This window comes from Tamlana crocina, assembly GCF_012037625.1.
The window spans coordinates 1-57,671 of sequence record NZ_JAAVJS010000014.1 but is presented as its reverse complement, the minus strand read 5'-3'; the positions used below and the strand labels follow the sequence as shown (position 1 = coordinate 57,671).

Sequence of the window (57,671 nt, the reverse complement as noted above, 5' to 3'; positions counted from 1 at the left end):
TTTGTTCTTCTTCCTGCAAAGTACTGGCCAGCACTTCGGAAAGAAACATAACAATAGCGCTTTTTAACACATGGGTATGCAAACTGGAGTAAATGCAGTGTGGTTTTGTCTCTTTTATGGATTGCAAACCCCTATTGTTTTTATATGTCGTTACAATTTGTAATTGTGATAACAACTGAAAATAGGCCGCTTTGGAGTTTCCTTTTTTGCTCTTTAAAACACCTCGGAGCAAAAAACTCACTGCCCCCAACTTTTGGGTATAACATTTAACGATAAGATCGTTGTCTTTATACCTTAATTTAGAAAGTACAATAGCGTTTGTGGTTACCAACATTAGCGCACCACCATTAGTTTTAAGACTTTAGTTTCAAAGGTATCCAAATCGGAAAGCATGACCAAATACACCCCAGAGGCCACCAGATTGTTGGCTAGGTTTTTTCCGTTCCAATAAGCCGTTCCGCCATCAATTTCCAAATTGAACCCTTCATAGCGTTGATTGGTTCTAGACTGGGCTTCGGCGACTAAATTACCTTCAATATCAGTAATTTTAATGTTTACATTTTCTGAAATGTCTTTTATTTTCACTTTGTCTTCCACCATATCGAAACCGGGCCTAACGGGATTGGGATAAACATAGGCGCTTCGCAAATCTTCGGTAGTGGCAGAACTGCCCGATTGAAACGACACCAAGCCTCTGGTGGTAGCGATATACACCGTGCCGTTGTTTTCATCTAGGGCGATATCGCGAACACTGTTTGATGGCAACGGTGAGTTTTCTTTTGTAAAATGAAAAATGGTATTTTGGCCGTTTGGAGAAAACAAATACACCCCAGAATCTACTGTGCCAATCCATTTGTTATTAGCGCCATCCACTTTTATGTCGGTAATATATTGCTGGAACAGCAGCTCTTTGGCCACGCCATCTTCTTCAATAATGATTTCATCCACCTCTGCCGAATCATCGTCAAAAAAGTTTGAGGTATTGTACAATACACGAATACCTTTTTCCGTGCCAATCCATAGCTGATTTCTATTATCAAGCGCTAGTGCAGTAACAAAAGTAGTGGGCATATTTTCGTCTTCGCTGTAAATGGCTTTTATCCCATTTGAGCCATAACCTTCATTATAGGCCAAAACACCATAACTATAGCCTGCAGCCATCCATTTTGTGTTATTATTGTCGATTACTATATCGGCAAAACCATTATTATCAAAAGCTTTAGGAATTATTTCTTTTAAAGGATATGACCGCCATTGGTTGTTTGAGGGGTTGTAAGATTTTAGTTGATTTTCTACCAGTCCATTAGTCAACCATAATAAACCATTGTTATCAAAGGTCGAGGCTCCTACCCGAACATCTATGTATTTCGGGTCGTTAGGCAAAACCAAAGATTCCAAACCACTATTTGTTTCATCATACAGTACGGTAGGCACATCCTCATTAACCTCCAACAACCCACTGAAAAATGAACTTATAAACACTTGATTGTTATCCAAAGGGTTTACGGCAATACTATTTAAACATTTGGCTTCAAAAACTTCAGAATACCTATTATTTATCCATCCTCCGTTTTTTAAATGACTAAAACCACGGTTATTCAACGGATAGGGATTGTAATACAAATCGTATTCGCCGTAGGTAACCCACAGTCCGTTGGGTTCAATTTGTAAGGAAAACGGGATATTTAACAACGGCCCATCTGGATGAACTTCTTCAATAGTATCTGGGTTTGCAACGGGCACTTTAAGTATTCCAAAATCGGTTGTACCAATGTAAACATAACCTTCACCAAGCATGGCGCTCGTGTAATTGGTTTCGAAAGATTCATTAACGGGGATTTCAACCTGTACACTAAACCCAGAATCATAAACAAAAACCCTATTTGTTGTAGCAACCAGCAAATTCTCGTTCGTAGCTCTTAAATCTCTAGGTACAGCAGAATAAGCTGCCACCTCTGTAATGGCTCCTTGAGAAACTTGATACATTCGGTTATTGGTTCTTGTGGCATACAAATTTTCCTGAAAAGCTTCAACCGCATACCAACTTCCTGAAGTAACCAATTGCCAATTTTGAAAATCAATTAAATTAGCACTATCTACCAAAGCCCGTCTGATACCATTGCCGTCAATACATGACGCATAAATATAATCGCCCAAAACGGCAGTTTGGCTCACCTGCACTTGTGCGCCCCCATCGCCAATAAAATAAGTGTCTCCAAATTCCAAACGCTCTAAATCGAAAACAGAAACACCAAAATTGGTTGAAACATATATTTTGTTTTGATACGCATTGAAATGATTAATCCTTTTATTCTGGCCCGGAATCGTGGATTTTTCAATAATATCGACAACCGACAAAACATTGTCATCATTATCAAAAACAATTTCAATGAGTCCGTTTTCATAGCCAACCACCAATAATTGATAGTCTTCACTGTAATAAATAGTTGAGATGGTTTCGCCCGAAAGCCCGTTGATAGTGGTTATTTCTTCTATCTCGTTGGTATTTACATCTAAGCTGAAAATAGCATTGGTTGATGCCGCATAAATTTTATTACCGCCATACGACAAATCTTTAATTTCGTTAAACGAAAAATGACCTTGCCAAAGCGCCGAAAAATCTTGGCAAAACGATAGCAGCGGTAAGGCTATTATAGCAAAAAACAATATTCTTTTAACCATGAGGACTTTTGAAAACTCAAATATATTTATAACTAACGAGTTTTGCTTCAAAATCATATATTTATAACAAAAAAGCTTCCCTTAAGGAAGCTTTCATTGGTTTAATTTAGTTTAGTTGGTTTTATTTTACACAATACCTTGGGCTAACATAGCATCGGCCACTTTTACAAATCCGGCTATGTTAGCACCTCTAACGTAATCTACATAGCCATCTTCGTCTTTACCGTACTCAAGGCACGATTTATGGATATCGGACATAATATCCTTCAACTTATTGTCCACCTCTTCCCGCGTCCATTTATACCTTAGAGAGTTTTGGGTCATTTCCAATCCGGAGGTGGCTACACCACCCGCATTTGAGGCCTTACCGGGTGCAAACAGTATTTTAGCTTTATGGAAAGCCGCAATGGCACCTTTGGTTGAGGGCATGTTAGCGCCTTCGCTCACACAAACACATCCGTTTTTCAACAAGGTTTCTGCATCATCTTTATCGAGTTCGTTTTGTGTGGCACAGGGCAATGCCACATCACATTTTACGCCCCAAGGTGTTTTCCCTTCCTGGTATTCGGCATTAGGATATTTGTCTAAATACTCACTAATTCGCCCTCGTTTTTCATTCTTTAAATGCATAACGAATTTGAGTTTCTCTTCATCGATGCCTTCTGAATCATAAATATACCCTCCAGAATCTGAAAGCGTTAATACCGTTCCGCCCAACTGAAGCACCTTTTCGGCTGCATACTGTGCTACGTTACCAGAACCGGACACCACAACTTTTTTACCTTCGAAATCATCGTTTTTGGTTTCCAACATTTTTTGGGCAAAATACACCGTACCGTAGCCTGTGGCCTCTGGACGAATTAACGAACCGCCCCACGACATACCTTTTCCGGTAAGTACACCCGTAAACTCATTATTCAATTTTTTATACATCCCGAACAAAAAGCCAATCTCTCTGGCGCCTACGCCAATATCGCCGGCAGGAATATCAGTATTAGGACCAATATGTCTAAAAAGTTCACTCATAAAGGCATGGCAAAATCGCATAATCTCATTGTCACTTTTTCCTTTGGGGTCGAAATCACTTCCGCCTTTCCCACCGCCCATAGGCAGCGTAGTCAAACTGTTTTTAAACACCTGTTCGAAAGCCAAAAATTTCAAAATACTAGCATTTACCGAAGGATGGAATCGCAAACCGCCTTTATATGGCCCTATGGCCGAATTCATTTGAATCCTGTACCCACGATTTACTTGAATCTCGCCATCATCATCAACCCAACACACCCTAAAGGAGATTAACCGTTCTGGTTCGACCATTCTCAGTAAAATATTCTTACCATAATATATATCGTGTTTTACTATATAAGGGATTACCGTTTCAGCAACCTCTTCTACTGCTTGTAAAAACTCGGGCTCATGGCCATTTCTTTTTTTTACAAGTTCCAAAAATTCGTCAACACTTTGTTTCATATATTCTAAAGGGTGTAAAATTTAAAAAATTGTATTTTATTAAAGCAAATATACATTTTATTCAAAAAAAACGCTTTAAAATTTAGAATTTCGCAATAAAAATTTTTAAGAATTTTCGTGTTATCCATTAATGTTTGTTTCTTTAACTTCTTTTTTTATATTTGTCTGTAGTAACGCCCTCAATAAAATTAATCCTCGTTTATGCTTAACTTAAAATATTTGGCTTGTGGGTTACTATTTTTTGTAAGTTTTCAAACCGTTTTAGCGCAATTAGGCTTTTCTCATGAATTGGGTGTTATAGCTGGGCCACTGCAATTTAGGTCTGACTTTGGAGTTAGCGACAACTCTGAAACAAACTTTGGAAATTCGGGCTTTGGAGTGGGTGTCGTCCATTACTTAAACTTTGCTTACCGGGCCGATTGTAATTGCTACACTACCGACACCTACTTTAACGACCATTTTAAGTTAAGAAACGAACTCTCGTACAACAAAACCAATCTGGAACATTTAGGAAGATGGGTAGACCCCAGTAAAACTAGTGTTGAAGCTCAGCAATTAAGAGGGCACAAAGGCATTGCTGAAAATTTAGACATTGGTACGCAATTGGAATTTTTCCCTTTAAGCATCCGTTCATTCCAAGCATTTGGGTATCGTTTTGCGCCTTTTGCTAGTTTAGGGGTGCATTATACTTATTTTACTCCAGAAGTTAGTACTACCTATGCCAATCCAGACCCGACAGCGGTTGGCGACGTTACCGACCCCAGTAATTTTTATTCGGCTTGGGAGCCCGGTTCGGTTGATGCATCTCCCGGCAGTACATTTTCTATTGTAACGGGTGCGGGTGTTCGCTATAAATTGGATAAGCTTTCGGATTTGATGCTCGATTTCAGATTTCAATATTACTTTAGTGATTGGGTAGATGGCTTAAACCATCAATTGGAAAGTAACAAACATAACGATTGGCTGGTTTGGGTCAATATAGGTTACATTTATTATTTAAATTAATCGACTCTTTTTTGTTGTTTTAAGGCTGTTTTTATTAGCAAAACTTTAATATGCTTAAAACACAATTGTTACCTTTAGGGGTATAAACCGTTATTTCATGCTTCAAATTCAACGCAACTTTTATATTCTTATTTTCTTATTCGTTTTATCCTGTAACAAGGAAGTGAAAACAAGCTTTTCAGAAATCAATATTACAACAGAAAACAATGCTATTGTTGAGGTTAATGTTCCAGAAGCGAATGGTAAAAAAACTATAACTGAGCAGATAAATTCTGAAATTACAAAAACCATAGCAGCAGCACTGCATATTGGCGACCCAGATAGCGTTCCTTCGGTTTCAGTTGAAGAAAGCATAAAACGCTTCAATGAAGAATTCCAAGATTTTAAACGTGATTTTCCCGAAACCGAATTGCCTTGGGAAGCACAAATAGATGGAGAGGTGGTGTATCAATCGCCCGAAATTATTTGTGTGGCCATTACCACTTACACGAACACGGGCGGTGCGCATGGACTATCCAATGTCACTTTTTTAAACTTTAACGCCACTACCGGAAACAAAATCAGTAACGAGAAATTAATTACTGATTTTGAAGCGTTCAAAAAAATGGCAAAACCGTATTTTGATAAAGCCATAGCCGAAAAAGAGCATGCTATTTTCGATACGGAAGCATTCCAATTACCAGCCAATATCGGTTACACCGAAGACGGACTTGTATTGCTTTATAATACTTATGAAATTGCCCCTTATTCCACGGGGATTATTGAATTCAAAATTCCCTATGAAGAAGCCGAGCCTTTTTTAGCGTTTAACCACCTTTAAAAGTGCCAACACATAACCATAATGAATGCCTTCGTGTGTTAATATAAATTGCAAGGCTTCGTCAATATTATTTAACGTGTTGCCCGTTGTAGATACCGTATAAGCATTATAATTGCTAAACGCTCCGTTTTTGTAGTCTTGTTCGGTTTGCTTTAAAGTAGAGGACAGCAAACCTTTAATTTCATCGACCTCAGCTTGGCTAACATCGCCTTCTGGCTTGGTGTCTTTTCGGTATTTATTAATTAAATCTGCCGAAATTGATGGTTCCAAACCCGACAGCTTATAAGCCAGTAACTGTTCAGTCACTACAATATGCCCAATGTTCCAAATAATATTATTGTTGAAACCTGCAGATATTTTGTTTAAGTCTTCTAAAGTATTGGCTTCAATTATTTTTGTAAAAATCTGGCGTGTATTGTGTAAAACCTGAAATGTAAAATCCATCTTAATTTAAATTTTTCGATAAATATAGTTTTAATTTGTTTTTATAAACATAACATGCCATGAAAAAAGTATACTACCTAAAAACCTGCAACACCTGCACACGCATTATCAAAGAGTTGAATTTACCTTCAGACTTCATCTTACAAGATATAAAAGGCGAAGAAATAACGGCAAAACAGTTGGAAGAGATGCAAACATTGGCCGGAAGCTACGAAAAGCTATTCAGTAAACGCGCTAAACTTTACAAAGAAATGGACTTGAAAAACCAAGATCTTACAGAGCGTGATTTTAAAAACTACATTTTACAACACTATACATTTTTGAGCCGTCCGGTAATAATTGTAAACGACCAAATTTTTATTGGAAGTTCCAAAAAAACGGTTGAAGCCGCCAAAGTAACTATCGCCAGCCTATAGTGATTCTGTAGTTTTCCAATATTTTGATATAAGGCAACAATAAAATGTTTTACGTTAAATTAAACCGTTCATTTTGCGTAATTTAGTGATAATCAAGTTTAACACTAAAAAAAATTAAATACTATGAACAATAACGGAAGTACATTTTTAGGAATTGTTGCCGGTACCGCATTAGGAGCCGCATTGGGAATTTTATTCGCACCAGACAAAGGCAGTAAAACCAGACAACGAATTGCTGATGAGGCTCAAGCCACAAAAGATAAGTTAGCTGAAAAAGCCGACGCCCTAAAAGAGCAAATTGCCAGCACAGCGAGCAGCAAAAAACGAGATATCAATGAAGAAATTGAATCTATCGTTTCAGATGCCAGCTATAAAGCCGAAGACGTTATTACCGCTTTGGAAAGTAAACTTAAAGCTCTAAAGGAAAAGAACAAAAGACTGCAGAAAACATCGTAATACATGAGTTTACTAGATTCAGTTAGCGAAACAAATGCCCATGCCACAAAAGTTGGCGAAAAGTACCTAAAGACTTCTTACGAGTACTACAAGCTTAAAATTTTTGAGCAATTAACCATCTCCATTGGCATGGTCATGAAAATCATTCTAATAGGTGGGTTTACGCTTATTGGCGTGAGTTTTCTTGCCGTGGCATTGGCACTATCTATTGGCGAGGCGCTCAACAATGCAACTTTGGGTTTTGTTTCGGTTGGAATACTGTTTTTTATCCTTTCGGCAATCTTGTTCCAATTGCGAAAGCACCTCAACAATTTTATCATTAAAAAGCTATCAAAAAAATTCTTTAATTGATTATGAAAATTTATCGAGATTCAAAAAGTATAGAGCGCGATTTGAAGATTTTAAATCTTGAAAGGCAAATTGCTTGGGAAGAAATGAAAAACATAAAAGAGGAATACAAAGAAAGCTTAAGGCCTTTAAACTGGATTCAGTCTGGCCTCAAACTAATGGGAAAATATGGAGGGTTTATGCTATTGAAAAAAATGATGAAATAGAAAAATTAGCAATGTATTAAACAAAAATCCCAACCATTTCGGTCGGGATTTTTTCATTCATTCAGTTAAAATGAAAACTGTAATTTATAGTTTTGCAAAACGCTTAACACCGTGGTTTTCGGTTTTTAAAATATAAACACCCGATGTTAAATCTGAAACCGGAATAGCAGTTTCATTGGTAAACCTTTTTACTTCCTGCCCGTTTATATTAAAAATAGCACCAGATAGGCTTTTGTTGAATTTTAACTGTGAATTCACCACAGGGTTGGGGTAAATTTTAAAGTTGTTTTCAGCCACTTCTTGGCTTACGCTTAAAGCATCATCACCAATTTGAATAATTCCTAATGAACCACTAACCTCATAACCCACCAAAAGTAAATTTTTGGAATTGGGGCTATCGGCCGCTGGTACAAATTTGATGATTTCTGGAGCCACATCGCCCGAAACTCTATTGTGCTTGTAATAAGTGATAAACTCTACATCTTTTGGATCGGTAATATCGAACATTAAGATAGCGCTTTGTCTTTCCAACCCAATAAACGCATAAGTGGCCCCTTCGATTTCGGCTACGGCAACAGCTTCGGGCTCGCCACCTTTATCGTCAGATCGGTCATCAAACTCTTCTTCGTCTTCGTTAAACAGTGTTGGTTCTTCAGAAGCAATTTTTTGTCCGAATTGGTCTCCACTATCAAATACAATATTTCCGTATTGATCAAAAATTGAGAACGACCTTCCGCCGTACGAATAAATTTGCTCGTAAGTACCATCGTTATCGTAATCGCCATTGGCAATCGTGGTTTTTAACCTTCCCAGATTTTCATTTTCTTGAAGTGTTTCAGCATCAGGATAATAGGCTGGATTCAGTGTTAAATCCTTTACGCGCACTTCTTCAGAATAACCATCGTAGTCTCTTGAGTCGCCCTCGTTGGCCGTTACTATATAATTCATTCCGCCAACAGAGTACGAAGTAATAGCATCTGGCATAAACATGCCCAAAGTTGGGTGTTGTTTTATATCGATGGCGTCATCTTTGTTCGAAGCATCAAAACCATAATCGTTTGCAAAAGAAATGATGCCTAAAACGCTGTTGTCAGTTATTCCTGCACCAGCCAAACCAAAATCGTTATCGTTTATTACGGCAATTTCGTTGTTTGGTAATAGAGCGATACCTTCGGCTTTGTCAGAGGATACATAACCGATGGACGGCAAATTAACCACTTTGTTTTTGTGTACGGGAAAAATATTTTGAGCAGCTATTTCATCGGCACTCATTTCCTCCAGTTCCTTTCCGCCAGAAAGCGTTACATTAAGAATATCTGTGGCTTGGTTGATGTCAATTTCAAAAACATATTTTTTTCCATAATCGGCGTCGGGGCCTTCGGAATCTCTTTCTATCACTAAGAATTTTCCATTTCCGGTATAAACGGCGTCACCAATTTTATCCACTCTTGAAGAAGCATAACCGGCATCTTTGTTTCTTTCCAAAAGGTAAACGTATTCCTCAACGGGAGCACCAGTGTCGGCATTGATTCCTAAAATCCTGATGACATCTGAATTGTTTCTAACGGCATTCGAAGGGTTTTCAATGGGCGATTGTATAAACGCATAAACCACGTGTTTGGTTTCATCGTATGCAATGGCTTCAAAACCTCTATTGGCTCTTCTTTTGGAGTACACTTCGGGTAAAGTTTCGGCGCCATATGTACCTTCAGGTTGAGGTGTGTCGCCTAATAACGATGTGCCTGTTGGTACGTAACGCTCAACCAAAGTGCCATTGGCTTGAAACTTGTAAATGGCGGGTCTGTACTCGTCGCACATCCAAAAATAACCATCTTTATCAATTAGGATGCCTTCGAAGTCTCCACCGTATTCATCGTATGGCAATGCGTGGTATTCTTCAGAATTGGCACCAACGTAGTCTACATTGGCATAAGCTGTAGAAGCATCGGTGTAGGTTACGGGTACTTCGTCAAAACCAGGGATATTTCCTTTGCCTGTAATGGGAGTAGTACCATCTTGTCTGGTCAATAAAATTTGTTCGTTCAGCGTAATATCACCGGTGGTTTTGTTTAAAGTGAATTTAGCAATTCTGCCTTGGTAGTTCGGTAATTTAAAAGGGCGTAAGTTTTGCGAGGTTGCTGGGGTTACGCTGCTTTTGCTCGCAGTAGCATCATTAGGGCCTCTATCGGGAACGGCATAAAACACGTACTCGTTAGCTGTTGAGTTGGCTGCATCGTAAAACAACCCAGAAAAACCACCTAGCATTACTGTGGGCTGGCCGCCATCGTAAACCGGTGTGCCTAAAGCAGGCCAGTTTTCTTCCAGTTCGTTAACAATATAGCTGGTAACGGTTGGTGTGCCCAAAAGGTGATTTTTGTAGCCTAATGGTAAAATATCTAAAATGCTGTCGGTTGTTAAGTCTAATACAATCAAAGCATTGTTTTCTTGGCAGCTTACAAAGGCTTTTGTGCCATCTTCGGTAACGGTGATGTACTCGGGCTCTAAATCTTGTGAAACTGAGGCTGCACCATTGTTGCCAAAAATTCGAACACCTTTGTTTTTTAATGATTCCTTTTTATCGTCGTAATTATTGAAATTGATATGCGATGCAGTTGCCGAAGCTATTCCAGAACTTAAATCGATAACGGTAATTGAACCTTCTGGATCTACCGTGTAATCATCTGAAGGCTCTCCTTCGTTGGCCACCAAAAGCTTAGAACAGTCTGGTGTAAACGTAAGCATATCGGGTAAAGCGCCCGCTGTAATTTGCTTGATGAAATTTCCATCTAAATCAAAAAACACCACCACACCAGGATCTTGCTTTACAGCGGCCTCAACGGCTACAGCCACAAGGTCTTCATGCACAGCGATTGAGTTGGGCCCTGCTCCATAAGTAGATAAATCTACCGATTTCACCAAAACAGGACTGGTTGGCGTGCTGATATCTACAATAGTAAACGTATTTGTAGATGAGTTGGTAAAAAACGCATGCTTATTAATAGCATCGTAGGCTACGGTCTCTGCCGAACCCTCTTCATTGGTTTGGTAGGATGCCAAGTGCTGCAATGGGCTCTGAGCCAAACTGGTTGTTGTAAACGCCAGCGCCAATAGGCTAGCCAAGAATGTAATTTTTTTCATTTTATTTATGTTGGATTAATTATCCAGTAAATAAAAGTATTACAACACGCTAGGCTGTTAACTCAGTTTTATTTTAATATGAAATAACGGGAATAAACTTTAAAAAATTGCAATCTAAAGTTTAATAACATTAAGAAAATGTAAACATCGTCTATCCGATGTTTATTAAAACAAAAAAGTCCTTACATTTTACTGTAAAGACTTCTTAAAAATTTGTTGGCCTACTAGGGCTCGAACCTAGACTCTTCTGGACCAAAACCAGACGTGTTGCCAGTTACACCATAGGCCAATGGTATTTGAGGGTGCAAATTTAGTACAAAGTTTTATTTGTACAAGTTTTTTTTGAAAAAAATATTCGCTAGAATCTGTTTAGGAATTTGTGATTGGAATTGTTATGGACTATTTTTGATGAAGTTCGAGGCGGAATTTTTAAGCATAGCCGTAGCTACGGTTAAAAATTGTAACGAAGAAACGCGCAAAAAGAGGCGTAAGAAAACAATAGACAAATTCTTTAACAGATTCTAAAACTTAACGTTTACTTAAAAACATTTGCGTTAACGTATTTATTATTAAATTCGCCTTGCAAATAAATAAGGATATTCATGGCACATTTCAACTTTAAAAAATGGAACACGCTTTTAGGTTGGTTCTCTTTTTTAATAGCACTTATCACATACAGTTTAACGGTTGAACCTACGGTAAGTTTTTGGGATGCCGGCGAGTACATTTTAACTTCTGCAAAATTGGAGGTGGGCCACCCACCGGGAGCGCCGTTCTTTCAAATGCTGGGTGCCTTCTTCTCAATATTTACTTTTGGAAACACCGAATTGGTAGGTTGGATGATGAACATGATGAGTGCCGTAGCCAGTGCCTTTACCATCTTATTTATGTTCTGGACCATCACCCTGTTGTTAAAAAAACTGGTGGTTGGCAAAAACGAAATGTCGCAGAACAAAGCTATGGCCATTTTAGGAAGTGGTTTGGTAGGTAGTTTGGCCTTTACGTTTACCGATTCGTTTTGGTTTAACGCAGTAGAGACCGAAGTGTATGCCATGGCCACGTTAATTATGTCGGCGCTGTTTTGGCTGGGTTTGCGTTGGGAGCAGGATATGGACAAGCCCCGAGGCAACCGTTGGCTCATTCTTATTACTTTTATCATTGGGCTTTCGTTTGGTGTTCACTTTATGGGATTACTTACCATTCCGGCCATCGGGCTTATTTACTACTTTAAAAATTACAAAACCATTACGGTTAAAAACTTCATTATTGCCAATGCCATTTCGGTAGGTATTTTGTTGTTTGTCTTTAAATTGTTGGCACCAAATATTCTCAAAATTTTTAGTGCTACCGAAATCTTTTTTGTAAACACCATTGGGCTTCCGTTTAATTCGGGGTCTATCTTCGCAGGTGTTGTATTGGTGCTTTTAATTAATTACGGATTGAGAATAACCCGTAAAAAAGGTTATGTGCAACTCAATACGGCCATTTTATGTATTGCCTTTATTATTGTTGGGTTTTCATCGTGGCTTATGTTGCCCATCCGTGCCAATGCCAATGTAGTGGTTAACGAAAATAACCCGTCTAGTGCTAGGGAACTTTTGGCATATTATAACCTGGAGCAGTATCCAGAAACGCATTTGTTTTACGGTCCGCAGTTTACCGATCAATATGCGTATTTAGATGAAAACAATCCGTATATAGACGATAAGCCGAAATACGAAAGAGACGAAGAAAAAGGCAAATATGTTGTAGTGAACGACTATAAAAATGCCAAACAAAATTACAATTCCAAGCACGCCTCTATTCTTCCGCGCATGTGGAGCACCGAACACGCTGAAAATTACATGATGTTTTCGGGGTATCTGGATTTTAAGTTAAAACCAGAATACCAAATGGAAAACCAATTGCGAACAGCTGTTAGCAACTTCAGAAAGGATGTTAATCAAGGCAACATTGATTATGAGGATTACCATAATTTTTTAAAACAATTTAAAGAGTACATCGATATTGAAAAGCCTTCGTTGGCCAGCAATATCCGTTATTTATTCGAATACCAATTGGGCTATATGTACTGGCGTTATTTTATGTGGAATTTTGCCGGGCGCCAAGACGATATTCAAGGTAGGTACGACAACCATGGTAACTGGATTTCGGGTATAAAACCGCTGGACGAATGGCACTTGGGGCTATCGCAAGACAACCTTCCTAGCGATGTAAAAAACAATAAAGCCCGTAACACCTATTATTTGTTGCCCCTTATTTTAGGGTTGCTCGGCTTTTTCTTTTTATTCAACAAAGACAAAAAACTATTTTGGGTCATGTTGGTGTTTTTCCTCTTTACGGGAATCGCCATTCAGGTGTACACCAATGTTCGTCCATTCGAGCCTCGCGAACGCGACTACTCGGTAGTGGGCTCGTTTTATGTGTTTGCCCTTTGGATTGGTTTTGGGGTTTATGGACTCTACGACACCTTAAAAAAATACATTCCTAAAAAATTGGCCGCTCCAATAATTACTGTGGTTTGCTTGATTTTGGTTCCGGGTATTTTGGCAGCCAATAACTGGGATGATCACGACCGATCGGATAAATACACCGCAAGGTCGATGGCACACAAATACCTCGATTCGTGTGCCGAAAACGCCATTCTGTTTACCATTGGCGATAACGATACTTTTGCACTTTGGTATGCCCAAGAAATTGAAGGCTACCGCACCGACGTTAGGGTGGTGAACACCAGCTTGTTCCAAACCGATTGGTACATCGACCAAATGAAACGCAAAGCTTATGAGAGCGACCCTATTCCGTCGCAACTTACCCACGATTTGTATAAATACGGTACCAACGATTATATTGTAATCCAACAGGTTATTCAGGATACCTTGCCCGTAAAGCAATTTTTAGATTTTGTGGCTAGCGATAACCCTAAAACCAAATACAAATATGTGCTGGAGCAACGGGGTATCGATGTGTCGCAGGTACGTTCGCAAGACCTGAATGCCACCTATTTGCCCACACCGCATTTACGCATTCCGGTGAACAAAGAAAACGTATTGAAATCGGGCATTGTAAAACCCGAAGATGCCGATGAGATTGTACCGCATATCGATATTACCATCAATGGTGGGGCGCTATACAAAAACCGCTTGCTGATGCTGGATATAGTGGCCAACAACGAGTGGAAACGCCCTATTTATTTTACGGGTGGTAGCTTTGGTGACGACGACTATATCTGGATGAAAGATTACTTGCAGTTAGATGGTATGTGCTATAAACTGGTGCCCATAAAAACACCGGTAGACCGTGCCAATCCGTTTGATATGGGGCGCGTAGATAGCGAATTGATGTATGAAAAAGTGAAGCAATGGGATTGGGGCAACAGTGGTAGCCCAGACATTTACCACGACCCCGAAACCCGTAAAAATTCCATAACCTATCGCGGTAACTTGGCCCGATTGATTCAGCAGTTACTCAATGAAAACAAACTCGATAAAGCCGAAGAAATTGCTGATATCGCCATGGAAAATATGCCTGTGGAGCACTACGGTTATTACACGCTTTTAGAGCCATATATTAGTGCTTATTACGAGGTAGGTAACCAAGAGAAAGCGCGAAACTTGTTTAAGCAAGTGGCCGAAAAGTACCAGGAAAACTTAACGTATTACAGTAGTCTTAAAACTGACAGCCAAGAGCGTTTGTTCGAAGAAATCTATACAGATATTAGCCGTTATAAAGCGTTGATAGATGTATTGGTTCAGCATGATGTGGAATTTGCCGAAGAAGAAGGCAATACCTTTAATAACTATTTAAGGGCGTTTAAGCACTTTTATGGTGGCGATGAGCCAGAGCCTGAAAGCCCAGAGCTGCCATTAGATAGCGCTTTGCCCTTGGAAACCGATAGTGCAAGCTAAATTCGAACTATGGACTTAACGCCCATAAAAACGCCTCGGTTGGTAAAAAGGGTGTTCCCGAATTACGTTTGGGATGTTCCTGCGGATGAAAACGTGATTTATTTAACTTTTGATGACGGCCCAACGCCCGAAATTACCAATTGGACTTTGGCCACTTTAAAACAGTACAACGCAAAAGCTACGTTTTTCTGCATTGGAAATAATATTGAAAAACACCCCGACATTTTTCAAAATGTGATTAATGAAGGTCATGCAGTTGGCAACCACACCCATAACCATATTAAGGGCTGGAAAACCAAAACCCGGGACTATTTAGAAAATATTGAACGTTGTGAAAAAGTATTCAAAGCGCAAGTTCGTCAATCGTCAATCGTCAATCGTCAATCATTGACAACGAATCTCTTTCGGCCGCCATACGGACAAATCACACCAAAACAGGGCAAAAAGCTAAAGGCTAAAGGTTATAAAATCATTATGTGGGACGTGCTTTCTTTCGATTGGGATAAAAACATTTCACCGGAAACCTGTTTAAAAAAGGTAACCACTAAAGCTGTTGAGGGAAGTATTATTGTTTTTCACGATAGCGTAAAAGCTTCAAAAAACATGCAATACGCCCTACCAAAAGTATTGAATCACTTTAGTAAAAAAGGCTTTATTTTTAAGAGTTTGGAAGTTTAAAGATACTCCTGTACAATCGTAATTAGTGTAGCGGCATCTTGCTCTCCACTTTGCCGCCATTTCATCTCGCCATTTTTGTAGATAATTAGGGTTGGCAAGGTTTTAACACGCAAAGCTTCGGTCAGCTCCCGGTTTTTTTCAACCTCTATTTTTATCACTTTGGCTTTATCGCCCAAAGCTGCTGCAACATCTCTTAGGGCCAGATGCATCTCGCTTGTTTTTTCGTCCAATTCAGAATAAAAATCGAACAAAACTGGAATATTAACATCAATAAGTTCTCCGAATTTAGACATATGCTGTGGTTTATTAATCAAATGCACTTTTGCAAACCTACATAAATTTTATGTACTTTAATAACATCATTTAATAGGCACCAGTTGTATTTATAAAAATAGAAAAATTTAAGATAAATATAGCATTTCTGGGCAATTATGCATCACTCGTGCCTTTTTTCAGCTCAATAACCGTTATTTCTGGCCAAATACCAACACGTCCTGGATAGCCTAAATACCCAAAACCACGGTTTACATTTATGTATTGCCCCATTTCTTTATAAATGCCCGCCCAATATTTGTAGCGCCATTTGGCAGGGCTCCATTTTACCCATCCGGGGATTTCGATACCAAACTGCATGCCGTGGGTGTGGCCGCTTAAGGTTAAATGGTAATGCGCATCTTCCTTTAGCACTTGGTCTTCCCAATGTGACGGATCGTGGCTTAATAATATTTTAAAATCGTTAGCATCAATATTTTGAGAGGCTTTTTTTAAATCGCCCGCTTTTTTAAATCCACCGCGACCCCAATTTTCAACACCCACAATAGCTATTTTTTGTCCATTTCGTTCAACATATCGGCTTTCATTCAACAAAAGATTGAAACCCATATCTTTTTGCAACTGCTTTAAATCGTCTAAATTTTGTGCCTTAGCTTCCTTTGATGGCCAATTTACATAATCGCCATAATCATGGTTGCCCAAAACCGAAAACACACCATCTTTAGCTTTCAGTGTTCCGAACAAATCCTTCCAAGGCAACATTTCAGAAGATTTATTGTTCACCATATCGCCCGTAAAAAATAAGGCATCTACATTTTGTTCGTTAATCAAATTGATACCGTATTCTATTTTTTTTCGATTGTCGAAACTCCCGGAATGTATATCGCTTATTTGGGCAATTCGGTAGCCGTCAAAAGCATCTGGCAAATCTTCAAAATTCAAGGTGTAGTTCAACACCCGAAATCGGTATTTCCCTTTGTACATGCCGTATAACAACGAAGCAAACGGAATGGCCGCCGCGCCTAATGCAATTTGGCTGATAAATTTTCTTCGTGAAGGCATATAAAAACCCTCTTTTTTGGTTACTAATTTCTCGTAAAGTCCGTAAATAACCCTAACAATATCTTCTCCCAAAAGCAAAGGAATCAGCACCAATCCCAGCGATATAAACGCCAATAAAAACCCAAAGGCATAACTTTTGGCCGGGTTGAGCACCCTACCTTCAGAATACACCGTGAATTGAACAATAAAATTACCCGCAATAATCACCGCCATGGCGATAAACAGGTACTGCAACCAAACACTTTTGGTGATGGTTTTGATGGCCTGAAACCCGTAAAATACGATAAAGGCGTAAAAGAGAATGAATAATATCCAACGTAGCATGGGTGCTTTTTTAATCAAAGATAAGGGTATTAGCCATGAATAGGGAATCCTTGATTTTATTTAACTAATTGTTAAGATTTTCAAGCTTAGCCCTTTATAAATACACTAAATTATAAATGCCGTTTTAAGCATAACTTTTCGTAGTTTTGGTTTTCTATCAAAACACAATCCATGTCAGCACAAAAACGTCTTTTTTTGGTCGATGCCTATGCATTAATTTTCCGTGGCTATTATGCTTTTATAAAAAATCCACGAATCAACTCGAAAGGTATCGATACCTCGGCCATTATGGGTTTTATGAATTCGCTTTTGGACGTAATTAAGCGCGAGCGCCCCGACCATTTGGCGGTATGTTTTGATAAAGGCGGTAGTGCCGACCGTGTGGAAATGTTTGAAGAATACAAGGCCAACCGAGACGAAACCCCCGAAGCCATTAAAGTGGCCGTACCCTACATTCAGGAGATTTTGAAGGCCATGCACATCCCCATTATGGTGAAAGAAGGTTTTGAGGCCGACGACGTTATCGGCACCCTCTCCAAACAAGCCGAAAAGCAAGGCTACCAAACCTTTATGGTAACGCCCGATAAGGATTTTGCCCAATTGGTTTCTGAAAATATTTTTATGTACCGCCCCAAATCCTTCGGTGGCGGTTACGAAACTTGGGGCATTGCCGAAGTACAGAAAAAATTTGAAGTGGAACGCCCCGAACAGGTCATTGACTTTTTAGGTATGATGGGCGACTCTAGTGACAACATTCCAGGGTTGCCTGGCGTTGGCGAAAAAACAGCCAAAAAATTCATTAAGGCCTACGGAAGCATGGAAGGTTTGTTTGAAAACATCCATGAGCTAAAGGGTAAAATGAAGGAAAAAGTGGAGGCCAACCAAGAATTAGGGCTGCTTTCTAAAAAATTGGCTCGCATCATGCTCGATGTTCCTGTGGAATTTGACGAAAAAGATTTTGAAATGTGCGACCCCGATGTTGAGGCCGTAAAAAACATTTTTCAAGAGTTGGAATTTAGAAGACTCACCGAAAATTTTCTAAAAACCTTTGCTCCCGAAGAAGATTTAGCTTCTAATGTAACTGATGTCACTTCGAGCGGAGTCGAGAAGTCTCCTTCATCTTCAAAACAAGTTTCACCTTCGGGGAAAATGTCCGCAGGACAAAAGGGGACTGCGGGGGCTGGTCAGTTTTCGCTTTTTGGGAATGAGGGTGAGGCCAAAACTTCGGAAGCTACTTCCGAATACACTCGCAAGACCGCCGAAACCACCTCGCATTTCTACCAAAGTGTGGCATCAGGCATGGCTATAAAACTGTTCATTAAAAACTTAATGAACCAAACCTCGGTTTGTTTTGATACCGAAACCACGAGCATTGACCCGCTGCAGGCCGAATTGGTGGGCATTGCCTTTTCGTGGGAAGCTGGCAAAGGATTTTACCTGCCATTTCCGGAAAACAGGGATGAAGCCCAAGAATTGATTGAACAATTGCGTCCGTTTTTTGAGAATGAATCCATCGAAAAAATCGGTCAGAATTTAAAATACGACATCAAGGTTTTGGCAAAATATAACATCGAAGTGAAAGGCAAACTGTTCGACACCATGTTGGCGCATTACCTCATCAATCCCGATATGCGCCACAATATGGACGTTTTGGCCGAAACCTATTTGAATTACACCCCCATTTCCATTGAAACCTTGATTGGGAAAAAAGGCAAAAATCAGCTATCGATGCGTGAGGTGCCTTTGGAACAACAAACCGAATATGCAGTTGAAGATGCCGATATCACCCTTCAGCTAAAAGAACATTTTCAGAATGAATTGGGCGAGGCCAATACACAAACCTTGTTTGATGATATTGAAATTCCGTTGCTGCGCGTTTTAGCCGCTATGGAATTGGAAGGCATTAATTTAGACAAAGACTTTTTAAGTTCGCTTTCAGAACAATTAAACAACGATATTGCCGGCCTCGAAAAGAGCATTTATGAAGCTGCTGGTGAAGAATTCAACATTGCTTCCCCAAAGCAATTGGGCATCATTTTATTTGAAAAAATGAAACTGGTGGATAAACCTAAAAAGACCAAAACCGGACAATACGCCACTTCTGAAGATATTTTAAGCTACTTGGCCAAAGACCACGACATCATTCAGCAAATTTTGGATTTCAGAGGGCTTTCAAAATTAAAGAGTACTTACGTGGATGCGCTGCCTTTGCAAGTAGATCCATCAACGGAACGCGTACACACCGATTATATGCAAACCGTTGCCGCAACAGGGCGTTTAAGTAGTAACAACCCCAACTTGCAGAACATACCCATCCGTACCGAGCGTGGCCGACAAGTGCGGAAAGCCTTTGTGCCAAGAAATGAAGATTATATTTTGTTGGCTGCCGATTACAGCCAGATTGAACTTCGTATCATAGCTGCTTTAAGCGAAGAAGAAACCATGATTGAGGCTTTCAAAAATGGTGAAGACATTCACGCCTCTACCGCTTCAAAAGTGTTTAATGTACCGATTGCCGAAGTGACCCGAGAGCAACGTAGCAATGCCAAAACGGTAAACTTCGGAATTATTTATGGAGTTTCTGCTTTCGGACTGAGCAATCAAACGGATTTATCGCGAAGTGAGGCCAAAGAATTAATCGACACTTATTACGAAACCTATCCGAAACTTAAAAAATACATCAGCACCCAAGTGGATTTTGCCCGCGACAATGGTTATGTGCAAACGGTTTTGGGTCGTCGGAGGTATTTAAAGGACATCAATTCCAGAAACGCCGTTGTGCGCGGTGCCGCCGAACGCAATGCGGTTAACGCCCCCATTCAAGGGAGTGCTGCCGATATTATTAAACTGGCTATGATTGCCATTCACCAAAAATTAAATGCAGGCGATTTTAAAACCAAAATGTTGCTTCAGGTGCATGACGAATTGGTTTTTGATGTTTACACACCCGAACTCGACACTATTAAAAACCTAGTAAAGACCGAAATGGAAAACGCCTATAAACTCGCCGTTCCGTTGGATGTTGATTTAGGGACTGGTGATGATTGGTTGGAGGCACATTAGGATTTACACCCCTATGGTCCCTTGAGTGGACACTACTCAGACTTAAAAATTCTATTGTTTGAAATATTTACAGAAAAAATATTCGCAAACAAGCTAAAATGTCCCCTCTAGGTAACACCACTCATAACCTAAAAGCGTCAGATACGAAACCATAGGAATCCTTATTTTAAAAGCAAGGTGTAGTTAGAACACGCAGCAATTGCCCATTAAACAAGACCTAATAGATTTTTAAAACCTATCAGGTCTTGAAAAGTTTACTTTTTTATCGCCTTTTTGCTAATAACCGTGCCATTGGAGAGCTCAACCTTTGCCACAAACACCGCACTGCTTAAGTTAGACAGGTTAAACACTTCAGTATCGTTTTGACCGTTAAATTGGTAAAGCTGGCGACCAAACAAATCGAACACCGATACGGTTTTAATACCTAATCCGTTTGGAGCGGTAAACTGTACGTTGTCGTTATCCAGTTCCACAATTTTTAATAAGCTTGGGTCTGCCGAGATATCAGTGGTTGAAAGTGCGTCGGCTTTAAATACAATTTCAAAACGGTTATTGAATTCTCCGGTTTCAGAGGTAAATGTATAATCGCAAACCGTTAAATCGTGTACTTTATTCAATAGCTTGTCTTTTACAAAAACCGAATGGCTATTTAAAAAGTCGCCTTCCATTTTTGCGATGGATAATGAATAAAGCGTGGCTACTTTAATTTTGGTTTTAAACCCTAATGTAATGGTTTCATCTTCGTTAATGCTATTGATGTTTTTTCCTTGGATAGCGAATTTTTTGTCGCAGTTTTCAATAATAGAATACAGCGCAGCGGGTGTTTCTTTTGTAACTATTCTTACGGCATCAAAAGCAGAACCATCATCATTATGCGTTGCATTTTCCACGTAGGCAACAGCTATTTGGTTGAAAACACCATTGTCTGAAGTCAGGTTAATCCAAATTCTATTTTCAAGAGGGTCTCTGGTACTTGTTTTTTGCGATTTGGTTGAGCCTTTAAAAAACAGGTTGTTACTAGTTGTGCTTGCTACACGCATGGCGTTAGTGAACTTAGCAGTACCAATGGTATTTCCTTCTATGAAAAAACCTTGAGCCGATGGAACAAAATTATTTGGGATAGAACCACTTGCTCCAGCCGTGCCTAAACCAGAACCACTAGCGTACATGGCATAATCATTAGTGCTAAAATTTAATTGTTGATTACCGGCGTTTGAACTGCTTGGGGGGCTGGCTTGTGACCAAAAATAGGCCGCACCCTCAACAATTCCAGAATTTTCAGCAAAAAACAAATCGAAATCTATGGCGGATGGGTAAGGGTTGCCTATAAAGTTCCATTTCATGCCTGGGTTTGTAGGGTCAAAATCAATTAAAACAGATACATCACCTGTATTGAATTCGCCTTCAAAAGTGGCTGTTCCTGTTGAGCCTCCTCCAAAAGGACCTCCAAATGATCTTGCTTCTGTTGAAGCATAGCCTACACCAGGTATCATAGTGTCGTTTCTGTATGCATATTGCCAATCGTCACCTTCTTCGTCTACATCATCACCGTCAGTGTCTTTAAAATTAGCGGCATTAAACCAAAAACGGCGGTCGCCATCAACAAGAGGAAAAGCATCTTCTATGGTTTCGTCGACTACGGGTGAGCTCCAATAGGTATAATAATACCATTTACTTTTAAAAGGCGTTACTTTATTTACTCGTGCAACACCGCTTGCTCCTAAACTAAAAGAACCAGTATCGTCATTTTGAACAAAATTGCCGCTACTTGCCACAAAAATTTCACCATCTACTGTTACATCGTTTTCAACTTCAATAAAAGTGTTGTTGTTAACGGTAAGGATTGCTCCAGAATTTACGGTTAAAGAGCATGCACTAAAACTGGTTTCGTTACCGCCATTTCCGGTGTCAAAATCATCTGAAATAATAGCGGCTGTTGTTAAGTCGGGACCTGTCCCGTTGCTCCAAGCACCTGCACTCCAAGTAACTGTTGACGAGCAAGGGGAGCAGGTGAAATTTGTGGTATTTAAAGTAACAGCACTGTAATTATTGCTTTCGTGGTAATTGGAAATATTATTCAGGTCAGCCCAGCTTGGTATAGACTTACTACCTATATATTCTCTATTGTCGGCACTCCCGTCAACGATATCGGCAGTTGTAAACCCTGTCGGTAAAGTGATTCCTGGTTGAGTGTTTGCATGAAGAAATGTTGTCCATTCCAAAGTTGATGAGTTATACCCTTGAAAAGCTAATACAACTTCTCCAGTATTATTTGCCAGTTGAAAAGTATTGTCAACTATCGTGAATTCAGAACTATTTGTAATAAAACTTAACACTGTTCCACAGCTGTAGTCTACCGAAGCGGTGAATAATACAATTCCTTCGTTGGAATTATTTAAACCTGTGCCACTAGCATTTACTTCATTATCCGAAAAATAGATTGTTGTTCCAGCGGTAATGTCAGTCCTTAATAACACCGTGAAATCTTCATTATCTGTATTAACTCCAATAATGGCAATATCTTCTTTTGCAAGGTTAGTTTGTCCCCCCACAAAATTAAAAGTAAATAGGGCAACAAGAATAAGAGTAATGTGTTTCATAACCGTTAAGTTTAAAATCTTTATTTAGGCAAAGCCTTATACGATAGATTTGGTTTTATATATGTTGTTTTTTGTTCAATACAATTGTTATTTTTGGCTTGTTATGCAAACCAAAAAAACATATACGGTACAGGAGGCTACCCAAAAAATGGAGCACTACTGCGCGTACCAAGAACGCTGCCATCAAGAAGTACGGCAAAAACTGGAGGCCATGCACATGATACCCGAAGCCATCGATGTGATTGTGGTCCATTTGTTAGAGCATAACTACCTTAACGAGTCGCGTTACGCCAAAACATTTGTAAGCGGCAAGTTTAGAATTAAGAAATGGGGGCGCGGCCGAATGGCTTATGTGCTTAAGCAAAAGGGCCTAAGCAAAATTAATATAAATGAGGCACTTGCAGAAATTTCGGATGCGGAGTATATCGAGGTTTTCCATGGTTTAGCCGAAAAAAAAGCCAACTCGATAAAAGAGAGCAACGTTTTTAAGAAACGTAAAAAATTAATCGATTATCTGTTGTATAGAGGCTGGGAATCGCATTTGGTGTATGAAAAAGCTTCTGAATTGATTCGGTAGTGTTTTATGCCCATAAAAAAAGCGGATAAAACCAATGGGCTATCCGCTTTCAATAATTTTGAATGTAATTTCTTATAGGTTAAAAACCGTGCCCAAATTAATGCTAAACTGGTTGTGCAATTTTTCAGGAGCTGTTAGGTTTTCGGTTTTATATTTGGCCAATGGCACGTTAAGTTCGGTATAAATACCAAAACCATCTGTAAAAAAGTAACGCGCACCAAGGTGTCCGCCAAAGTTTTTAAGGCCGAGGCTTAAACCGGGGTACACATCAAAGTTTTCATCTACGTTTATCACATTGCCCAAATTGGCGTTAAAACGGGCACGTACATCAAAACGGTTATCGAAATCGGCGTTTAAATCGTCATCTGCATTGTTTTTTAGGTTTTCATGGATGCCCAAAAGGTAGGTGGACGATATACCGACAGAAATATTTTCGCCAATACCAAAATCGTAACTTATGTTAAGGCCTGTGCCATTGTTTTGAAAGTTGGCGCCCACTTGAAATTTATTGTCGTTTGCACCGGTAAAGGCTTGCGAGTTAACTAATGAAACGCTTAATACAGCAATTAAAAAAACAAATCTTTTCATGTATCTAATTTTAAATTTGAGAGGGCAAATATATGCAAGTTTTATATAAACGACGTACAAAAACTACAAATGCTTATGGGTGTTTTTTATGGCCTGTTCGTTTTTCCAGTCTATCCATTTTTGCTTTTTAATGCGTCGCATTAGGTTGTCGTAGTTGCGCATAATTAATATGTTGTAAATGGCCTGACCGAAGTTTTTTGGGTTTCGGGCCATGGCGCGCAGGCTCATGGAAAAACCGGGGGTGATGTAGCGCATGTAATGCCAATAGCCTTCGGGCATGTACAAAATCTCGCCATGGTTCAATTCGGTTTGGTAGCCTTTGGCTTTTTTGAGCATGGGCCACTTTTCAAAATCGGGATTGTTGAAATCGATATCCTCCCGGGTAATGAGCGAATGCGGAATTTTATACAGGTACTTATTCTGCTTTTGGTCGAACAGAATGATTTGCTTTTTGCCTTCAAAATGAAAATGGAAAATATTGGCCAAATCGATATCATAGTGCATAAAAGTGTATGAATCCTGTCCGCCGAAAAAGAGCATGGGGATGCCTTTCATAAGTCGCAGTCCAAAGTCTGGAAACGAAAAATCGTTTTGTAACTGCGGAATTTCCTTTAGGGCATTCCACAAAAAGATGCGGTATTTGGTGGGCTCGCGTTTCAGCAAATCGATGTAATCGGCCAGTTTCATTTTGGCGTGCGGTTCGTTAAAGCCATCGCGGTAATCTACAGGCCTATCGTCGTAAAGCGGAATGGTAATATCGCCGCCTATTTGTTTAATGTAATCTAAATTCCATTTTTGGTAAGCTGGCCAGTCTTCAATAAAACGCTCAATCACCACAGGTTTTTGAGGTTTAAAGTACTGCTCTAAAAAATCCGATTTGGTAATGGTTTTTACCCTCGGAATGTCCTGTAAGTTTAATGCCAATGCTTAAAAATTTAGTGGGCCAAAGTTAAGAAAACGTTATGTGATTTGAAATAGTATAGTGTATGACGTTTTTTAATGGTGATTATTCGGAGCGAGTGACTTGGGAACCTTTTACTTCTTAGCTCAAAATTAAAAGATGACTTCGGTCGTTTCTCCCTCGTCATGACGTGTATTTTTAAACGAGCGTTACTGATGTAGAGTTATTCCGAGCGTAGCGCGGGAATCTTTCTCTCTTTAGTTCAAACCGAAAGATGACTTTGGTCGTGCCTCCCTTGTCTTGACTTGTCTTATTGGTAGTTATTACTGCTTTGCTTTGGCCTTGGCCGCTTCATTGCGCTCTATGGTGTGTTCGGGGCGTGTCCATTTTGGTTTTTCGCCCAAGGCTTGGTATTGCGAATCTTTGGCCTCAACGGTTTGCGGTTGTACTTTTTTTGTAAATGGTTTTTGCGGATTTAACCCCAATAGCTTGAACAGCTCCATGTCTTCATTTACATCGGGGTTTGGCGTGGTGAGTAATTTATCGCCAGCAAAAATAGAGTTTGCTCCGGCAAAGAAACACATGGCTTGGCCTTCTTGCGTCATTTGCGTGCGCCCAGCACTTAAACGTACTTGGGTTTCGGGCATTACAATTCGGGTAGTGGCTACCATGCGTACCATGTTCCAAATGGAAATGGGTTGTTGGTCTTCCAACGGGGTGCCGTCAACAGCTACCAATGCATTTATAGGCACAGACTCTGGTTGCGGATTTAATGTAGAAAGCGCTACGAGCATACCAGCGCGGTCTTCAATGTTTTCGCCCATACCAATAATGCCCCCGCTACAAACGGTAACATTGGTTTTGCGCACGTTGCCAATGGTTTTCAAACGGTCTTCAAAACCGCGGGTAGAAATGACTTCTTTATAATATTCTTCCGAAGAATCTAAGTTGTGGTTATAGGCATACAGTCCGGCTTCGGCCAAGCGTTTGGCTTGGTTTTCGGTAATCATTCCCAAGGTACAGCAAACTTCCATATCCAGTTTATTAATGGTGCGTACCATTTCTAAAACTTGGTCGAATTCTTCGCCGTCCTTTACGTTTCGCCATGCCGCGCCCATGCAAACCCGGGAGCTGCCGCTGGCTTTTGCCCGCAAAGCCTGAGCTTTTACTTGTGTAACGCTCATTAAATCGTTACCCTCAATATCGGTGTGGTAACGCGCGGCTTGCGGACAATACCCACAGTCTTCTGGGCAGCCCCCGGTTTTAATGGATAATAATGTACTTACCTGAACGGTGTTGGGGTCGTGGTGCAAACGGTGTACGGTAGCTGCTTCATAGAGTAGCTCCATCAACGGTTTGTTGTATATGTTAAGAATCTCTTCTTTGGACCAATTATGTTTTAGTTCAGGCATATACAAAGGTTTTTTTAATTGAATTTGTAACGCAAACCAAATAATACATTGCTTGGTGGCATAGGTATTACGCCGCTTTCAATGTAATCGGCATCAAAAATATTGTTGGCCGTAACGCTAAATTCAAAAGTGTTGCAATGGATAATGGCCGAGGCATCCCATACGTTATAGCTTAATCCGGCGGTACGTTCGGCGTATTTGTAAATAAGGTTTAGGTTGAAATTCTTAACGGGTTGGGTGTTCAAGCGCGAAATAAATTGGTGTTTAAGCGAGTTTATGGAATAGCGCGAAAAATTAAGGTTTAAGTCGCCCACTTCATCTTCCATAAAGGTGTAAGCTACCGAAAGATTTTGTTTGAGGTTGCCAACGGTAAAATTATAATTGGTGTTCACTTCAAAACCTTTGGTGTACAAATCTCTAATGTTTTGAGCCTCAAAGGGGTCGTCTTCATTAGCTTTTATATAGTCGATGAGGTTGTTGGCATCTTTATAAAACAAGGCAAACGAAGCGTTGAATCGCGATGAAAAGAATTTACCCCCCAATTCACTGGAAAGGGCTTCTTCAGGATTTAGGTTTTCGTTACCTACGGTAACGGGGTCGCTGTAATATAAATCGGTGTAGGTAGGAATGCGGTAGGTGTATCCCACGTTTCCGTAAAGTCTGAATTTATCCGATACTTGGTATCCTAAATCTATGCCTGGGAAAGCATGAAATTTAAAATCCGAAAAATACGTTACCGCCACACCGGGAGTGATATCCATTTTCTCGTTCAATAATTTAAAACGGTGCTCTAAAAAAGCGGTGGTCATAAAGCGATTTCGGTCGCCCAGGTTGTTACTACTAATGTAAATTTGCGATACATCCACACCAAAACCGGTAATACCAAGGCTTGAAGCGTAAGAGGCGTTTACTTCGGCACCAGCCTTGTTGGTAATGTGGAGGTTTCTGTAAAAACTAGGGTCGTTACGGCGAAGCAAAAACATGTCTTGGTTGCGTTTCCAATACACGCGAGGCTTAATTTTAAGAGCTCCAGAACGGAATGCCGTCGAAAAAGCTAATAAACTATTTTGGGTTTCTTCGTATTCGTTGAAGGTTGGGTTTGTGGTATAAAAGTTTTCGGCACCAAACTTTCGGTCGAAAAATGTAGCAATCATTTCGATAGGCTGCTCGTTTTTATTGAAAATACTTTTTAGGAAATAGTTGGAGTTGTTGTAGTCTGAGTTAGGTCTGTAACCACCAGAAGTGAGTTTGCCCATATGCACGATGTGCGATGAGTTTTCTAGCTCTGACCCTACAGTTACCGATCCGTTTAATTGATTAAACGAGCCTACTTCAATATTGGCAGATACGCTATTGTCGAGGCTGTTTTTGGTAACAATGTTAATGGCTCCGGCAAAGGCATTTTGCCCAAAAGCACGGGCAGCAGGGCCTTTAATAATTTCAATGCGCTCAATCACTTCAATGGGCAGTGCGGCGTTCATGGTGTGGTGTCCGGTTTGGGCGTCGTCCATTTTTACGCCATCTATAAGCAATAAGGTTTGGTCGAAGCTACCGCCACGAATGTACAAATCGGCTTGGCTACCGGCCGTTCCACGTCTTCTAATATCAATACCGGCGACTTGTTGCAGTAAATCGGCCACATTGGTAGCAGCGCTATTTTTTATGTCGGTTGACGAAATGATGTCGATGGTTCTCGAATTTTCCTTAAAAGGTAAATCAATTCGGGTGGAGGTAATGGTAACTTCTTGGAGAGAATCCATTTTAACAGCGTTTTGCTGTGCCTTAGCCTGTAAGGTTACAAGCACTAAAAGGGCGATTAAATTTAGTTTGTTTTTCATAGTATTTTACAATGCGTTTTTTAACGCTGCAAAAGTCGTAACTTTGCGGACTATCCAACTAGTCCAGTTTTAAAACAATGAATAGTCCGGTTGTGCCTCTTTTTGAGCAATTGATTGATGTAGATAAATCGAGTTCCAAACCAGTTTATCTGCAAGTGGCTGAGCAAATCGTAAATCTTATTCAGCGGGGGTACGTATCAAAAGGAGCGATTTTGCCGGGTACTCGTGGTTTAAGTCAGCTGTTGAAAGTGCATCGTAATACGGCAGTGGCGGTGTACGACGAGTTGGCCGCTCAAGGTTGGGTAGATATTGTGCCCAACAAAGGTACTTTTGTATTGTTTCCCGAGCAACGTACCGCGAAAATAACGGCACCTATAGGGCATATTAACCAGGTGAATACTTATGCCCATGCCACGGGGTTTCCGTTTCAGAAATCCTTTAACCTGTCTCCAAACACATCGGAAACCACTGCGAAATATATGGTAAACGATGGTAAGCCCGATTTGCGACTGCATCCCACGCATCAATTTTCGAGATGGTACAGCGCAGCCATGAAGCGGAAAACCTTAATTGCAAAGTGGAACCGCAGTGGGGCCCATTCGGTTTTTGAAATGCACCTCTGCAATTATTTGAATGCTACGCGAGGGTTTCATATTAAACCCCAAAATGTTTTAAACACCCGCAGTACCGAGATGAGCCTGTATGTGGTATCGCGGTTGCTAATTAATACCGGCGATGTGGTTTTGGTGGGAGCCTTGAGTAATTTTGAATCGAATATGATTTTTCAACAGGCGGGTGCTAGCATTAAAACCATTCCTGTAGATGCCGAGGGTTTGGATGTGGAGTATATAAAAACGCACTTTGCGAAAGGAAATATTAGGTGTGTGTATGTATGTGCCCATCGGGATTACCCCACCACTAAAACTTTAAGTGCCAACCGCCGATTGAAACTCTTGCAGCTAGCCAAGGCATACGGATTTGCCATTATTGAAGATGACTACGATTACGATTTTCAGTTTGAAGGTTCTGCCATGTTGCCCATGGCCAGTGCCGATGCGCATGGTATGGTGATTTATTTGGGGAAATTGGGGCAGTCCTTGTTTCCAAGTTTTCAAACAGGTTTTGTCGTGGCGCCCGAAAATCTCATTTCGGAATGCAAAAACTATATGCAATTGCTCGATAAACAGGGCGATTTAATACAAGAGCAAATGCTTTCTGAGTTGATTGCCGAAGGTGAGCTCAATCGCTTGGTCAAGAAAAATATTGTGGTTTATAAACAGCGGCGCGATAGTTTGCTAAAGCATTTTGAAACCGAGTTTAAAAGTATTGCCGAATGGAACGTGCCTTTTGGTGGATTAGCGGTATGGCTAGAGTTTCAACCGCAAATCCCCTTGATGAAACTCGCCGAAGCGGCCGAGAAATATGATGTGTTTCTTCCTAAAACCATATTGTATCAAGATAAAAATACCTGCGCTATCCGTTTTGGGTTTGGTCATTTTAACGAAGAAGAGTTGGCCATTGTGGTTAAAGCATTAAAAAAAGCTTATAACCTGGTATTGAACTCGTAGTGGCAGTTTTCGCAACGGTATTTGTCTTTGGCATAAAAAGGTAGGGTGCCCGATAAGAAACCAATTAAAAAAGAAAAGAATGATTTAAAATCGTTTATGGTTGAGTACAGTTGAACTTTTGTACTGCCACAGTTTTGGCATGTAATGGGGGTGCCATCGTCATCCAACGAATATTTTGCAATGCCGTTTAAGATGTGTTGTGCTTTTAAAGCATCTTGCGCCAACACTTTAAGTTTTACACCACCAATGGCTTGGCTTACCAAAGGGTCGGTATCTATGGTGAAATTATCTTGCATAAATACCTGTATGCCTTCGGCTTCTAAACGGCCTTTAATTATTTGCGCTTCGCTGGAATACTGAAACTTGGCTATGGTTTTGAATGTTGGAGACATACTACTGAAATGTTTAATAAATATAGGTATTAATATTGATTAACGCATCCCTCAAATGAATCTAAAACAAATTGAAAATTAATATTGTACTTTTGGGGTAATTCAAAACAGTAGTGCTATGAAAATGTTTTTCGTTCTTTTGCTTTCCGTACTATCGTATGCGAGCTTCGCCCAAAACAATTACATTGTAAAAACCGAAGACGGTAGGCGTGTGTTGTTAAAAGCCGATTATACTTGGGAATATATAGATTTGGAAGCTCCAAAAGAAAGTGATGATGCAGCGGTTGAAACCGTTAACGAAGATAATGGCTGTAATTTACCAGCAGATTTTGAGGAGCCGAAACTGAACAATAAAGTGCAAAATCAACTTAAAAGAGGCCGAGCCACGATTGATGATGTTAAAAAGAAAGTGGCCAAAGATTACAATTGTACGGTTGATGAGGTGGTTTTGCTATGGGCATCCGAACGTAAATCGAACGGAAAATATACGTTTTGCGCCAACGGTACCAAAGTAACTTACAAGCGCAATGGCTTTGTTATTATTGAAAACGGGAAGCTATTTTAAAGTTAGAAACCATTTTCAGAATGATTCTAATAGATTTACAATTCACAAAAGCAAACAAATAACGTTATGGTGCAGCTGCATACCATAGACTATGTACTAATAGTTCTGTTTTTTTCAATTACATTATTTATTGGATTTTGGGTGTCAAAAAAATCGGGAGAAAATTCCTCCGAATATTTTCTGTCAGGACGCTCCATGCCATGGTGGCTTTTGGGGCTCTCTATGGTGGCCACCACATTTTCTACCGATACGCCAAACCTTGTTACTGATATAGTAAGAACCAACGGAGTTTCCGGAAACTGGGTATGGTGGGCTTTTTTGCTTACCGGTTTGCTTACGGTTTTTGTTTATGCCAAGTTATGGCGTAAATCGGAAGTGAGTACCGATATCGAGTTTTATGAGTTGCGCTATGGCGGAAAACCAGCCCGTTTTTTGCGCGGTTTCCGTGCAGTGTATTTGGGAGTGGTGTTCAATGTTTTGGCGATGTCGGCCGTAACTCTAGCAGCTATTAAAATAGGAGGTATTATGTTGGGGTTGGAACCTTGGCAAACTGTTATTATAGCTGGTTTGGTAACGGTTGTTTTTAGTGCCATAGGAGGTTTTAAAGGTGTGGTGTATACCGATTTTTTACTCTTTTTTGTGGCGATGACAGGCTCAGTTGGTGCGGCATATTATTTGGTTAATCTTCCGGAGGTGGGTGGTATGGCTGCCTTAATTGAAAATAATCAAGTAACTGATAAACTCTCGTTGCTCCCAGATTTTAACGATACAAATTCGCTTATTGTTTTATTGATTATCCCTTTGGCAGTGCAATGGTGGAGTGCATGGTATCCTGGAGCAGAGCCCGGCGGTGGGGGGTATATTGCCCAGCGAATGCTTGCCGCAAAAGACGAAAATCATGCTATTGGGGCTACTTTCTTTTTTAATATTATGCACTACGCCTTACGTCCTTGGCCATGGATTATTGTGGCTTTGGCTTCATTAGTGGTGTATCCCGATGTGGCCAGTATCCAACAAGCATTTCCAAATGTTACTGAAAGTAAATTGGGGCATGATTTGGCCTATTCTGCTATGCTTACCAAATTACCAGCAGGTTTATTGGGGGTGGTTTTGGCATCGTTGGCAGCAGCTTACATGTCAACCATTTCTACACATTTAAATTGGGGGTCTTCATATATTGTTAACGATTTTTATATTCAGCAGATTAATAAAAATGCTACCGAAAAACAGAAGGTTGCTGTAGGTAAAATTTCAACAGTAATTTTAATGGTTTGCAGTGCATTGCTGGCGTTGGTACTTCAGAATGCATTACAGTTGTTCGATATTATTTTGATGTTTGGAGCTGGAACAGGACTCATTTTTATATTACGCTGGTTTTGGTGGCGCATCAATGCGTGGAGCGAAATAGCAGCTATGTTTTCATCGGGTATTATTTCAATCTTATTGAATTTTACAACCTTGGGGACATACTTTTTTGGAGAAGAGAGTAGTGTGTTTCCAACTTGGGCCAAATTTCCATCAATAGTATTGGTAACAACCATTTTGTGGTTGGTCGTTACCTTTTTAACCCAACCGGAAAGTAAGGACGTGCTACAGTTGTTTTATAATAAAATACAGCCTGGTGGGCCAGGATGGAAAAAAGTGGTTGATGAAGCTGCAACTGAAAACATTACCATAGTAACAACTAAAGAAGGCTGGAGTGTGCCTTCGGGCATTCTAGCTATGCTCTTTGGGTGTGCGCTTATTTATAGTTGCTTGTTCGCTACAGGATATTGGATTTATGGTGAGTTTAATCTTGCTGTAATATTTACCGGTACAGCTCTAATTTCTGCGGTATTATTGATTAAAGTCTGGAAAGAAGTAAAAAGCACAGTTCTGTAATTTGCTGCAGAATCCTTGTCTGGTTTTGTTAAGTAAATTGAAAATCAATCCTTTTAAAAAGAAGGATTGATTTTTAACACATACCCCATTTTTTTTAACGTTAAACTAATCGAAAAGACGTAAATTTACATATGTTTGCTTTAGTAGATTGTAATAACTTTTATGCCTCATGCGAGCGGGTGTTCAACCCGAATTTGCAGGGGAAGCCCGTTGCTATTTTAAGCAATAACGATGGCTGTGTTATTTCGCGAAGCGATGAAGCCAAAGCATTGGGGTTGCCCATGGGGGCGCCTATTTTTAAATGGGAAGGCTTTTGCAAGACCAACAACATTCAGGTGTTTTCTTCCAATTATCCGTTGTACGGCGATATGAGTAGCAGGGTAATGAAAATTTTAGAGCAATTTACGCCCGATGTTGAAATCTATAGCATCGATGAGGCTTTTCTTCAATTTAAAGGATTCCATAATTACAATTTTAACGATTATGCCACCCAAATTAGGAGTCGCATTTTAAAATGGACGGGTATTCCAACCTGTGTGGGCATTGCGCCAACCAAAGCCTTGAGCAAAGTAGCGAATAGAATAGCGCGCAAATTTCCGAAGGAAACCAAAGGCGTTTATGTGATAGATTCTGAAGAAAAACGTATTAAAGCCTTAAAATGGATTAAAATTGAAGATGTTTGGGGCATTGGCCGAAGATTGAGCAAAAGACTTCAGGCTAAAGGTTGTAAAACGGCTTACGATTTTACGCAATTACCAGATCAATGGGTTCGGAAAACCTTTTCAATAACCGAGTGGAAACTTAAAAAAGATTTAGAAGGCAATTCGAAAATAATTTTGGACGAGCCCCAAAACAAACGGGCCATAGCGACTACCAGAAGTTTTGAATATACGTATTCGGATATCGATAACATAAAAGAACGCATATCTACCTTTGCCACCGCTTGTGCCGAAAAATTGCGGAAGCAAGATTCCAGTTGCCACATGGTTATTGTGATGTTGAGCAGTGATAGGCATAAAAAAGATTTGCCACAACACCGAACAAGTAAAAGTATTAGCTTATCTTACCCAACCAGTTCTTCTTTGATTATAAGCCAGTGTGCGGTTGATGCCGTAACAGTTATTTTTAAGGAAGGTATTAAGTACAAACGGGCGGGTGTAATTGTTACGGGTTTGGTGCCGACCAATAACCATCAGTTACATTTATTCGATAAGGAAAACCCCAAGCACCAACCCTTAATGCAGTCTATTGATTTTTTAAATTCAAAATACAAAAGCCATAAAATAAAATTGGGCAACCAAGACTTAAAACGTACGTGGAAAATGCGGCAAGAACGCTTGTCGCCAAGGTACACCACAAACATTAACGATATTATTGTAGTAAGATGATAGCACACAGATCAGGAAGTTTAACGTTTTTTACCCCGCAAACCATTGATGGTGCTGCGGCACATTTTTTTGATGCTGGAATTTCGGCAGGGTTTCCTTCGCCAGCTGAAGATTTTAAAGAGCAGCGTTTGTCTTTGGACGAAGAGTTGGTTAAAAATAAAGAAGCGACCTTTTATGCCCGTGTAAGTGGCCAATCGATGATTGGGGCAGGGCTAGAGGATAACGACCTTTTGGTAATTGATAGAAGTTTGGAGCCTTCAAACAATAAAATAGCCGTTTGTTTTTTGGATGGCGAATTTACAGTAAAGCGTTTGCGTGTTTCGGGAGGCGAGGTGTGGTTGCAGCCCGAAAATCCTGATTATCCTATCATTAAAATTACGGAAGACAATAATTTTTTAATTTGGGGCATTGTAACCAATGTGATAAAAAAGGTTTGAAAATACGGCTTAACGGCATAAAAAAACGCGAAACCTAAGTTTCGCGTTTTTTTATTATGGTTTGTAATGAAATTTAGTCTGCTAAAACAATCACTTTGTTGTCTTTCATTTCAACAGTTCCGGAGTTTATTTTTAAAAGGGTTGTATTGTTTTCCCCTTTTGAAAAATGCTCTTCAACATCAGCGTTTAAGGTTACTGCTCCAGAAATTTTAATAAAGCCTTCCTTTAAAGAAGAAACAATAGCTGCGTGGTTGTTCAACATTTGAAAATCACCATTTAGGCCTGGAACGGTTACGGCCTCTACTTCGCCGCTAAATAATGTAGCTTCTGGTGATACGATTTCTAAATACATAGTTAAACTTGTTTAACTACCCTGAATTTAGTTCAGGGTCTTTTTTAATATTGTTATTAAGTTTGAGATGCTGAAACAAGTTCAGCATTAGCTTCGGCTATGCCTCAGCTAACATTTTTTCTCCAGCTTCAATAGCTTCCTCGATAGTACCTTTAAGGTTGAAAGCTGCTTCTGGAAGGTGATCTAATTCACCGTCCATAATCATGTTAAAGCCTTTAATGGTTTCTTTAATATCAACCAATACTCCTGGAATACCTGTAAACTGCTCAGCTACGTGGAATGGTTGAGATAAGAAACGTTGTACACGACGTGCACGACCTACGGCCAATTTATCTTCTTCTGATAATTCTTCCATACCAAGGATGGCGATAATATCTTGTAGTTCTTTATAACGTTGCAATAACTCTTTTACACGTTGTGCGCAATCGTAGTGCTCTTTTCCTAAAATTTCTTTAGTCAAGATACGAGAAGTAGAATCCAATGGGTCTACTGCAGGGTAAATACCAAGCTCGGCAATTTTACGAGATAATACTGTTGTGGCATCTAAGTGGGCAAAGGTTGTTGCAGGCGCTGGATCCGTTAAATCATCCGCAGGTACGTAAACCGCTTGTACAGATGTAATCGATCCTTTTTTAGTTGAAGTAATACGCTCTTGCATCGCACCCATCTCTGTTGCCAATGTTGGTTGGTAACCTACCGCAGAAGGCATACGACCTAAAAGTGCAGATACCTCAGAACCAGCTTGCGTAAAACGGAAAATGTTATCAACGAAGAAAAGTACGTCTTTTCCTTGTCCGTCGCCAGCACCATCACGGAAATACTCAGCAATAGTTAATCCAGAAAGCGCCACACGAGCACGTGCTCCTGGTGGTTCGTTCATCTGTCCGAATACGAAAGTCGCTTTCGATTCTTTCATTTTAGACTTATCAACTTTCGATAAATCCCATCCCCCTTCTTCCATAGAGTGCATGAAATCTTCTCCGTAACGGATAATTCCAGATTCTAACATCTCTCTTAAAAGGTCATTTCCTTCACGAGTTCTTTCACCTACACCGGCAAAAACCGATAAACCACCGTGACCTTTTGCAATATTGTTAATCAACTCCTGGATCAATACTGTTTTACCTACACCAGCACCACCAAATAATCCAATTTTACCACCTTTTGCATAAGGCTCAATCAAGTCGATTACTTTAATACCTGTAAATAAAACTTCGGTAGAAGTTGATAATTCATCAAACGCTGGGGCTTGACGGTGAATAGGCAAACCAGCTTCGCCTGCTTTAGGCAAATCGCCCAACCCGTCAATAGCATCACCAATCACATTAAATAAACGTCCGTAAACGGCATCGCCAATAGGCATTTGTATTGGGGCTCCAGTAGCAGTAACTTCTGCGCCTCTGCTTAAACCATCAGACGAATCCATTGCGATAGTTCGAACGGTATCTTCTCCAATATGGGATTGTACTTCTAATACTAAAATAGAGCCATCAGGTCTTTTAATTTCTAATGAATCGTAAATTTTTGGAAGTTCAGAACCCGCACCGAATTCAACATCGATAACCGGACCTACTATTTGTGCAACTTTACCTGTAACTTTAGACATTACTTATTTGTTTAATATTATGCGATTTAATTGTGTGAAAACTGTTTTGGTTTTCGGCTGCAAAGATATACCTTTTAATTTAAAATAAAAGTTGTTTTTCTAGGTTTTTTGGAATAAAAAAACACCCTCATTTCGAGGGTGTTATATAAATGTTTATCTGCTTTTATTTATTGCAATGTTGGCGAGTAGTTGGTAGGGTAGTTACCAATGTCTACCAAGTTGCCCGAAGCCTCAAAGTTAGAGGAGTAAGTGGCATCAATAGCTTTCATAAATTCGTTGGCTATTAAAGCATTGCCTCTCGCAGTGGGGTGAATACCATCTAAAGAAAACGCGCCGCCAAACACCAAACTGGAATTTAAAGTGAAACTATTACTGGAAATGCCTCCGTTTGCTAATTGGTTAAGCAAGGCATTGGCATCAACAAAGGCCAAACCTGCTTGTGTTGCTGTGGCTTTAATGGTGGCATTAAAAGCATCGATGGCTGTTTTGATTTCAGCTTGCTCGCTAGGAATCAATACCCATCTGTCGGCCAAAGGAACAGCAACACCATTAACGGTTAAAGGGTTTCCGGGAACGGCTTCCGTACCAATAAACGATGATGCGGTAAGCACCAATAAATCATCGGCCGTAGCTTGACGGATTTTTGGAAGCGCCGCAAAGGCAGGGTTAATAGCACCAAGATCGGTTAAGCTTTCATCTTCAATAACAACAGCGTTGCCCGCACCCGCTGAAAAATTAATCATTCTTAAATTGGCTTCTTCTTCGGTAAATAAACCGGTGCCTGCAAGAGCAGCTAGTGCCGCTTGGATACCACCGTTATATTCGGCGTAAGCTTGATTCACGGCGGTGGCCGTTGCTGCATCTAGCGGAATGGGGTTGTGTGGGACGGTTGTAAAATGCGGAATATCGGTTACATAAGGAATGTTTGCCACAACACCTTGCGCGCCTTGCGAGGTCAATGTGGTTACTAATGCACCATAGGTTTGATTGAAGCCAACGCCTGGAGGTCCATCAACAGGAGTGATGGGGTTAGAGCCATCTCCGCCAGAAGTGGCATAACCCAATACATCGTTATTGCCAATCCAAAGGGAAAAGAAGGTTGGCGATTGGGCCATGGCATCTCCCAGAATAGTGGCATTGGGAGCCGAAGCCATTCTTACAAAATAAGGGTTTGCAGTGGTTGGTGTAGTTTGTAAGCCAGCAGGATTTCCGTAGCCATCAAATAACAAATGGAAACTTTTTGCGCCTGGCACGCCCATATTATTGAAAGGGCCAGTTGGGTTTGAAGTGAGATCGGTGGTCACCGTTACTGGTCCAACTACACTTTCTAACGGAACGGGGCCGGCACCACCAAAAACCAGTCTCGGGTTAAAACCGGGTAATCTGTTACCGCCAAAGGCAATGCCACCAAAATTATCTTCCATTAGCGGTAATGAAAAATCACCTCCACCTGCTAAAGCAAATTTTTGTGACAGTATATTAGGAGTAGCGTTTTCTTGCGCAGCCTTAAAAAGGGCGTTGTCTGTAAACCCTGCAGTTAACGAGTTTCCTACGGCTACGTAAGTTGAGAAATCTGCCGATCCGGCGGTGAGTTCCGGAAGCGGTTCTTCTATAACGGTATTGCTGTCATCGTCCTCACAGGAATAAAAAGCAATAAATAAAGTAGAAAGGAGTATATATTTAAACGTTTTCATGTTTTGCAATGTTTTAATTTTTACAGGTTGTTGATGGTCCAAGACAAGTAGTAAATCGATCCGATGTTTCCGGTACCGAAAGCCGTGGCGTATTCATTGTTCAACAAGTTTGAAGCACCAATTTTAAAAGAAGACTTGATGCTGGGCACTGTATAATTCAATTGGGCATCAACTACGTGATAGGAGTCAATCTCGCCGTCCCCAAAAGGCGATTGCCACAAGTAATTATCGCTCCATCTCCAAGCTAGGTTAAATCCGAAGTTTTTAAATAGTTCTGTATTTCCAAAGGAAGCTTTCACCTTGTGTTCAGGTGTGTTGAAGCTGGGGCGGAAATTAGGGTTGGCCTTTTTATCGAAATCGAAATTAGCGTAGGTATAGTTAGCACCAAGATCGAAATTGCCAAATACTTTTGTGTTTACTGCAACGGCACCACCGTATGAGTTTACTTCGGTACTTGAATTGGTGTAGGTTTGGTATCTTACAAAATCATCGTTTTGAAGGGCGGCAAGAATGAACTGGGTATCTTGGTTTAAGCCTGCCACCGAAGCTGGGTTGGCAGGGTCGTAACCTGTTAAATCGAAGTTTGCAACATTACCATAGTATGGAGCGGCCACGGTTTCATTCGCTATAAAATCTTGATACGTGTTATAATACGCACTTAAATCGATGGTCACATTTTTTAATTTTCCGCGGTAACCCACTTCGAAAGAGGTTACTTGCTCCGGTTTTACATAGCTTGAGTTTCCAATATATTGACTTCCGTTGTTGGACGGGTTGTGTGTTGCCAAGCCTGCTGCCACGGTCGAGGACAGAGAGTTATTGTAGGCCGCAGTACCCGATTGAGAAATGGAAGATGGTTGCCCCAAATTGTTTTGGGCAAATTGACTCACCTCATATGGCCGTACAAAACGGTCGCCATTATCATTGGCGCCACCAATCAATACGCCCAATCCGGTAACTAACCCGATGTACAAATCTTGGGTGTTTGGATTTCTAAAACCAGTTTGAACCGAAGCCCTAACGTTATGGTTTTCGTCTTCGCCTAAAGTATAGCCTGCCGATAAACGCGGCGAAAAGAATCCGTCGAACAGTTCCGATTTATCGTAGCGAATCGAGCCTGTTAACTTTAAGCGTTCCATAACTGTTTTTTGAATTTGTGTATAAACGCCAACTTCCGAATAGTTAATGGGACCTTGAGCGTCGGTATATATGGTTCCGAAGGAGTTTAACTTGTATCTTCTGTACGAACCGCCTACCTGTATTTCGGCCCAATCGATTAAGTGGCTGAAGTTATAATTGGCATCCGAATGGTAAATTTTGGAATTATCCTGAAATTTTGAACCCGTTAAAAAGTTGGTATCGCTTATAACGGCATCAAACGCATTTTGATATTCGGGGGTACCTGGAATAAAGCGTCCCGTTTCGGCGGTTTGGCGGGCAATGGCATGAGCCTCTTCGTTAGTGGCTCCGCCCAAAGTCGATTGAATGTAAGCGCCTGTGTATTCACCAAACCAAACATCGTGGGGTTTCCATTTGGCTAATAAATTAGGGCCTGCTACGTCCAGTACATAAGAGTCTCCAGCTTTATCAGAAGTGATGTAACCACGTAGGAAGAAATTATCATTTCTAACTTCCAATTTGTGCTGCTGCATGGTAAAGTTGTCAATCATATAACGTTGAGCACCTTGGTAAATGGTAGATCCTCGGCCAACTTTCCCCACATATTGAATTTCGAAATCGTTTGCCCACGGACGATAATAAAGACCCCAGTCGGCCTTCACGCTTTCGGCTACATAATCAGTCATGTCCATTTCATCGTAACCTTTTCTGCTCACGTTAACCGAGGGCACCAAACTTTCTGACCCAGCGGGCGCTCTTCCAAGTTCAACCAGTCGCAAAGCCACATCGTGTATGTTGGTGGAAACTTCATCACCATAAACATTTACACCGTTGTAGTTTATGTTTGTCTCTCTGGTGCCTCCCGCTAAATTTTTATCGTCCAAATCATTGGCCATCCAATCGGTCCCTCTTAAATAACCGAAATTCACTTTAGCAGCAAACTTGTCACTGAATTTATATGCGGCACGCATGCCTACATCGGTGTACGGATTGGTGCCTGCTGCCTCTTGGGAGGTAACACCTCGCTTTATGGAAACGCTTATTCCCGGAAAATCGAAAGGGTTTTTACTTTGCATGAATAAAATACCGTTAAAGGCATTTGCCCCGTATAATGCCGAAGCTGCACCCGGAAGCAGTTCTATGTTTTGTACGTCGGTGTCAATCATCCCCACTAAGTTTCCTAACGGAAAGTTCAGGGCTGGTGCCGAGTTATCCATACCATCAACCAATTGCATAAAACGGTTGTTGCCGAAGGCGGCAAAGCCGCGGGTGTTAATTGATTTAAAGGTTAAACTGTTGGTGTTGATGTCAACCCCTTTTAAATTTTCTAGCCCGCCATAAAAGTCTGGAGAAGCCGTAGTTTTTAATGCTTTTAGTCCGAATCTTTCAACCGTAACGGGCGATTCAAAAATACGTTCAGGTGTTCGTGAAGCCGAAATAACCACTTCATCTAGGGAGGTACCTTCTTTAAGGGTAAAGGTTAAGTTTTGATTGTTGGCAGTAACTTCTTTAGTATCTGTTTCAAAACCTACGCTACTGGCCTGTACTTTGAAGGGTGGGGCCTGGCTATAGGTTAAAGTAAAGTTGCCATCAAAATCGGTAACCGTTCCGGTGGTAGTTCCAACAACAATAACATTGGCACCGGGAATAGGCTGGCCGCTATCGTCTACCACAGAACCCGAAAAGGTTGTTTGTGAGTATAGAAAGCCGCCAAAAAGGAACAATAAAAAGGGGAGAATTGTTTTCATTTAGTGTAATTTAGGTTAAGGATTTTCGTATAAAAATAAAGATAATAATATTTTTGTGCTTTTAAAAATATAAAAAATTATGCATGCATAATATATTTTTAACAAAAATCAGCTATAATTTTTATTAATTTGATTAAATAGAAGTACTTAAAATGAAAAAGGCGCAGTTTAATTAAACTGCGCCTTAGCTACTTTTTTGTATTTGGAAAATTATTCTACAGTTACCGATTTTGCTAAATTTCGGGGTTGGTCAACATTTTTGCCCAGCATCACAGCAATATGGTATGATAGTAATTGTAACGGTATAGTTGTTAATAGTGGAGAAAGCGCTTCAAGACTTTCTGGCACTTCAATAACGTGGTCTGCCAATTGTCTTACCTGTACATCACCTTCAGTAACGATGCCAATAATTTTACCTTTTCTGGATTTTATTTCTTGGATATTGCTCACTACTTTTTCGTAATGCCCTTTTTTGGTAGCGATTACAATAACAGGCATGTTTTCGTCAATTAAGGCGATAGGCCCGTGTTTCATTTCTGCTGCGGGATACCCTTCAGCGTGTATATATGAAATTTCTTTTAGTTTTAAAGCACCTTCCAAAGCTACCGGGAAGTTAAATCCACGACCTAAATAAAGCATGTTTTTGGCATCTTTATAAATGTTGGCTATGTTTTTTATTAAGTCGTCCGACTTCAAAGCTTGTTCTACTTTTCCAGGAATCATTTCCAATTCCAATAAATGCTGACGGAAATCGGAACTGCTAATAGTACCTTTAGCTCTGGCAAGTCTTAAGGCGATTAAGGTTAAAACCGTAATCTGTGTGGTAAATGCTTTGGTTGAAGCCACCCCAATTTCTGGTCCGGCATGGGTGTATGCACCTGCATGCGACTCACGAGCGATAGATGATCCCACAACGTTACAAACGCCAAATACAAACGCCCCTTTAGATTTGGCCAATTTGATCGCAGCCAAGGTGTCGGCTGTTTCTCCCGATTGGGAAATGGCTATAAGCACATCGTTCTCTGTTATAACAGGGTTTCTGTATCTAAATTCTGAAGCATATTCTACTTCAACCGGTATTCTGGCTAAATCTTCAAAAATATATTCGGCTACCAAACCGGCGTGCCATGAGGTTCCACAAGCCACAACAATAATACGGTTGGCATTAAGGAATTTTTTCATGTTGTCCTCGATGCCTGCCATTTTAATAATAGCCTCATTTCGCAACAATCGTCCACGGTAAGTATCCTGAATAGCTTTGGGCTGTTCATGGATTTCTTTAAGCATAAAATGTTCGTAACCGCCTTTTTCAATTTGCTCTAAATTGATTTGAAGTTCTTGAACATAGGTGTCAACTAAAGAATCATCCTTTATTTTTCTAACTTTTATACCTTTGTGGAAACGAATAACAGCCATTTCTTCATCTTCCAAATACACCGCGTTTTTGGTGTATTCAATAAAGGGCGAGGCATCACTGGCAATGAAAAATTCGTCTTCGTCTTTGCCAATACCAATAGCTAATGGGCTACCGAGCTTGGCAACTACTACTTCTTCGGGTTTGTTTTTGTCAAAAACCGCAATAGCATAAGCACCAATTACTTGGTTTAATGCAATTTGAACAGCTTTACCAAGCTTAACCCCTTCTGTTTTTTTTATGTACTCAATGAGGTTGATTAAAACTTCGGTGTCGGTATCCGATTTAAAGGTATAGCCACGAGAACTTAACTCTTGTTTTAGGGAATCGTAATTTTCAATAATACCGTTGTGGATAATTACCAATTCTCCAGAGTTTGAAACGTGGGGGTGTGAATTCACATCGTTAGGTACACCATGTGTAGCCCAACGGGTATGGCCAATGCCCACACAGCCGTGGGTAGTTATTTCTGCTTCAGATTTTTTTTCTAAATCGGCAACTTTACCTTTAGTTTTTGAAACTTTCAGGTCTGTACCGTCAAAAATTGCAATTCCAGCACTATCGTACCCTCTATATTCCAGTCTTTTAAGGCCTTCAATAATGATAGGGTAAGCGTCCCTTGTGCCTAAGTATCCTACAATTCCACACATAGTTTTTTTGTTTTAGTTTTGGGGTTAATAAATTCAAAACAAATATGTTAAATAAAAACTTATAACAGTTATTTATTATGTGAATTTGCCGTTTTATACGACAAAATTCACTTTTGCATTCCGAAGAAAGACTTTTGCACTAAAAGCTTAGATAAACGGTGGAGGTTATTTAGGCTCTGTGTAAAATATTTTCAACTTTAAACGCTTCTTTTCGGTAGCTGATTGGTTGCCGTGTAATACGGTGCCTCTTGGACTTATTATTGCTGCCGCTGGCACGTTGCTAACCTCATCTGTCGGGTTTAAAATTTTAGCATTGTTGATGTAGTTGACGTTGTTTGACAGCACCAAACCTATTTTTGTACTGGTGGAATCGCGTATCAAAATATTCTTTAAATGCTCGGTAAGTCTTATTTTGAATTTCCCGGTTATGGTATCTCTTTGGCTTAAACTTATAATTTTTGAATTGAATGCACTTGCTGAAGATTCTACAGGGTCAAGATTATAATCCACTGTGGGCAAACTGTTTTTAATATCGTAAGCGTAAAGGCGGTCGTATTTGTGGTATTCAGTGCCATAAGGCCCTGTTACCGCTTTAATGGAGTCTTCATAAACTTCTAAAAAGGCATCGTTAACTAATTTTTTAAGTGGATAATTGCCGTTTATTTTTTCGACATATTCTCCATTTTCATCAAGCTCTCTATAAGTTCTTTTAAAGCAATCGAATGCCGTTCTCATGGTAATGGTGCCATCTTCATCTTCGCATTCAACCATTCCGCTGAATAAATCAACAACAGCCATAGAACCTTCGGTGCCCTTAAGATAAAGTGTAGCGTCGCCCTCGGTGGTGTTGGGTGGTTCAATGGGATAGTTGAAGTCGTTGATAAACGTATTTAAAATATTGCCCGAAAAATTAAGGGTGTAAGTAGATTGTAATCGTGAATCTGCCGCACCATAAGTATAATGTATGGTGATATTGGCATTGGCTAAATTGAGTAATACCATTTGCCCATCGTTATTAATGGCTTCTGCTTTTAGGTAAAGGCCTCTAAAATAGTTTTTAAAGTCGCCAGGATTATCTAAAACAACATCACCTTCTTTATCAAGAATGGTGTTTTTCCAGAATAATTTAGCTTCATCTGATTCCAATTTAACATGGAAAGCAGGTGCAGAGCGTGTCGTATCGGTAGCTGTGCCAATAAAATTGGGCTTTGCACTTGGTAAAAAGTTGTTTGTTTGGTAGATGGTATCGACAACATGCTCATCAAAATTGATGGTGTTACCTTGGGGTGTTAGTATAGAATTTTCTGTGCTGCTACTGGCATTAGAGTAGTAATCCTGGGTTGAAGTTGAACCACTGGGGTCATATTCCAATAAAAAATAATTGTTTTGGTAAATAGACAGTTTTATTTTGGCTTCGGTATTTCCAAAAACAGAATCCAATCGGTAAATAGAGTTGCCATCTGTATCGGCATCAACAACTGTACTATAATACGGAATATTTATAGCAACAGAATCTATCACCGGGGTTTCTCCAAAATTAGGGCTGTAACTCGACGGTGTTACCTGTGCAACAATGCTTGCTGTGGTTGTGCCGTAAGCAGGGTCGTAAAAAAAACCGAGCAAGTTTGATGCCAGTCTGTTAATGCGTAGCCCTTCCAGTTTTTTGTTATAAGCTGCAATGGGCAGGGAATCCACTTTTGTATTGAAATTTGAATTTCCTTCACCCAACACATCACTCTCTAAAGTGCTAAAATCTTTATCGCAAGCAATAAAAGAGGTCACGGCAAGAATGATGAAAAAGGAAAGTTTGAGGGCTTTAATAGGTTTTTTCATATAGGTAGTAAATGAATTAACTAGCTTAAAACGGCTTCGTTGAAAAAGCTGGTGTAGGCATCGCCAAATTCATCTTTGCTTTTGTATTCTAAAATAGGTTTTTCGGAAGCTTTGATGTATTCTTCCAAGTCGTCCGGGATATTTTCAGACCCAACAATCAACGCATCCGAATAATCAACGGCAACTTTCATTAAATTGTTGTATGATGGTTCTTCCAAAGTTTTAATGGCTCCTTCATCAATATTATCGAACTTAATTTTGTTGGCCATATCTTTATTCAACGTATTGTCAAAGCTTTGATTGTACACCGAAGTAACAATTTTACTTTCGCTGAACAAAGGCTCGTCTTTGTAATATTCTTTAAGGTATAGCGGAAGCAACGAAGCCAACCACCCGTGAACGTGAATAATATCGGGCGACCAGTTTAATTTTTTAACCGTTTCAATAACGCCCTTTGCGAAGAAAATAGCACGCTCGTCGTTATCGGGGAACAAATTGCCGTCTTCGTCGGTCAAAGTGGCCTTACGCTTAAAGTACTCGTCGTTATCGATAAAATATACTTGAATGCGCTCTTTCGGGATCGAAGCTACCTTGATAATAAGTGGCATATCCAAATCGTTTACCACTAAATTGATTCCGGATAACCTAATCACCTCATGCAACTGGTGTCTGCGCTCGTTAATGTTGCCGTAACGCGGCATAAAAATTCGTATTTGTCCACCCTGTTGGTTTACCATTCGGGGAGCTTCAAATGACATGGATGAAATTTCGGTTTCAGGTAAATAGGGTACTACTTCAGATGATACATACAATATCCTCTTATCTTTCATATGCTTTGTTTTGTATACTTTAATTTAGCCTCAATAAAAAGCCGCTAATAAGTTTTTGGTTGAAATTTTTCAAGTAAGGTTCCGCTAAAATGAAGCGCCGCCTCATGTATTTCAAAATAAAAAACACGCAAAAGTACAAAAATTTATGCAAATTGCCTGTAAAATCTTAAGTTTGCACGCGTTAATTTTTTATTAAACCGTGGAGATTTATTCAAAAAGACAACAAATAGCAGAGGCTATTGAAGGACTAAAAGCCAAAAAGCAATCTGTTGGTTTGGTACCCACTATGGGCGCTTTGCACGAAGGGCATTTACAATTAGTTAAAAAGGCCCTGAATGATAACGACACCGTGGTGGTAAGTATTTTTGTAAACCCCACACAGTTTAATAACCCCACCGATTTGGAGAAATATCCGCGAACGCTTGACAACGACGTAATGTTGTTGAAAGGTTTGAGTGATACCCGAATCTTTGTTTATGCACCAACGGTTGAAGACATGTATGGCGATAACCCCGTTTCTGAACAGTTTGATTTTGACGGACTGGAGCATGAAATGGAAGGTAAGTTCCGCCAAGGGCATTTTGATGGTGTGGGGACTATTGTTAAACGTTTTTTCGAAATTGTAAAACCGCACAACGCCTATTTTGGTGAAAAGGATTTTCAGCAGCTTCAAATCATAAAAAAAATGGTTGAAAAACATAATATTCCTGTAAATATTGTGGGGTGTAAAATACAGCGTGAATCAGACGGATTGGCTATGAGCTCACGAAACACCAGACTAAAGCCAGAGTTCAGAAAGGCGGCACCGTTTATTTATGAAACCTTAAAAACAGCCAAAATGCACTTTGGCACAAAAAGTGCTAATGAAGTAACGGAATGGGTTGAGAATCAGTTTTCCGGCCATGATTTGTTGGAATTGGAATATTTCATTGTTTCGGAAACAGAAACCCTAAAACCGGTTAAACGAAAGATGGATAATAAAGACTATAGAGCATTTATTGCCGTATATGCTGACGATATTCGATTAATTGACAATATCGCATTAAATTAATTATCTTTGCCGCATGCAAATTCACGTAGTAAAATCTAAGATTCACAGAGTTAAGTGCACTGGCGCAGAGCTCAATTACATAGGAAGTATTACCATTGACGAAGACTTAATGGATGCCGCCAATATTATACAGGGCGAAAAAGTTCAAATTGTAAACAACGATAATGGCGAACGTTTGGAAACCTATTGTATTCCTGGGCCTAGAAACAGTGGTGAGATTACCTTAAATGGTGCTGCTGCCCGAAAGGTTTCGGTGGGCGACACCCTTATCTTAATCACTTATGCCGTAATGGATATCGAGGAGGCTAAAACCTTTAAGCCTTCGCTGGTATTTCCAGATGAAGCCACTAATTTGTTAAAGTAAGCTTTTGGCTGCCAAAATAAAAAGATCATTAAAAATTTTACTCCCACTTTTGTTGGGAGTTTTTTTGGTCTGGTATTCACTGTCAAAAGTATCGTTAAACGAGCTTTTGGTGTATGCCAAAAATGCCGATTACACCTATATAATTATGGGTATGTTTTTGGGGTTTTTAAGCCATTTATCCAGAGCTTACCGTTGGCGTTTTCAGTTAGAGCCTATGGGCTATAACATTAAGTTTGGCAATAGCGTTATGGCCGTTTTTGCCACTTATTTAATAAACTACACCATTCCGCGGGCAGGCGAAGTAGCCCGAGCTTCCATTATTACAAATTATGAAGGGGTGCCATTCGAAAAAGGCTTTGGCACCATTGTGGCCGAGCGTATTGCCGATATGCTGGTGATGTTGGGTATTATGACCATTACCTTATTTTTGCAGTTCGATTTTATTTATAGCTTTTTGGTAGAGCGATTCAATCCGGTAAAAATAGCCGTAGCGATGGTTGTTGGGGTTTTGCTCATGCTGTTCTTTTTTAAACTTCTGAAAAAAAGCAAGTCGAAATTGGCTGAAAAAATAAAAAACTTTGTAAACGGTTTGATAGAGGGGTCTTTGAGTATTTTCAAAATGAAAAAGAAATGGCCTTTTATTTTCCATACGTTATTTATTTGGGGCATGTATGTGCTCATGTTTTACGTTACCTCTTTCGCTATGAAAGAATTGCAAGGCATCAGTCTTGGGGCGATTTTAATCGGTTTTATTTCAGCCAGTTTTAGCATTGCGGCCACAAACGGCGGAATTGGCTCCTACCCGTTGGCTATTTATGCGGCGTTCTCGTTGTTTTCAATTCCTGAGCAACCCAGCATTGCGTTCGGATGGATTATGTGGGCTTCACAAACCTTGATGATTATTGTTTTCGGTGGGCTGTCACTGCTATATTTACCCATTTTCAACCGAAAAAAGCAAGTTGATAGCTAGGCTTTATTTTATTACCTTGCCTCGATAAATCTCAAATCCGTTCAAAAAAATGAAGAAATCGGTCATTTTTATATTGTTGCTGTGCGCTTCTTTTAGCATCAATGCTCAAGTGAAATACGAAACGTTTCAGTCTTCAAAATTAGGAGAAGAACGCCAATTAAAAATACAATTGCCCCGTGGCTATAATTCCGACCATGATAAAGCCTATCCCATATTTGTAGTGCTGGATGGCGATTATATGTTTGAAGCCGTGGCTGGAAACGTTGATTATTTTTCGTATTGGGAAGACATGCCCGAAGCCATTGTGGTTGGGGTAAATCAATACGGAAAGCGCTTCGACGATACGTTGTATTCCGAACAAAATTCGTTGCCCATAGAAACCGGTGCCGCCTTTTTTGAATTTATTGGCATGGAATTGATGCCGTATTTAGAGAAGAATTTCAGGGTGGGCCATTTTAAAATAGCCGTGGGGCATGGCGAAACGGCCAATTTTATTAATTATTATTTATTGAAAGCCACTCCGTTATTTCAAGCCTATGTGGTAATAAGTCCACAATTGGCACCAAACATGTTGGATTATATCCCTGATGTGTTGGGCAAAACAAATTCAAAAACGTTTTATTATTTGGCAAATACCAAAAACAATTCAGAATCCATTCTGCAAATGACGCAGGCTTTAAATACCGATATTTCAGCTTTGGAAAATGAAAATTTAGTGTATCATTTCGATAGTTTTGAAAATCCATCGCACTATTCGGTGCCCACGCATGCTATACCCAGCGCCATTGAAGGCATCTTCAAGGTGTTTCAGCCCATTTCTAAAAAAGAATACAAAGAAGTTGTTTTAGAGCTGGACGATTCACCGGTGCTTTATCTTCAGAACAAATACGAAACAATAAAAGAGCTGTTCGGGATTGAAAAACCTATTTTAATCAACGATTTTAAGGCTATTGCTGCTGCCATTGAAAAGAACGAGCTTTTCGAGTATTACGAAGAATTGGGCAAAATGGCCAGAAAAGCTTACCCTGAAACATTGTTGGGCGGTTATTATTTAGGGCGCTTTTATGAGGAAGGCGGAGAGCCCAAAAAGGCGATGCGCACCTATCAATCGGCTTACACCTTAGAAGAAATAGGTGGTGTTACCAAAGATGAGGTTTTGGAGCGTGCCGATTTAATAAAACAAGATTTCGGCTTTTAAAATATCTGTATTCAATTTCAATAAAAACTATGGCCAAGGTAAAAACAACATTCTTTTGTCAAAATTGCGGAACACAATATTCCAAATGGCAAGGGCAGTGCAACGCATGTAAAGAATGGAACACCATTGTGGAAGAAGTGGTAGAAAAACCGAGCAAATCCGATTGGAAATCACCAACATCTGCAGTAAAACGGAAAGCTGTGCCGTTAAAAATCAATGAAATTGATGTGTCGAGCGAACCTAGGTTAAATACCTTCGATGCTGAGTTTAATCGTGTGCTTGGTGGTGGTATTGTGCCCGGTTCGTTAACGCTTTTGGGCGGTGAACCCGGAATTGGTAAAAGTACGCTGCTGCTTCAGGTGTCGTTGAAACTGCCTTATAAAACCCTTTATGTTTCGGGTGAGGAAAGCCAAAAGCAAATTAAAATGCGTGCCGAACGCATCAACCCCGATAACAACAATTGCTACATTTTAACCGAAACGAAAACGCAAAACATATTTAAGCAAATTGAAGCTTTAGAGCCAGAAATTGTCATCATCGATTCTATTCAAACACTGCATAGCGATTATATCGAGTCGTCCTCAGGAAGTATCTCTCAAATTAAGGAATGCACCACAGAGTTGATAAAATTTGCCAAAGAAACCGCTACGCCTGTATTGCTAATTGGGCACATCACCAAAGATGGCCACATTGCCGGACCCAAAATTTTAGAGCACATGGTCGATACCGTATTGCAATTTGAAGGCGACCGCAATCATGTGTTTCGAATTTTAAGGGCCCATAAAAACCGATTTGGATCTACCAACGAATTGGGCATTTACGAAATGCAGGGTTCAGGATTGCGAGAGGTTAGCAATCCTTCAGAAATATTAATTTCAAAAAAAGAAGAAGAGCTTTCGGGCAACGCTATTGCTGCAACACTTGAAGGCATGCGTCCACTCATGATTGAAGTTCAGGCTTTGGTGAGCACGGCGGTCTATGGAACGCCCCAGCGTAGTGCTACAGGTTTTAATGCCAAACGACTGAACATGCTTTTGGCTGTTTTGGAAAAGCGCGCCGGGTTCCGATTAGGGGCCAAGGACGTATTTTTAAACATTACCGGTGGGATTACGGTTGATGACCCCGCCATCGATTTGGCGGTAGTGGCCTCCATACTTTCCTCGAATGAAGATGTATCCCTTCCAAGCGACTTTTGTTTTGCGGCCGAAGTAGGGCTATCGGGAGAAATTCGTCCCGTTCAACGTGTGGAGCAACGCATTTTAGAAGCCGAAAAACTGGGTTTTTCAACCATTTTTGTGTCCAAATACAATAAAATGTCTCTTAAAAATACCAATATAAAAATTCAATTAATTTCAAAAATTGAAGACTTGGTAGACTTTGTTGTTTAATACGTTTGGGTTTAAAAATCTGTTTTTCAGTATTTTATCTTCTTGTTTCTGGGTTGTTTTAGATTGATAATTTTGCATTTCAACGAATTAATTATACACTTTATCGGAAAAAAGTTGTCTTTTTTCTAGATTATTCACGCTTTTATTGGTAATATTGTAGCAATTATTGCATTGAAAACTAAAATATTGGTTTAATGTGGCGATTGCTTTCCCTCGAGTTGTCCCAAATTAATTAATTTTTTTGCGCCCCAACGCAAACTAACTTAATGCTTAACCTATGAGGATTATTCGTAACCAATTACGCTATATTGTATTTGCGTTTATTGCCATTTGTTTTTCAGTAAAACAAGTGTCTGCTCAATATTGTGCGCCTTCTAATATTGGTGATTACAACAATTTTTATATTTCGAATGTTGCCCTAGGAAGTATCAATAATTCCAGTTCGGGGCCAACAGGGGGTTATACGTATTATTCTGAAATTGCGGCTGCCGATATTGCCGTAGGTGAAACGATTGAAGGCACGGTAACCGTAACTCTAGACGGTTGGAATAAAAAGAAACACACCTTAATTGTCTGGATGAACTTCAATAATTCTGACGATGATTTTGAAGATAGTGGTGAGCAATTCACATTTACTTTTCAAGATAAATCAAAACCTAGTGGCTTAAAAACTATTGAAGTGCCTATTTCAATAGCGGTGCCCAGTACAGCAAAATCTGGTAGCTCGGTGATGCGGATTGCTTTTAGGGAGAAGCAAAGTAGTAATTTTACCTCCTGTGATTTTAAGTATAAGGCTGGAGAAGTTGAGGATTATAATATTAATTTCACTTCAGATGCTGCAGAAGAAGAGGTTGTTGAAGACCCCGAGTACCCAGAGCCAAACAATATAGGCGATTGGAACCATTACTATATTTCTAAGGTATCTATTGGCGACATGAATAAAAAAACCTCCGGAAAAACGGGGCAGTATAATGATTACTCTCTATCAAAAGAGACAGAGATTGAAGCAGGTGAAACTTTAGAAGGGGTTGTTCAAGTAACTTTAGACGATTGGAATACTGCAACCAATGCAGTGGTGGTATGGTTAAATTTCAACGAAGAAACCGATGATGATTTTGAGGATAAAGGCGAGCGATTTATTTTTCAATTTAACGCTTCCAGCGACGACGATAATGACGACGATGACGATGAAGAAGAAGATGACGACGAAGATGACAAGAAAAAGAAAAAGAAAATAGACGTTCCAATAAGTATTCTAATTCCAGAAAATGTAGTGGCTGGAAATTCTATAATTCGAATAGGAGTTAGAGAAGGCACGGATACTAATTTTTCTTCAAGCAATTTTAACTACAAGGCTGGTGAGGTTGAAGATTACAAGCTAGTTTATAAAACAAGTTCAAGTGCTCAGTCGGGGGGTGGTTCATCTTCAGGAGGTTCTGCATCAACCTTAGATTCCGATGGTGATGGTATTGTTGACACCATTGATGTAGATGACGATAACGATGGCATTTTAGATGCTGTAGAATGTGGTATTGCCTACTGCGCCGAGAGTATCATTAATGAAAGTTTTGAAGAAATAGTAATTGGAAGTTCTACCTATCGTATTACGCATGAAGATAATATTCCGGGTTGGAAAACTACAGCACCCGATAATCAAATAGAACTTTGGAGCGATGGCTTTAATGGCGTTCCAGCGAGTGATGGCAACCAGTTTGCAGAACTCAATGCCAACCAAACTGCAGCGCTTTATCAAGAGTTGTGTGTTTCTGGAGGGGCAAAGGTACAGTGGTCTGTTAAACACAGAGGAAGAAGCGGTACTGATGTGGCGGCCGTAAAAATTGGTGCGGATTTGGCATCGGCAACCACCGTAGAAACCATGTCTGACGGAACCAGTGCTTGGGGAAGCTATTCGGGCGTTTATGATGTTCCCGAGGGGCAAGATACCACCTTCTTCATATTTGAGGCAATTAGCACCGCTTCGGGTTCAAATTCAGTTGGAAACTTTATTGACGATGTAGAAATCATCATTTTAGAAGAGGCTTCCTGTGCTGATGCAGACGGCGAGGGGTCTGAAAATAAAGTCGATATTGATAGTGATAACGATGGTATTCCAGATAATGTTGAGGCGCAATTAACTCGAGGCTACATACCACCAAGCGGAACTGTAAATACCTCGGGAGATTATCCTGGTTTATGGGACAATTATGGCACAGGTTTAACTCCTGTTGATACCGATGGTGATGGCACTCCGGATTATTTAGACAGCGATTCCGATAACGACGGTACCCCAGATATTCAAGAAAACGGTATGGCCAATACATCAACCGCGGCCGATGCAGATAATGATGGGTTAAACAATGCTTTTGAAACCAACGGGGTAAACGATTCCGTTTGGGACGTGAATGAAGATATTGAAGATCCGACAGATTTATCCATTTTACCAGATGGCGATGGCGATTTATTGCTCGGGGGCGATTTGGATTACAGAGATGTGTTTGAGGTTAACCCACCATCGTTAGCGCTCATCGATTTTGACGGTGTGGACGATTATTTATCGAGAGACGCCTTTATTAATGGTTTGGGCAACCTTACCCTAATGGCTTGGATAAAATCAGGTACAGGAAATTCAACCGATATGGTTGTGGCCGGTGAAGATACAGGCAGTAAATTATGGCTTAAAAATGGCAAGAAACCCAATTTCACCATAAAAGTAGCGGGAGCTTCAGAAAAAACCGTTGGTTGCTCCTGCAGTATCAATCTCGGTAAATGGCATCATTTAGCGGCGAGTTATAACGGTACCACAGGAGAGGTAGTGCTTTATGTAGATGGAGAGGTAGTCGATTCGGCTAATATTGGGGCTGGAAAAATCATTGAGAATACCGGTAATTCCAATGGTGATTTTGAGATTGGCAGATTGTCTAGCAATGTCGCCGATAAACAATACTTTAAAGGCGATATTGATGAGGTAAGGGTTTTTAATGTGGCTTTAACCCAAAGTCAATTGCAAAAAATGATTTACCAAGAAATTGAAAACAATTCAGGATATGTTAAAGGAACTATTGTGCCCAAAAACATTGATGACGATTCCACCGGAAATACCCTCTCTTGGAGCAATTTGATAGCCTATTACCCGATGACCGATATTTTATCGGGGATAACCTTAGATTATTCAGATTTCGGAAACACCTTGCTTTTAAATAATATTACAACTGTACAAGAGCAAACAGCTCCCATGCCTTATGTAACTAAACAAGCAGGAGACTTATTGGATGCTAGTACCTGGGAGCATGGCGAGGTTTGGAACACCTATTTTCAAACTAGTGGAGGTGTGAATAACGATCACGACGATGATGATGATGATGATGATGATGATGATGATGATGATGATGATGGCGATGGTAGCAATAATGGCACTGTGTCGTCACAGTCAACCATCATTCAGATTAAGCACGATATTTCAATAAATGAAAATTTAGAAAACTTAGCTTTAATTATAGATTCGGGCAAAACGGTTACTGTTGGAACTGATGGAGAAGACTATTTAGTGAAGAATTCCTGGTGCTTAGAGTTAAACGGTACTTTAGATTTAATGGGCGATTCGCAGCTTGTGCAATCGGTAAATAGCGATTTGGTAACTTCTGCCCAAGGGAAAATACTTCGAAGACAAGAAGGTGTGTCAAGCCCTTATTGGTACAACTATTGGGGGTCGCCAGTAGGCCGAAAGGGAGCAACAGCACTCTCTGATAATAATGCAGCAACCAACAACGCCAATAACACAACGTTTAAACTTAACTTATTAAAGGATGAGTCTGGGTTTAATGTGCCGTTTACTTCAAGCTACTCTGGCAATGGAAGCATTAGTACAACATGGCTGTACACATTTATAAACGGACTAACGTATTGGGATTGGGCGCATATTTCGCCCAACAAAGCCATTAATCCGGGGGTGGGCTATACCCAAAAAGGAACGGGGGCTGCAGGTACCGAGCAACAGTATATTTTTGAAGGTAAGCCGAATAACGGCACCATTCTAATCGATGTAACCGATAAAGGTGGTCCAGGCTCCGTGCCCAACAAGACTAAAACCGAGTATTTATTGGCCAACCCTTATGCGTCGGCTATCGATATCCATAAATTTATCGACGACAATGCGGGGATAATAGACGGAACGCTTCAGCTATGGCAACAGTGGGCGGGTAATTCGCATAACTTAAACGAGTATCATGGGGGCTATGCCCAAGTGAATAAACTGGGAGCGTGCCGTGCATATCAATTCGTTGGATTTTATGGCGCCCACAATGGCTCGCAAGATGGAACGGTAGTACCTACACGCTACCTACCCGTGGGGCAAGGTTTTATGGCTGAGATTATTGCTGATGGGCAAGTAGAATTCAACAACAGTCAACGTGTATTTATAAAAGAATCTGATGCCGATGGTAGTTACGAACAGGGTTCTACGTTCTCAAAATCAACCAAAGCTAGTAAATCCTCAAAAGAGAAAGCGGCTAAAAGCGCGATGCAGAAAGTGCGTTTGGAGTTCAATTCAGTGGCTGGCCCTAAAACCAGAAGGGAACTTTTACTTGGGTTTAGCAATTACACTAAAGACGATTTTGATTTTGGATATGATGCCAAATGTACAGAATCAAACAATAACGACCTTAATTTGGCGCTTGATGGAAAAAATATGATCATGCAGGCCTATAGCCCTATTACCGAAGACAAGGTTATTCCGCTTAATTTTAAATCGTCTGGTAAAAACAGTTTTGAAATAAAGATATCCGAAAAAATAAATATATCAGAAGATCAGCCCATTTACATAAAAGATAATTTAACCGGTGAGTATTTCGATCTTTCGCAAGATGGAACTTATCAGTTTAGCTCAGAACCAGGGGTTTTTAATAGCCGATTTGAAATTGTTTTCCAAGACGAGCAACAATCCTTAAGCGCAGAAGTGGCTATGTCGCTCGAGAGTTTTATTTACTATCAAAACAGTAGTAAAACCTTTTATGCTAAAAAATTGAACAGTAAAGTTAGGCATTTTGCACTGGTAAATATGCGGGGGCAAAATGTGCTCGAAATGAGTAATGTAAGTACGGCTCAGCTCGAACGAGGTATTCGCTTTAATAACATGGCTACGGGAGCTTATGTGGTCTGTTTAAGAACCGAAAACAATGAAGTGTTAACTAAAAAAATTGTAATTAATTAATGAAAAATAACTTGTTCCCACATAAAATAAAACCTTTTAGGGAATTTTTGTGAGTAAATAATATAAACAAATAACATACTAGTTGTTTTTTGATGCCCCAAATCGATTAACTATGAAATTAAAATACTTTTTGTGCTTGTTTTCAATATGTCTGTTGGGTAAGATTAGCGCTCAAACTAATGCGCCTAGTATTCAAACCGGTGTTACTTTTCAGTGGAGCGATGTGCAAACCAATAAAAAACAGCCAGCAACTATTGAGAGTGTTACGGTGAATGGTATTGTGTATCTCAATTTTGGATTGCCAACGGCCTACGAACTTACGCAGTTGGGGCCAGATGGCCATGGGCAGAACAAAATCCTTAAAAACGGAACAAATGTAGAAACAACCAGTGCCAGTGCATCATGGGATGCTTCTGCATTAACCGCTTTTCAGGATTTAAACCTCAATCATTATTTTGGCTCTAGCAACAATGGACAAAATATTTGTGATAATTATTCCTCCGAATCCACAACAACAGCACAGCGCCAAACATTGTCTTACGGAACAGGTATATTGGCAACCTCAAGTGGGGTAATTGCGGTTACAGAACGTAATGCTAATAACTGTCTTCATATAGAACTTTTTGGTATTCCGGCCGGTGGCGGGGCAGAACAGTCTCTGGGTGAAACTTTTGTTAACCAAACATCCACCAAATGGGGTTTTGGAGGCACAGGAACTAGTGGTAATTTAGGGACTAATGGTGCAATTAATCCACCTCCTGGAGGTACAGATTATTGGTTGAGCGATAGAGTGGTAGAAAATGGCGGTACCATTGGTATTGCATTGTTTTATTTAGATGATATTGCACCAAACGGGTCACTCATTACCAAAGCGCAATTAACAGCTTCAACACGAGATCATGCCGATGGTAAAATGTTTATTTTTACTTTGGCAGATAATGATGAGGATGGGCTGAGTGATGTCGATGATTTAGACGATGACAATGACGGTATAAAAGATACTTCTGAATCTGGAGGAATTGATCCTTCCGCCGACCATGATACAGACGGTATTCCCAATTACAAAGATGCCGATTTCTGTACACTTAATGCTTATGGAATTTGTGAAAATCTCGATTTCGATTCAGACGGTGTTCCCAATCATTTGGATTTAGATAGTGATAATGATGGTATTCCAGATGTTTTGGAGTCGGGAGGTGTAGATGGTAATGCAGACGGAATGGCAGATGGTTCAATTGGTACTACAGTGGCAACTTACGGAATACCAAGTTCTGCCGGTTCGGGAACCACCCCCGTAAATACAGATAATAGAGAAGATTTCGATTTCTTGGATATTGATAGTGACAACGACGGGATTCCTGATAACGTTGAAGCACAAACTACCTTAGGGTATGTTGCGCCCTCTGGAACTGTAGCCGTTACCGGGGTAGATGTGGCATATGTATTAGGCATTGTACCGGTAGATACCGATTTTGACGGTATTTGGGATTTTGTGGATTCTGATTCAGATAATGATGGGCTCGATGACATCAAGGAAAACGGTATGGCAGATACGCTAACGGCTGCCGATGTTGATGGTGATGGTTTAACGAATGCTTTTGAAACCAACGGGGTCAATGATTCTAGTTTGGATGTTAATGAAGATATTGAAAATCCATCTAATTTGGCAATCTTACCCGACGCCGACGGCGATTTGTTCACTGGCGGTGATTTGGACTACCGCGACCTTTTCGATGTGAACCCGCCGTCGTCTGCGACGATCGATTTCGACGGAGTTGACGATTACCTGGACAGCGACCTGGACCTTG

At 40.2% G+C, this 57,671-nt stretch carries 41 protein-coding genes, 1 tRNA gene and 1 pseudogene (1 of these 43 running past the window's edge); 22 read left to right on the top strand and 21 right to left on the bottom strand.

Annotation, left to right across the window (positions count from 1 at the left end; translation table 11 throughout):
* The 3 genes from recO to gdhA form a co-directional block, all read right to left on the bottom strand.
* A protein-coding gene (gene recO / locus HC176_RS11015) for a DNA repair protein RecO (RefSeq protein WP_167918262.1) crosses the window boundary here: on the bottom strand, positions 1–334 show its 5' end (the start). The gene continues 386 nt to the left of window position 1, outside the view; the window shows 334 of its 720 coding nt (coding positions 1–334); its start codon is at positions 332–334; its stop codon lies off the left edge, out of view.
* Positions 334–2,682, bottom strand: coding sequence for a type IX secretion system anionic LPS delivery protein PorZ (gene porZ / locus HC176_RS11010; RefSeq protein WP_167918260.1), 2,349 nt, complete (start codon positions 2,680–2,682; stop codon positions 334–336). The genes recO and porZ overlap by 1 nt, the downstream gene beginning before the upstream one ends.
* Before the next feature lie 126 nt (positions 2,683–2,808).
* Positions 2,809–4,152 (bottom strand): NADP-specific glutamate dehydrogenase, encoded by a 1,344-nt coding sequence (gene gdhA, locus HC176_RS11005; RefSeq protein ID WP_167918258.1) that lies wholly within the window; start codon positions 4,150–4,152, stop codon positions 2,809–2,811.
* A gap of 201 nt (positions 4,153–4,353) precedes the next feature.
* Between gdhA and HC176_RS11000 the strand changes: the two genes are divergently transcribed.
* Together HC176_RS11000 and HC176_RS10995 are read left to right on the top strand one after the other, a co-directional pair.
* A complete protein-coding gene (locus tag HC176_RS11000) occupies positions 4,354–5,157 on the top strand; it encodes a THC0290_0291 family protein (protein ID WP_167918257.1) in 804 nt (267 codons plus the stop codon).
* Positions 5,158–5,254: 97 nt separating this feature from the next.
* Entirely contained in the window at positions 5,255–5,977 is a 723-nt protein-coding gene (locus HC176_RS10995) for a DUF3298 and DUF4163 domain-containing protein (RefSeq protein WP_167918256.1), read from the top strand.
* Here HC176_RS10995 and HC176_RS10990 read toward each other — a convergent pair.
* A complete protein-coding gene (locus tag HC176_RS10990; RefSeq protein WP_167918255.1) occupies positions 5,957–6,421 on the bottom strand; it encodes a DinB family protein in 465 nt (154 codons plus the stop codon). The genes HC176_RS10995 and HC176_RS10990 overlap by 21 nt on opposite strands.
* A 59-nt stretch (positions 6,422–6,480) precedes the next feature.
* On the opposite strand from HC176_RS10990, the gene HC176_RS10985 reads away from it, so the two are divergent.
* From HC176_RS10985 to HC176_RS10970, 4 genes are all read left to right on the top strand, one after another.
* Positions 6,481–6,837, top strand: coding sequence for an arsenate reductase family protein (locus HC176_RS10985; protein ID WP_167918254.1), 357 nt, complete (start codon positions 6,481–6,483; stop codon positions 6,835–6,837).
* Positions 6,838–6,960: 123 nt separating this feature from the next.
* Positions 6,961–7,293, top strand: coding sequence for a YtxH domain-containing protein (locus HC176_RS10980; protein ID WP_167918253.1), 333 nt, complete (start codon positions 6,961–6,963; stop codon positions 7,291–7,293).
* Positions 7,294–7,296: 3 nt separating this feature from the next.
* The gene (locus HC176_RS10975) at positions 7,297–7,644 is read left to right on the top strand and encodes a hypothetical protein (RefSeq protein ID WP_167918252.1); all 348 of its coding nucleotides are present in this window, start codon (positions 7,297–7,299) and stop codon (positions 7,642–7,644) included.
* Positions 7,645–7,646: 2 nt separating this feature from the next.
* Entirely contained in the window at positions 7,647–7,847 is a 201-nt protein-coding gene (locus HC176_RS10970) for a DUF6327 family protein (protein WP_167918251.1), read from the top strand.
* Between the two features lie 84 nt (positions 7,848–7,931).
* Here the strand turns inward: HC176_RS10970 and HC176_RS10965 are convergent, their stop codons facing one another.
* Both HC176_RS10965 and HC176_RS10960 read right to left on the bottom strand, forming a co-directional pair.
* Positions 7,932–10,985: a choice-of-anchor I domain-containing protein gene (locus tag HC176_RS10965; protein ID WP_167918250.1), complete on the bottom strand. Its 3,054-nt coding sequence runs from the start codon at positions 10,983–10,985 to the stop codon at positions 7,932–7,934.
* 216 nt (positions 10,986–11,201) lie between these two features.
* Positions 11,202–11,274: transfer RNA gene (locus HC176_RS10960), tRNA-Gln, on the bottom strand.
* A gap of 313 nt (positions 11,275–11,587) precedes the next feature.
* Here HC176_RS10960 and HC176_RS10955 point away from each other — a divergent pair.
* Both HC176_RS10955 and HC176_RS10950 read left to right on the top strand, forming a co-directional pair.
* Positions 11,588–14,893 (top strand): glycosyltransferase family 117 protein, encoded by a 3,306-nt coding sequence (locus tag HC176_RS10955; protein ID WP_167918249.1) that lies wholly within the window; start codon positions 11,588–11,590, stop codon positions 14,891–14,893.
* Positions 14,894–14,902: 9 nt separating this feature from the next.
* Positions 14,903–15,571: a polysaccharide deacetylase family protein gene (locus HC176_RS10950; RefSeq protein WP_167918248.1), complete on the top strand. Its 669-nt coding sequence runs from the start codon at positions 14,903–14,905 to the stop codon at positions 15,569–15,571.
* Here the strand turns inward: HC176_RS10950 and HC176_RS10945 are convergent.
* Positions 15,568–15,891, bottom strand: a complete 324-nt coding sequence (locus tag HC176_RS10945) for a thioredoxin family protein (protein WP_342448686.1) — start codon at positions 15,889–15,891, stop codon at positions 15,568–15,570. The genes HC176_RS10950 and HC176_RS10945 overlap by 4 nt on opposite strands.
* Before the next feature lie 109 nt (positions 15,892–16,000).
* The gene (locus tag HC176_RS10940; RefSeq protein ID WP_167918246.1) at positions 16,001–17,230 is read right to left on the bottom strand and encodes a metallophosphoesterase; all 1,230 of its coding nucleotides are present in this window, start codon (positions 17,228–17,230) and stop codon (positions 16,001–16,003) included.
* 171 nt (positions 17,231–17,401) lie between these two features.
* Between HC176_RS10940 and polA the strand changes: the two genes are divergently transcribed.
* The gene (gene polA, locus HC176_RS10935) at positions 17,402–20,293 is read left to right on the top strand and encodes a DNA polymerase I (protein ID WP_167918245.1); all 2,892 of its coding nucleotides are present in this window, start codon (positions 17,402–17,404) and stop codon (positions 20,291–20,293) included.
* 254 nt (positions 20,294–20,547) lie between these two features.
* Here polA and HC176_RS10930 read toward each other — a convergent pair whose 3' ends face one another.
* Positions 20,548–22,893 carry a T9SS type A sorting domain-containing protein gene (locus HC176_RS10930; protein ID WP_167918244.1) on the bottom strand — a complete coding sequence of 782 codons (2,346 nt, stop codon included), beginning with the start codon at positions 22,891–22,893 and terminating at the stop codon, positions 20,548–20,550.
* A 103-nt stretch (positions 22,894–22,996) separates the two neighbouring features.
* Between HC176_RS10930 and HC176_RS10925 the strand changes: the two genes are divergently transcribed.
* Positions 22,997–23,470, top strand: a complete 474-nt coding sequence (locus HC176_RS10925; protein ID WP_167918243.1) for a regulatory protein RecX — start codon at positions 22,997–22,999, stop codon at positions 23,468–23,470.
* 72 nt (positions 23,471–23,542) lie between these two features.
* On the opposite strand, the gene HC176_RS10920 is transcribed toward HC176_RS10925, so the two are convergent.
* The 4 genes from HC176_RS10920 to HC176_RS10905 all read right to left on the bottom strand — a co-directional run bounded on the left by HC176_RS10920 (position 23,543) and on the right by HC176_RS10905 (position 28,209).
* Positions 23,543–24,058, bottom strand: coding sequence for a DUF6646 family protein (locus HC176_RS10920; protein ID WP_167918242.1), 516 nt, complete (start codon positions 24,056–24,058; stop codon positions 23,543–23,545).
* Between the two features lie 63 nt (positions 24,059–24,121).
* Positions 24,122–24,982 carry a cupin-like domain-containing protein gene (locus HC176_RS10915; RefSeq protein ID WP_167918241.1) on the bottom strand — a complete coding sequence of 287 codons (861 nt, stop codon included), beginning with the start codon at positions 24,980–24,982 and terminating at the stop codon, positions 24,122–24,124.
* Between the two features lie 300 nt (positions 24,983–25,282).
* Positions 25,283–26,371, bottom strand: a complete 1,089-nt coding sequence (gene bioB, locus HC176_RS10910; protein ID WP_167918240.1) for a biotin synthase BioB — start codon at positions 26,369–26,371, stop codon at positions 25,283–25,285.
* Positions 26,372–26,385: 14 nt separating this feature from the next.
* Positions 26,386–28,209 carry a TonB-dependent receptor plug domain-containing protein gene (locus tag HC176_RS10905; RefSeq protein ID WP_167918239.1) on the bottom strand — a complete coding sequence of 608 codons (1,824 nt, stop codon included), beginning with the start codon at positions 28,207–28,209 and terminating at the stop codon, positions 26,386–26,388.
* A gap of 77 nt (positions 28,210–28,286) precedes the next feature.
* Between HC176_RS10905 and HC176_RS10900 the strand changes: the two genes are divergently transcribed.
* A complete protein-coding gene (locus HC176_RS10900) occupies positions 28,287–29,777 on the top strand; it encodes an aminotransferase-like domain-containing protein (RefSeq protein WP_167918238.1) in 1,491 nt (496 codons plus the stop codon).
* Here the strand turns inward: HC176_RS10900 and HC176_RS10895 are convergent.
* Positions 29,753–30,169, bottom strand: a complete 417-nt coding sequence (locus HC176_RS10895; RefSeq protein WP_167918237.1) for a putative signal transducing protein — start codon at positions 30,167–30,169, stop codon at positions 29,753–29,755. The genes HC176_RS10900 and HC176_RS10895 overlap by 25 nt on opposite strands.
* Before the next feature lie 118 nt (positions 30,170–30,287).
* Between HC176_RS10895 and HC176_RS10890 the strand changes: the two genes are divergently transcribed.
* The 4 genes from HC176_RS10890 (at position 30,288) to HC176_RS10875 (ending at position 34,440) form a co-directional block, all read left to right on the top strand.
* A complete protein-coding gene (locus HC176_RS10890) occupies positions 30,288–30,734 on the top strand; it encodes a DUF3157 family protein (RefSeq protein WP_167918236.1) in 447 nt (148 codons plus the stop codon).
* A 66-nt stretch (positions 30,735–30,800) separates the two neighbouring features.
* Complete coding sequence (locus HC176_RS10885; RefSeq protein WP_167918235.1) at positions 30,801–32,615, top strand: sodium:solute symporter family protein; 1,815 nt, start codon at positions 30,801–30,803, stop codon at positions 32,613–32,615.
* A gap of 131 nt (positions 32,616–32,746) precedes the next feature.
* On the top strand, positions 32,747–34,003 hold the full coding sequence (locus tag HC176_RS10880) for a Y-family DNA polymerase (RefSeq protein ID WP_167918234.1): 1,257 nt from the start codon (positions 32,747–32,749) through the stop codon (positions 34,001–34,003).
* Positions 34,000–34,440 (top strand): LexA family protein, encoded by a 441-nt coding sequence (locus tag HC176_RS10875; protein WP_167918233.1) that lies wholly within the window; start codon positions 34,000–34,002, stop codon positions 34,438–34,440. The genes HC176_RS10880 and HC176_RS10875 overlap by 4 nt, the downstream gene beginning before the upstream one ends.
* Positions 34,441–34,513: 73 nt before the next feature.
* On the opposite strand, the gene HC176_RS10870 is transcribed toward HC176_RS10875, so the two are convergent.
* From HC176_RS10870 to HC176_RS10840, 7 genes are all read right to left on the bottom strand, one after another.
* Positions 34,514–34,792 carry a F0F1 ATP synthase subunit delta/epsilon gene (locus HC176_RS10870; protein ID WP_167918232.1) on the bottom strand — a complete coding sequence of 93 codons (279 nt, stop codon included), beginning with the start codon at positions 34,790–34,792 and terminating at the stop codon, positions 34,514–34,516.
* Positions 34,793–34,889: 97 nt separating this feature from the next.
* Positions 34,890–36,398: a F0F1 ATP synthase subunit beta gene (atpD, locus tag HC176_RS10865; RefSeq protein ID WP_167918231.1), complete on the bottom strand. Its 1,509-nt coding sequence runs from the start codon at positions 36,396–36,398 to the stop codon at positions 34,890–34,892.
* Between the two features lie 167 nt (positions 36,399–36,565).
* Entirely contained in the window at positions 36,566–38,092 is a 1,527-nt protein-coding gene (locus HC176_RS10860; RefSeq protein WP_167918230.1) for an SGNH/GDSL hydrolase family protein, read from the bottom strand.
* Between the two features lie 20 nt (positions 38,093–38,112).
* On the bottom strand, positions 38,113–40,959 hold the full coding sequence (locus HC176_RS10855) for a TonB-dependent receptor (protein WP_167918229.1): 2,847 nt from the start codon (positions 40,957–40,959) through the stop codon (positions 38,113–38,115).
* A 210-nt stretch (positions 40,960–41,169) separates the two neighbouring features.
* Complete coding sequence (gene glmS / locus HC176_RS10850; protein WP_167918228.1) at positions 41,170–43,023, bottom strand: glutamine--fructose-6-phosphate transaminase (isomerizing); 1,854 nt, start codon at positions 43,021–43,023, stop codon at positions 41,170–41,172.
* Positions 43,024–43,188: 165 nt separating this feature from the next.
* On the bottom strand, positions 43,189–44,856 hold the full coding sequence (bamH, locus tag HC176_RS10845) for a BamH family beta-barrel-assembly machinery protein (RefSeq protein ID WP_167918227.1): 1,668 nt from the start codon (positions 44,854–44,856) through the stop codon (positions 43,189–43,191).
* A 20-nt stretch (positions 44,857–44,876) separates the two neighbouring features.
* Entirely contained in the window at positions 44,877–45,686 is an 810-nt protein-coding gene (locus tag HC176_RS10840; RefSeq protein WP_167918226.1) for a glycogen/starch synthase, read from the bottom strand.
* Between the two features lie 199 nt (positions 45,687–45,885).
* On the opposite strand from HC176_RS10840, the gene panC reads away from it, so the two are divergent.
* From panC to HC176_RS10805, 7 genes and pseudogenes are all read left to right on the top strand, one after another.
* A complete protein-coding gene (panC, locus tag HC176_RS10835; protein WP_167918225.1) occupies positions 45,886–46,737 on the top strand; it encodes a pantoate--beta-alanine ligase in 852 nt (283 codons plus the stop codon).
* A gap of 13 nt (positions 46,738–46,750) precedes the next feature.
* A complete protein-coding gene (gene panD / locus HC176_RS10830; RefSeq protein WP_167918224.1) occupies positions 46,751–47,101 on the top strand; it encodes an aspartate 1-decarboxylase in 351 nt (116 codons plus the stop codon).
* Positions 47,102–47,153: 52 nt separating this feature from the next.
* Positions 47,154–48,071 (top strand): lysylphosphatidylglycerol synthase transmembrane domain-containing protein, encoded by a 918-nt coding sequence (locus HC176_RS10825; RefSeq protein WP_425338200.1) that lies wholly within the window; start codon positions 47,154–47,156, stop codon positions 48,069–48,071.
* A 49-nt stretch (positions 48,072–48,120) separates the two neighbouring features.
* Positions 48,121–49,269: an alpha/beta hydrolase gene (locus HC176_RS10820; RefSeq protein ID WP_167918222.1), complete on the top strand. Its 1,149-nt coding sequence runs from the start codon at positions 48,121–48,123 to the stop codon at positions 49,267–49,269.
* 29 nt (positions 49,270–49,298) lie between these two features.
* Complete coding sequence (gene radA, locus HC176_RS10815) at positions 49,299–50,657, top strand: DNA repair protein RadA (protein WP_167918221.1); 1,359 nt, start codon at positions 49,299–49,301, stop codon at positions 50,655–50,657.
* Between the two features lie 277 nt (positions 50,658–50,934).
* The gene (locus HC176_RS10810; RefSeq protein ID WP_167918220.1) at positions 50,935–55,863 is read left to right on the top strand and encodes a LamG domain-containing protein; all 4,929 of its coding nucleotides are present in this window, start codon (positions 50,935–50,937) and stop codon (positions 55,861–55,863) included.
* Positions 55,864–55,975: 112 nt separating this feature from the next.
* Positions 55,976–57,671: pseudogene (locus tag HC176_RS10805) on the top strand (hypothetical protein); the annotation flags it as partial.

Coding starts and splice junctions, on each gene's coding strand:
- HC176_RS10885 (WP_167918235.1), top strand. CDS start 30,801: ATGGTGCAGCTGCATACCATAGACTATGTACTAATAGTTCTGTTTTTT.
- HC176_RS10880 (WP_167918234.1), top strand. CDS start 32,747: ATGTTTGCTTTAGTAGATTGTAATAACTTTTATGCCTCATGCGAGCGG.
- HC176_RS10860 (WP_167918230.1), bottom strand. CDS start 38,092: ATGAAAACGTTTAAATATATACTCCTTTCTACTTTATTTATTGCTTTT.
- bioB (WP_167918240.1), bottom strand. CDS start 26,371: ATGCCTGAACTAAAACATAATTGGTCCAAAGAAGAGATTCTTAACATA.
- radA (WP_167918221.1), top strand. CDS start 49,299: ATGGCCAAGGTAAAAACAACATTCTTTTGTCAAAATTGCGGAACACAA.
- HC176_RS10820 (WP_167918222.1), top strand. CDS start 48,121: ATGAAGAAATCGGTCATTTTTATATTGTTGCTGTGCGCTTCTTTTAGC.
- HC176_RS10810 (WP_167918220.1), top strand. CDS start 50,935: ATGAGGATTATTCGTAACCAATTACGCTATATTGTATTTGCGTTTATT.
- HC176_RS10930 (WP_167918244.1), bottom strand. CDS start 22,893: ATGAAACACATTACTCTTATTCTTGTTGCCCTATTTACTTTTAATTTT.
- HC176_RS10995 (WP_167918256.1), top strand. CDS start 5,255: ATGCTTCAAATTCAACGCAACTTTTATATTCTTATTTTCTTATTCGTT.
- gdhA (WP_167918258.1), bottom strand. CDS start 4,152: ATGAAACAAAGTGTTGACGAATTTTTGGAACTTGTAAAAAAAAGAAAT.
- HC176_RS11000 (WP_167918257.1), top strand. CDS start 4,354: ATGCTTAACTTAAAATATTTGGCTTGTGGGTTACTATTTTTTGTAAGT.
- HC176_RS10895 (WP_167918237.1), bottom strand. CDS start 30,169: ATGTCTCCAACATTCAAAACCATAGCCAAGTTTCAGTATTCCAGCGAA.
- HC176_RS10840 (WP_167918226.1), bottom strand. CDS start 45,686: ATGAAAGATAAGAGGATATTGTATGTATCATCTGAAGTAGTACCCTAT.
- HC176_RS10950 (WP_167918248.1), top strand. CDS start 14,903: ATGGACTTAACGCCCATAAAAACGCCTCGGTTGGTAAAAAGGGTGTTC.
- HC176_RS10875 (WP_167918233.1), top strand. CDS start 34,000: ATGATAGCACACAGATCAGGAAGTTTAACGTTTTTTACCCCGCAAACC.
- HC176_RS10965 (WP_167918250.1), bottom strand. CDS start 10,985: ATGAAAAAAATTACATTCTTGGCTAGCCTATTGGCGCTGGCGTTTACA.
- porZ (WP_167918260.1), bottom strand. CDS start 2,682: ATGGTTAAAAGAATATTGTTTTTTGCTATAATAGCCTTACCGCTGCTA.
- HC176_RS10925 (WP_167918243.1), top strand. CDS start 22,997: ATGCAAACCAAAAAAACATATACGGTACAGGAGGCTACCCAAAAAATG.
- HC176_RS10900 (WP_167918238.1), top strand. CDS start 28,287: ATGAATAGTCCGGTTGTGCCTCTTTTTGAGCAATTGATTGATGTAGAT.
- HC176_RS10870 (WP_167918232.1), bottom strand. CDS start 34,792: ATGTATTTAGAAATCGTATCACCAGAAGCTACATTATTTAGCGGCGAA.
- HC176_RS10905 (WP_167918239.1), bottom strand. CDS start 28,209: ATGAAAAACAAACTAAATTTAATCGCCCTTTTAGTGCTTGTAACCTTA.
- HC176_RS10940 (WP_167918246.1), bottom strand. CDS start 17,230: ATGCTACGTTGGATATTATTCATTCTCTTTTACGCCTTTATCGTATTT.
- HC176_RS10920 (WP_167918242.1), bottom strand. CDS start 24,058: ATGAAAAGATTTGTTTTTTTAATTGCTGTATTAAGCGTTTCATTAGTT.
- HC176_RS10970 (WP_167918251.1), top strand. CDS start 7,647: ATGAAAATTTATCGAGATTCAAAAAGTATAGAGCGCGATTTGAAGATT.
- atpD (WP_167918231.1), bottom strand. CDS start 36,398: ATGTCTAAAGTTACAGGTAAAGTTGCACAAATAGTAGGTCCGGTTATC.
- polA (WP_167918245.1), top strand. CDS start 17,402: ATGTCAGCACAAAAACGTCTTTTTTTGGTCGATGCCTATGCATTAATT.
- bamH (WP_167918227.1), bottom strand. CDS start 44,856: ATGAAAAAACCTATTAAAGCCCTCAAACTTTCCTTTTTCATCATTCTT.
- HC176_RS10890 (WP_167918236.1), top strand. CDS start 30,288: ATGAAAATGTTTTTCGTTCTTTTGCTTTCCGTACTATCGTATGCGAGC.
- HC176_RS10980 (WP_167918253.1), top strand. CDS start 6,961: ATGAACAATAACGGAAGTACATTTTTAGGAATTGTTGCCGGTACCGCA.
- HC176_RS10955 (WP_167918249.1), top strand. CDS start 11,588: ATGGCACATTTCAACTTTAAAAAATGGAACACGCTTTTAGGTTGGTTC.
- HC176_RS10985 (WP_167918254.1), top strand. CDS start 6,481: ATGAAAAAAGTATACTACCTAAAAACCTGCAACACCTGCACACGCATT.
- HC176_RS10855 (WP_167918229.1), bottom strand. CDS start 40,959: ATGAAAACAATTCTCCCCTTTTTATTGTTCCTTTTTGGCGGCTTTCTA.
- panD (WP_167918224.1), top strand. CDS start 46,751: ATGCAAATTCACGTAGTAAAATCTAAGATTCACAGAGTTAAGTGCACT.
- HC176_RS10975 (WP_167918252.1), top strand. CDS start 7,297: ATGAGTTTACTAGATTCAGTTAGCGAAACAAATGCCCATGCCACAAAA.
- glmS (WP_167918228.1), bottom strand. CDS start 43,023: ATGTGTGGAATTGTAGGATACTTAGGCACAAGGGACGCTTACCCTATC.
- HC176_RS10990 (WP_167918255.1), bottom strand. CDS start 6,421: ATGGATTTTACATTTCAGGTTTTACACAATACACGCCAGATTTTTACA.